Consider the following 57,671-nt stretch of genomic DNA (forward strand, 5'->3'; position numbering starts at 1 on the left):
GCGCTGCGCGCGAGGGTGCGACCCTTCGGGTCGGAGTCCCCTTCGGGGCCTCTGGTCGCGCCGCTTCGCTCTGCTCCCCCAGCCCTTCGGGCTGGTCCCGCTTCGCGGGGCCGGCAACGGCGGGAGCGGGGTGGCCGGTGACCTGTCGTCAAGCGGTCTCGGTTGGTGCCGGGTTGGGTCCGGCCGGTTCGTCACCCACACGAGGGGCTGTGTCCCGAACCGGCTGTGCATCACATGATGCACGTGTATTATCACGGATACAAGCCTCCCACCTCTGGAGCAGACGGCCGGCCGGGGAATCCGCATTCTGTGTCGTGTGGATTTTTTGCCGGTGTTCACCTCTTGCGTGTTTCGGATTCGGATCGGCTTTTCGGGGTGGGTGAATCCGTCTATTGATGCTTGCGTATTCTCACGGATTCGGCCTGCTGTCCTTTCTCGGGAAGGTGGAGTTCGTGGGGATGAGCTTGCGGCCGCATCAGGTCGAGGCGGTGGACGCGATTCTGCGGGGCATGGACGTGCCTCGGGGCGGGATCCCGTGGAACGGGGTGCGGGGGCAGGTGATCGCCGCGTGCGGGACGGGGAAGACCCTGATCGCGGCGGAGTCCGCGCGGCGCCTGGTGCCGCACGGGCGGGTCCTGGTCCTGGTGCCGACGCTGGAGTTGCTGACCCAGACCGCGGCCGCGTGGCGGGCGGCCGGGCACGAGGGCACGGCGGTCGCGGTGTGCTCGTTGGACGACGACCCGGTGCTCTGGGAGCTGGGGATCCGGTCGACGACCTCGCCGCCGCAGCTGGCGCTGTGGCACCGCACGGGCCCGGTGCTGATGTTCGCCACCTACAGCTCGATGGGGGTCGTCATCGAGGCGTGCGCCGGCACCTACGGGCAGCGGCTCGGTCGGTTCGACTTGGTGGTCGCGGACGAGGCGCACCGGACCTCGGGGAGCCTGGCGAAGTCGTGGGCGGACGTCCACGACCAGGAGCTGCTGCCCGCCGACCGCCGGCTCTACTTCACGGCGACGCCCCGGGTGTGGGTGGACCGGCCGCCGTCGGAGCGGGTGCGGGAGCAGCACGCCGAGAACGAGCGGAAGGCCGGGAAGGCCCTGCTGCCGCCGTGGTTGGCGGCGAGCATGGACGACGAGGCGGTCTACGGCCCGCGCATCTTCGAGCTCTCCCTGCCCTCAAGTGTCGCCAGAGGGCTCCTGGCCGAGTACCGCGTCATCGTGGTCGAGGTCACCGACCCGGTCCTCCCGCCCCGCCGGCTGTTCGGGCAGGAACGGCGCGAGGAGGACGTACGCGGCGACCGGCTCGCCGTGCTCCAGGCCGCCGTGCTCAAGACGATGACGGAGTACGGGCTGAAGACCTCGATCACGTTCCACCACCGCACCGTCGAGGCCCGCGCCTTCGCCGAGGGCCTGCCCGGGACGCTGAAGAAGCTGCGGAAGGCCGACCCGGAGGCCCACGGGGATCCGGTGTGGGTGGACTGGCTGTCCGGGGAGCACTCCGCCGAGCGGCGCCAGGAGGTGCTGCACGGGTTCTCCCACACCGCGCACCGCGCGATCATCGCCCAGTGCAAAGTCCTCGGGGAAGGCGTCGACATTCGCGCCGTGGACTCCGTGGTTTTTGCCGATCCGAAGGGTGCACCGCACGACATCGTCCAGGCCATCGGCCGGGCCCTGCGGCAGCACCCCGGGGAAAGGAAGACGGCCTCCCTGATCGTGCCGATCTTCCTGCCCGAGGGCGAGAAATCGGATCTCTCCTCGCGGGCGTACCGGCCGCTTGTCCAGGTGTTGCGTGGTCTGAGGAGCCACGACGAGGACGCCCTGGAACACCTCGCGATGCCGCAGGAGGGGCGCGGGTACGTGGCCCCGATCGAGCTCGGGGAGGCGCCGGAGGAGGGTGCGGAGGACGAGCGGTACCTGTTGCGGTTCTCCACCCGGCGGGACCCCGTGGAGATCGCGGAGTTCATTCGGTACGAGGTCATCGACACCGAGCGTCTCGACTGGCGGCGCGGGCACGCGGCCGCGCGCCTGTTCCGCATGCGCGAAGGGCACGTGCGGATCCCCTACCTCCACCGGGAGGGCACGTTCCCGCTGGGCAGGTGGTGGAGCGAGCAGCGAACGGCGTTCGCGGCCGGGCGCATGCGCGGCGACCGGGCGGCGAAGCTGGAGGAGCTCGGGATCGAGTGGGACCGGGCCCAGGCCGACATCGCCGAGCACCTCGACGCCGCGCGGGTGTACTACGCGGAGCACGGGACGCTGTGTGTCCCGCGGATGCGGTGGTGGTGGAGAAGCCGCTCGGGCAGTGGATCTCCAACCACCGCCGGCCCCACATCGCGGCGCGGCGGCCCGAGGTCGTGGCCGCCCTGGCCGTCATCGACCCGGACTGGAACCCGAGCTGGAATCCGGACTGGCAGCGCCACTGGGCGGCCCTGACGCTCCTTGCCGAGAACAGGACCAGAGTCCTGGAAGACAACGATGCGGCATCGGACGGCAAGCCCGGACACGACAGACCCGAGACCACGGTGAACGGACTCGACATCCCACCCGGGACCACCGTCAACGGCCTCGACGTCGGCGCGTGGCTCGCCCGACAACGCCAGGCCGCCGTGTGGGCGCGGCTCGTCGAGGGGCAGCGCGAACGCCTCGGCCGGTACGGCGTCGCGCCCGAGGAGACGCCCGGCGAGGACGCGACGGCCGCGGCGCGGCCGCGGCGGGCCCCGCGCGTGGGGGCGTTCGAGCGGGGCCTCGCGGCGTTGGACGCCTACCTCGCCCGCACCGGGGAGTTGCCGCAGCGCAAGGCCGTCGAGGTCATGCCCGACGGGGCCGAGGTGAAGGTCGGGGTGTGGACCATGAACCTCAAAAGCAGGCGGGAGCGGCTGGACGCGGTGCAGCTCGCCGCGCTCGCCGAACGCGGGGTGCCGTGGGCGGCCGAGCTCACCGAGACCGCCGGGGCCGGGGCGGGTGTGCGGTGAGCGGGTTCGGGCGGGGTCAGGACGTCGAGAAGGGCGAGTCGGCGGAGCGTGTGGAGGACGGCCGGGGTGGGTGCGCGGTGAGCGGCAGGGAGCGTTCCGGTGCTCGGCCGCCCCGCGGCCGTGGACCCTCGATCTCGGCACGGGGTGTGGTGGAATGCCGGGCCTGCTACATCGCGGAGGAACTCGGCCACCCCCGACCACGCCGGATCCCGGCACGCCCGGCTGCGGCATCGAGGAGCGATTGGGAGCGGCCGGTGCCGGCGCCTTCTACGACCCCGAGGTGGATCCGGTGGCGGTCGCGTGGGCGGCGAAGGTCGCCGCCCGGCGGGTCCCGGACTTGATTCCGCCGTTTTCGAACCGGGGTGCTGCGGATGGACGCGACGGTCCCCGAACCTGCCGCGAGCGCGGTGCGCGACGTCACATGTGAAAGAATCCGGATCATATTGATGATGCGTCACGATAGCCTGGGAGTTGGGTTCCTGATGGTTTATCACCTTGTGGTCAAGGCCAAGGTGCGCACGGCATTCGCAGAAATCAGCAAGGGGAACTGGGAATCCATGGTGGATTCCCTCGCCCCGCGCTTCAATTACCGGTTCTACGGTGAGCACGCCCTTTCCGGAGAACGCACCACGCACGCCGCGATGCGGCTGTGGTGGGAGCGGATAGACCGGATCATGCCCAACCCCCGCTTCGAGGTGCGGGACATCGTGGTGGCCGGCTGGCCGTGGAACACCACGGTCGCCACGAGCGTGCGGGTGCGCACTCCCCTCCCCGACGGGTCGTACTACGAGAACGTGGTGAACCAGTTCATGAAGATGCGCTGGGCCCGCATATACCAGGTGCGCACCCTGGAGGACACCGTGGTCCTCCAGCGCGCCCTCGACGTGGTCGCCGCCTCCGGGGTGGCGGAGGCGCACGCGGCTCCCATCACCGACGAGCAGGCGGCCGGGCACTGCGCGCGGCGCTGAACCCGGGACGCGGTGGGCGGGCCGGGGAGCGTTGCTCGGCCTGCCCACCGCTCCGTCCGCTGCCGCCGCCGGGGCCGGCCGTCGGGCCTGGGCTCAGCCGGACGCGCCGAGCTGTTTGGCGAGCTCGAAGGAGTCCATGGAGAACCAGCTCTCCACGATGACGCCGTCGGTGAACTCGTCACAGTGCAGCGAACGGCGTTCGCGGCCGGGCGGATGCGGGGGGATCGTGCGGCGAAGTTGGAGGAGCGCGGGATCGACCGGGACCGGGCCCAGGCGGACATCGACGAGCACCTGGACGCGGCGCGCCTGTACTTCGTCGAGCACGGGACGCTGTGCGTGCCGAGGGACGCGGTGGTCGTCGAGAAGCCGCTCGGACAGTGGATCTCCAACCACCGCCGGCCCGAGATCGCCGCCCGCCGGCCCGAGGTCGTGGCCGCCCTGACGGCGATCGACCCGGCCTGGAACCCGGAGTGGAACCCGGAGTGGCAACGCCACTGCGCGGCCCTGGCGCTCCTCGTCGGCGAACGAGGAGAGGCCCGTGGACGTCGCCCCTGGCGTCACCGTCAGTGGCCTGGACGTCGGAGCGTGGCCGGCCCGGCAACGCCAGGTGGGGGTCTGGGCGCGGCTGGTGGAGGGGCAGCGCGAGCAGTTGGTCCGGCTCGGCGTCGTCCCCGAGGCGCCGGCGGCCGAGGTGGCGGCGGAGCCGCGGCGGGCGCCTCGGGCGGGGGCGTTCGAGCGGGGCTTGGCCGCCCTCGACGCCCACCTCGCGCGCACCGGGGAGTTGCACAGCGCAAGGCCGTCGAGGTGCTGCCGGACGGGACGGAGGCTCGGGTCGGGGTGTGGGCCGTGAACTTGAAAAGCCGGCGAGAGAAGTTCGGAGTCGAGCAACTGGCCGCACTCGCCGAGCGGGGCCTGCCCTGGGCAGCCGAACTCGCCGAGACCGCCGGGGCCGGGGCGGGTGTGCGGTGAGCGGGGGCGAGGACAACGGGCTCGGGGGTGGTGATGAGCCGGCGGACGTACGAACACTCGGAGGCCGGGGCCGTAGCGCGGCGGCGCCTGCACGTACTCCTGGCCGACGCCGGCGTCGAGGCGGAGGAGGTCGGCGAGCTGGTGTCGGCGCTCGAGGCCGGGGCGGCGGCGGGGGCCACCTGTTCACCGAGGAGGGGCGCGGCGCCCTGAACTCCCCCACACCCGAGAACAAAACCCCGCAGACCCAACGGTCCGAGCCGAAAGGCCCGCTCGTGACGCGGGGACGGCCAAGACCGAGCCGGGCCACGGCGCGCACAGCCACCCCGGGCCGGCCCCACAGGCCCGACCACGCCCGACACGCGCCCACCGAGACCACCGGACCGGCCGCCGAACGGGCCGTCGAACCCCTGTGAGGAGGGTGGGCAGTGAGGCCGGCGGACGTGTGGGAACTGACCGCGCGGATCGCGCACGGGGTCACCGTCGCGGCGGCCGGGCTCGACCGGGCGCGGGTGGTGGAGCGGTCGGTGGAAGCGGGGGAGGCGGCGTTGGCGGCCCGCCCGGCACCGGGGCGGGGGGGTCGGGTGCGGGAGCGGGAGGCGTTGATCACGCGGGTGCGGTGGGAGAAATGGCAGCGCATCGACGCGCTCCTGGTCGAGGCCGGGGAGGTGGCGGTGTACGAACCAGCCACGGACGCGGTGGCGGTCGGGTACGCGGCCGAGGCCGCGAACGCCGACACCCGACGCCACGCCCCCGACCTTGCTCCGCCCTACCGGACCGGGCCCCTACGGGGCGACGTGATGGTACCGGAACCCACCGCCAGCCCGGTCCGGACCGCCACCGAACACACCGGACGACGGGACGACAAACTCCTCCAAGAACCTGCCGCCCGGATCGACACAGGCACAGACAGCCGCCTCGCCCTGGACGGCGAGGACCCTTGATTGCGGGCCGGAAACCTTCGCGGCCCGTGTTACCGTCGCCCCCGACAACCGCCGGTTGTCGGGGCGACGGCGTGTGCGGAACGGGTGCGCGAGGAGGAGGCCGGTGGGCGCCGGCGGTGCGCGGAGGGGCCTTGGGGCGGGGGTGTTGTCGGTGGAATCGAGTACTCCACGACGGTGGTGGGCATCTCGCGGGTATGGCCGATGAGTGGGAGATCGAGCGCGCGATCCGGCGGGCCCGAGGGGAGTACGTGGACGACGGTGGGTGTCTGCGCTTCCTGTTCGGTGTCGCGATCTGGATGGTGCTCCTACACCTCGTCTTCGACATGCCGTGGCCCTGGGACTGGGCCTGGGTGAAAGCGGCCCTTGCCGACCTCTGAGGCCGTGCGTGGAAGACAGCGGCGGGCCGGGCGGATTCGGTGACGCGGGGGTCGGCGGCGAAGGTCGCCACCCATCAGGTCCCGGACCTGATTCCGCCGTTCAGGACCGGGTGCTACGGGCCGACGTGGTGGTGCCCGAACCGGGCGCGAGCGCCGTCCGCGAAGTCGCCCGACGCAGCGGGGGGCGGGAGGGCGAGCTCCTTCAGGACATCCGTCGCCCGGCTCGCCATCGGCCCCCCACCGCCGCCTCGTCCTGGAACCCGAGCGGGCTTGAACCGCGCCACCGATGCCCGGCGAACCGGGTGCACCACCGCCCCCGACAAGGAGTACTTGTCGGGGCGCCGGCATGCACGGAACGGGTGCGCGGCGAGGGCGGCGGGGGTCCCGTCGGGGGCCGGAATGAGGCGTGGACGGGTGCAGCCGGCGTTGGGTGGGTCAGGTTCGGGGGGTGGGGAGGGGTTCGAAGTGGAAGGCGTTGATGTAGCGGTCGCGGAGTTGGTTGATGGCGAAGGTGACGCAGTCGATGACGGACTGGGCGGCCAGGGGGGCGTGTGCGTCGCGGGGGGTGTGTTCCCAGTCGGGGGTGAGGGGGTCTCGGCTACTGTCGAAGTCCGGGGGGACGAGGGAGATGACGCGGATGCCTTGGGGGCGCAGGCGGTGGGAGAGGGATTCGGTGAAGCCGCGTTGGGCGTGTTTGGCCGCGTGGCAGGCGGCATGGGCGGTGGGGTGGTCGGCGCCGGGGACTCCTCGGATGGAGACCATGGTGACGATGTCCGGTTGAAGGTGTGGCCCGATGAGTCCCAGCGCCGCTTGACCTGTCTGGTTGAGCAGGTCGTTTCTCCGCAGCAGGACACGCTCCTCGTCCGCGGTGAGGTGCGGGTTGTAGTACTGACGGGCGGGTAATCCACATCCGGCAAGATAGCGACCCCCTCGGCACACTCCCCTATCAAGCCTTTCCCAACGAACCACGGCTCCAGGGAACGGGTGTCGGGCGGCCGGCGAACCCAGTGCCGACGGTCCACAACCGGATCAGGCCGGACGGCGGGAGGACACCGAAGGCGTTGGGCCCTGTGTGCCGGCCATCCCCGGGGCCCCGGCATCGTCGGAACAGGTGGTGACCACGGCCGATCGTGACCCAGCGGGGGGCGGCGACGGCCTCGCTCAAGCGCGGCACTCGGCGACGGAGCCGGGCTACCCCGGAGTCTGGGCTGGCGTGTGGCCGAGAGAGGCCGGGACATCACCCCGGTGGGAGTGTCGAAGCTCGGACGCCACCCGACCGGGCTAACGGGGCGTTCCGTAGGCGGAGATCGCGGCAGAGCTGCCGACCGGGCCGACGTGGTGCTTACGGGAGGGTGATCTGGCCTTTGGCGCTCCGGACGTTGCCGGTGCGCGGGTACCCGTGGCGTTCGGGTCAGCGCCACAGTGTCTCGACGAGGCAGACACACAACTTCGCGAGTCTTCCCGAGCGCCGCATCCTGCCGATGTTGCGGGCCCGGGGCTATCTCGCCTCGTGTGTGCGTGGTGGCGGCCGAGGCACTCGGGGTTGGTGGGTCAGGTGGTGGTGTGGCCGCCCTTGAGGAGTTGGCCGGTGGGGCCGTCGGGGCCCAGGGTGGCGGCGCGGACGATGTCGCGGGCGCTGTCGGTGGCGGAGCGTTTGTCGCTCTCGTCGCCGGACTCGGGGTGGGTGGCGGTGGTGCCCGGGTCCACGGCGTTGACCAGGATCGGGGTATCGGCGAGGGCCCGGCCAAGGACTCCCGTCAGGGCGTTGAGCATGTACTTCGCCATCGAGTGGGCCGGGGTGCGCAGCGGGGCGCCGAGGTCGAGGCCGGTGGCGATCTGTTGGGCGGACTGGCTGGTGATGTTCACGATGCGGGCCGCGGGGGCCGCTTTGAGCAGCGGTAGCAGCTCCTGCACCAGGGCCCAGGGCCCTAGCACGGAGACCTCCAGCGCGGTGCGGACGCGGTCCATGTCGGCGTCCAAGGCGTCCGTCACGCCGAAGTCGGGCATCGCGGCGGCGTTGTTGATCAGCACGTCGAGCCGGCCGAAGTCCTTGTCCAGGCGGCCGGCCGCCTCGCGCAGGCTCGCCGGGTCCGACAGGTCCACCCGCAACGTGCCGGCCTGATGTCCTTCGCGGCGCAGCAGCGCCGCGAGCGGTTCGACGGACCCCTCGTCGCGGGCGGACAGCACGACGTAGAAGCCCTGGGCGGCGAGTTCGCGAGCCACGGCGAAGCCCATTCCGGCCTCACGCCCGGCTCCGGTCACCAATGCGATCTTGACGGTCATGACGAGGTTCCTCTTTCCGGGTAAGAATCACGAAGAACTGGTAGACCAGTTATAGCCCAGTCATGAACATCGGTGTCGGATGCCGAAGACCCTGGGGACCCGGCCGGACCACAGGCTCAGCCGCACAGGACGAATACAGGTCGCCGACTGGTGTCCGGCATCACTCACGCTCGACAGCAGGGGCCGCCGCTCCGAACACGACCGGGGCACGGGCACAAGCAGGGCGAGGACGAGAGATGGCGGCCGGTCCCGGTGGCCTCACCTCCGACCACCCACCGGGGCGTGTGCACGAACGGGCACGGGACACAAGCACGAAACCCGGGCAAGGGCGGCGCGGCATCGCACCGGCCTGTCGCGGGATGGGATCGGGAGCACCCGTCACGAACCTTCGACGAACCCATTCCATCGAGGTCGTGAGCGGGACACGACGCCAGAGCGTCGCCCCCACGCGCGGGCGAGACACACCTGACGGGCCGGACCGCAGAGCACACACCCGGCCGTCACCGGCGCGCGACCGATCCGCCGACGCAACACGTCTCCCACTCTCGTCGACGGGCCGCGCACCCGGCCAGTCGACGGTGGGGCGCGCCTGGGCGGGGACCGGGCGGATCAAACGGACCCCATCGCCGACCGCCCGGGCCACAATCGTTTCCAGACCGCCTAGGAGGCCACGGCATGGCCGGTTCGGCGGAGGGGCGCCTCGACGATCGTGCGGGTCCGGCAGCACGTCGTGGAGGGCTTCCGCGGGCATCTCCAATCGGTCACCATGAAGGTGTGCCGGCGATTCGAGGGTGGCGATGAACGCGGGTGAGAACGCTCCGGACGGACGACCTGGCGGGCCGGCACAGGTCGGACCCGCCGCGTGGCCGGCGCTGGCCTGTCTGGTCGGGCTGGTTCTGGTCTGGTTCGTCCTGACGAACTTCACCGAAGAGGTACGGGCGGCGCTGTGGGGTGAGCCCGGAACCGTGACCGAAGTCGACTGCCGGACGTATGACAACACCGTGGCCAACGCGGGAACGTCGACGTCCTGCTCGGGCAACTTCACCCCGGACGGGGGCGGCTCTGCGTTCAACGTCCCCGTCGAGGGGAACATCGATGCGCGACCGATCCGCGCGTGGGTGGCGGACGGAACATCCGGCACCGCGTACGTTGCACCGACACTGTGGGCGGGCATGGTCCCGGTGGGGCTGTCCGTCCTCCTGGTCGGGCTCCCGGTGGCGGTGACGGTGCAACGCGTGCGCCGTACTCGCGTACGACGGCTCTCGGCCTGATCCCGGGCCTGCCGCTCAACCGCATCACGTGCCACCCGACGCGGCCGGAGCAAGGTGGCGGCGGGGTCCGCTCGGGGCTGCGCCGGCGAGAAGAGGGGACGTCGAGAACGGCGCGGGCCTGCCGTGCGGAATTACCTGGGACGAGGTGATGGGCGTTGTGAGGGGCGTGGGTCCGGCTCGAAGCGGTGCTGTGGGGCCGGGAGCAGAACGGTTCCCGGCTCCGTGGCGGGACGGACTGCCGTCCTGGGGCGGGAGCGCACGGTCGCCTGGCCTGGTGGGGCGAGGGAGATTGCCTCGGCCACCGGTGAGTACGCAGCCCTGCAGTCGGCCCAAACAATGCACAGGGGAACGGTTCCACCTCTCCGGTGGGGTGAGGTGCACGCGGTGTGGGGGCTTCGTGGGCCGGGTGGATGTGTACCCGTCCGTTGGATCGGGGCTGGCTCATGCTCGGTGTGGGGGTTCCCCGGGTGAGCCCGATCCGGGGTACCGCGTTCGGGGTCGGCGCGGTACCTCCAGTGCGGTCCACGAGTTCGTGCGCAGGCCCTGTACGTAGGGTGGGTGCAAGTCCGTGTCTCCCTCTGAGAGTGCGCCACGCCCCGCACGGTGGTCTCCGGAAGACTCCGCCCCGGCCCTCAGGGGACCGGGGGTGGCACGCGTACCCTCACGGTCGGGTGTCCCATGGCGGGATGTGATATAAGCGGTCCACGGGGGCAGAGACAGGGCGGTCCCACCCGGGTCGGGTGGGACCGTTCGGATCGGCTCTTCGCTTCGGCCCCATCACAGATGGCTTGCTCTGCGGAAGCGACTCTGTTCGCGTGTCAGTCCTGCACAACCGCCGTCCGAGCCGGGGCGGCGGTCTGATCGGGGAGCGACCGAAGCGACTGGCCTCCGGAGACGGGTGTGTGGGGAGGCCAGTCGCGGCGCAGGAGGGCGCCGTTCTCGCCGGGTTCATAGACCCGGGTACGGTTCTTGTCGAGCTTACGCACGACTTCGTCTTGGAGGTCGACGCCGGTCATCTCGGCGAGGCCCACGAGGTAGAGGAACACGTCGGCCAGTTCTTCGCCGGCGTCGGGCAGGCCCTTGCGCCAGGCGGTGAAGGCTTCCCCGACTTCGGCGTTGAGCAGGCCGAACTCCAGGGGCACGTCGGTGGTGTTGAAGCCCTTGGTGGTCTTGTTGTCCCAGGCGTGTTTCTGGGCCGAGCGGATGTCCACTGCTTCCTCCGGGGCGGGTGTCTCGTGTGTTCCGGAGCCTAGTGAGGTGGGTGTGCCGCGCGGGAGGGAAGCAGTGGGTTTACGGCAGGGGGTCACCGTGGTGACGGGGGCGAGTTCGGCGAGCCGGTCGAAGACCGAGGTGTAGCCGTGGACGAAGGTGCGGACTTCCTCGAGGATGGCCGTGGGGTGGCACAGGACGCCGGCGCGATCGGCGCCGGCCTCTTGGAGAGTTCGTGGGCCTGGTCCCAGGTGATACGCGACCGTGGCGGAAGAGCCGGCCGTGGACGCGCTCGAAGATGAGAAACCGAGTCCGGGGCTGTCATCCGAGTTGGCCCGAGGGGCCGAATGGGGCGACGTGTCCGGGACGTGTCGTGTACTCGTCTGGGGTGGTCTCTGTCGGGACATTGTCGAACTCGGTAGGCTGGAGGGCATGACGGGACTCACGCTGACGGTCGGAGACCGGCAACTGGCCGCACGAATCGCCGAGTCCGCGGCCCACCACGGGTTGACGGTCGACGAGTACGCCGAGGGTGTCCTCGCCGCGGCTCAGGAGCACGATGCGGCCGACCGCGGTCAGAGGGCCACGGCGCTCGCGCGTGTCGCCTACCGCAAGTGGAACGTGGCGGGCCGACCGGAGGAAGACACGATGAGCACGGCCGACGTGTTCGAGCTGTGAGGGCCGTCCCCGCCCGATTCGCGGCCCACGTCGGCCGCGCGATCCGGGAACTCCCTGCCGACGCGCGCGAAGAACTTCACGATGCGGTCATCAGAGCCTGCGACGACCCTTGGTCCTGGCCGGTGGCCGACAAGAGTGAAGAGGGCATGGACGAATCGGTGCGTGTCATCACGACTCGCTCCGCGATCGTGCACTACGTGATCGTCCCCGGGCCGGCCCCACACCTGTGGGTCTTCACCATCACCATGTAGTCGCGCGCCCACGCCTCCAGCGGTCACCCGCATCAAGGGGCCTGTGATCGTACCCGTGCCGGTTGGTGCGGGCGGGCGGCACGGCTCATCGCCCCCGGGGCTGGTGAGGAAGTGGGAAGCAGCCGGTGCCACCGGTCGAATCGAGACAGTTCGCTCGGCGACCGGCGCCGTCACCTCTCCGCGACCGGCAACGAACGAGACCGGTGACGGCGGACCCGGCCTGATGCGGGCACGGACGGGCCCAACCCGCATGAACACACTCTGATCGCATGCGTGTCGGTTCAATGGCCCCGGCCTGCCCTGCGGGCCATTGAACCGACACCGACAGCCCACCCAGGACGCCACCCTCATCGTCGCCCGCGACGCCGAAGCCTGGTAGCCGTCCTCACCGCTGCCTTTCCGGCGGGTGCCAAGAGGACGAAGCGGCCCTGGACGGCTGCGCCCGCCGCGAGCTGTACGAGCAATCCGGGATCACCACCGCCACCTGGCGCCACTGGACTCGCATGTACGTTGTGACGATGACCGAATCCCTGCCGCCCGGCGGCGCTGTGTTCGATGCGGACGAGTTGGATGCCCGGTGGGCGGATGCCTGGCGGCCGGAGCAGGTCGCCGAACGGCTCCACGGTATCGACGTGCCCTGGTGCGTCGCGGCGGGTTGGGCGCTGGATCTGTTCCGCGGCGAACAGTCGCGGCCGCACGGCGATCTGGAGATCGCCGTGCCCACCGCGGGTTTCGCGGAGATTCGCGAGCGTTTCCCGGAGTACGTGTGGGACGCCGTGGGGTCGGGACGGGTCTGGGCGGAGGCGGGCGCCGAGGCGCTCGCGGCGACACACCAGACCTGGGTGCGGGATCCGGCGAGTGGTCGGTTCCTCTTCGACGTCTTCCGGGAACCGCACGAGGGCCGGACGTGGATCTGCCGTCGGGACGAGAGCCTGCGGCTGCCGTATGAGGCGATCATCGAGCGGACCGCGGACGATGTCCCTTATCTGGTGCCGGAGGTGGTACTGCTGTTCAAGGCGAAGGGGTCCCGGCCCAAGGACCAGGTCGACTTCGACGGCGTGCTCCCGCTGTTGAGCCGGGCCCGGCGGGAGGTCCTCAGCGGGTGGCTGAAGCGTGCGCACCCCGAACACCCATGGCTGACGGAACTGGCGGGATGACACATGCACAGCAGCCGGCAGTGCTCCGCGTGCGGGCACATCGACCGCAAGAACCGGATGGATCAGGGGACGTTCGCGTGCCGGGCCTGTGGGTTCCTGTCGCGCACGGACGACATCACGTCCTACAACATCGCCCGTAAGGGCGCCGCAGGGCGTGAGTCGCGGGCCCCAGCCACCCCGTGAAGGGTGTCCGGAAGGAGGAACCGGCCCGGCAGCCGACCGGGAGCCGACTCCCGTCGGAGCGCGTTCACGTAGCGCAGGGTGTCGCCTTTGAACCGGCTGGTCCAGGCCGGTGACATCGGGGGCGTGGTCTCTGTCCAGATTTCGGCCAACGCGCCGTTCACCGGATGAGAGGGCGTGGAGCCGTCGAGGACCCGGGGGGGGCTTCGCCCAGGACGCGGTCGAAGGCGTTGACGCGAGAGGCGAACGGCATGCCGTCGAAGTGCTCGTCCAGTCCCAGGGTCCACAGGATCCAGCGGTTGAGGAGGACGGTCATGTTCGCGTCCGCGGTACGGCATGCCGAGTGGGGCCAGATCACCGGTCCTCGCTGCCATCGCCTTCGCGCGTCGTTTCGGATCGAGGAGCAGGCCATGTCGTGCGACCCACGCCCCGCTGTCCGCCTGGGCGACATCGGCATGGGCGTTGGCCCGTTCGGGGAAAGGAAGGGTGAATCGGATGAGTCCTTTCAAACCGTCCGAGTGGAAGTCCGTGAAGCCGGGCGAAGGACGTCAGAGGTTCGGGCAGCGCCTCGGGGGGAAGCCCCCGTGGAAGCGGGGTGTGGCTGCGGTGTGAGGTCGCGGGCCCGGCCCGCCGTAGGCGACGGCGATGTTCACGGTCATCGCCGGGCGCGCCGGTGTGGGACGCAATGCCTCGGAGAGGCGTCGCAGGATCGGCTCCGGCAGCAGCCGAGTGTTTCCGATCAGTTGGATGTTCCATCGTTGTGCTGCTTGGAGCGAGTGCGAGGGGTTGCACCCCTTTGTGGGGCTCACCTCAAACTCCGTGGAGGACCGCGTCGAGTCGTCGTTACCATCGGGTGGTGATAATGAGTGAAGGTGCCCAGCTGGGTGCGGAAGCCGCCCACCGCTTGTCTCAACTTGGGCGTGTCGAAGTTCTGCCAGGTCTGTCGGACGCCGAGTTCGCGCGGGTCGAAGCGGAATTCGGCTTCGAGTTCAGTGACGATCACCGTGCGTTCTTGGCGGCCGGCCTGCCGACTGGTCGGCCGTCCAGTCCGGGTCGGCGACAGCCCTGGCCTGATTGGCGCAACGGTGACCCTGACGAGCTCCGCGAGCGGCTTGCCTGGCCAGCCGACGGCGTGCTCTTTGATGTCGAGCACAACAGCTTCTGGTCGGAAGATTGGGGCGTCAAGCCTGGAATACCGGCCGACGTCCTCATGGTGGCCCGTACGCGTCTGGCTGAGGTTCCGAAGATGGTCCCTATCCGTTCGCACCGGTACTTGCCTGCGGGACGTGGCACTTACGGCCACCCTGTCTTGTCCATGTATCAGACCGACATCATCTACTACGGCACCGATTTGGTTGATTATGTCCATCAGGAGTTCGGCGGCCCCGGCTTGGATCGTCAGGACGAGAAATGGGACCCCAAGGCGACCGTTTCATTCTGGCGCGATCTCGTGTGTTGAAGTCTCCAGGAACGCCTGCCGCGCTGGTTCACCGGAATGGCTTCGGAGAATCTTCAGGCGACCCGTTCGAGCTGAGACGGGCTGAGAGGCCGGCGGGAGAGGCTCCTCTTCTGGGTCATGCTTCGGGTCATGAGGGTGATGGCCGCCCAGGTGATGAGAGCTTCGCTGTGCTGGACGAGTCGCTCGTAGTCTCTGGCGTGGCGACGGTGCGGGTTCCCCTCGGGATCCGGTGGGGCGGAACGGACACGATCACCCCCTACGACGCCGACACCAGGCCATATGTGGAGCGTATTCCCCCCGGACGGAAGTCACGCCGGTTTCGGTGTCCGCCACGACGACTTCATCGCCCCGGACCCCTCCGACCCCACCGCCCGGGACCTGGTGGGCGGCCAGGCCGCCGTCTTCTCCCGACAACACCTCGGCTGATACCTGGGACCGCGACACGAAGGGTGCCGTCGGCAGGCAGTCACGAAGTACGGCAGACGCTTCACGTGGCGGCCTCGCAGACGCAGTTCCGCTCCGGTGCCGGAAACCGGGGTTATACAGGGAAAACACCCCCGCCCCTCAGCGGGCTCGGGCAAGTGGCCACGGGACGCGCCGTGATGCCGGGCGCGGCAGAGACGGCATGGCTCGGGGGCACGGCGTGTGGAGGCCGGATCGTGGAACAGGTCGAGCACGAGGTGCAACGATCGCGTTCGCGACGGCGACGGCGTTCCGCACCGGGCTTGTACGTCTCTCTCCTGTCCGGGGCGACGCCCTCTTCGAGCTGTGCGACACGCTGCTGTGCACCGGCGGTCCGGTCCGCACGGGCACAGATACGGCGCTTTCTACACCGGACTGAACCAAGGCCGGATCGACGTCGCCCGGCTCCGTCGCGCCCTGGCCGAAGTCCCGTTGCCGCGCGCGGCCGACGGACGTCTGCTGCTCGCGGTGGACGTGTCGCCGTTGCTGCGACCGGACGCCGACACCTGCTCGTACCGGTCGTTGTGCCACACCTTCGGCCGGGGCCTGGGCCAACACCAGATGGTGCCAGGCCGGCCCATTCGATCGTGGCGGCCTCGCTGGAGACGGGCCGCACCCGCAACGCCCCCGCCTGACACCGCACCCGATCGCGGCCGGAACAGCAGAAGCAGCAGGAGCACGCAGCAGCGGCACGCGTGCGGCAACCTGCGGGGTCAGTTGGAGCTCGAAGGTGAACTCGCCTCCGGCGCCCAGTTTGCACTCCCGTGCACAACGCCGTCGGAGCCGGGTTGCCAGGACCGCCTCGCTCGCCTTCGCCCGGACGTCGGCCTCGCACCGCACCGGCGCGTTGCGGGGCGAGGATCCAGACCGCACGGGACGCGCGCACCGAGGCCGGAGTCCCATTTGGGTGTTGAGGGAAAGCAGATCAGTCGGTGTCGGTCAGGGCTCTTTGCAGGATGCCTGCGACGACTTCGGACTTGGCGTCGGCGTAGTTCTGGAGGTACTCCCAGGTGTGGTTGGCCAGGGCGCGTTTGGTGTCGGCGTACAGGGTGCGATCGCCGGTGTGGGTGCGCAGCCGGTCGCGGAAGCGCAGCATGCGTTCGTTTTCCGGGCAGCCCGTCGACAGGACGTGGAGGTTGATCGATTCGGCGGTGTGTTCGCGGTGGTTCGGGAACGGCTTGCGCAGAACCCGGTGTTGGTACCACGCGGGTTCGCGGATGGCGAGGTGGTAGCCGAGTGCTTCGAGGGCGGGCAGGTAGGAGGCTTCGTCGGCGGAGTCGGGCACGATCAGCAGCACGTCAATGATCGGTTTGGCGGGCAGGTCGGGAACCGAGGTGGAACCGACGTGCTCGACCCGGTGGGAGAGGGTGCCGAGGGCCTCGGTGATGTGTACGGCCTCTGTCGCGAACGCCTCGGCCCATCGGGGGTCGGGCTCGCACAGGTTGACCCGCCCGTTGAGTTTGGTGACCGATCCGAGGTTGGTCGTCTCGATCTCCTCGGACGTCATGGAGACGCGGGGAATCTCCTGTTCGGGCACGAGTGACTCTCCTTTTCCGGTGTGTCGGGCAGAGGCGGTCCTCCGTCTCACTATGGCGTACGGGTTCCCCGCTCGAGCCCGAGTCGCGCTCATGCCCACCGCGCGGCCGCGGGGCTGTCCGGGGCCCGCGAGCATCGCTGTCGACGATCACCGGGGCGAGCGGGCGGTCTCTCTCTCTCCCCCCCCCCCCGGGGCGGGGAGATCCGCTGGTGGGCGCGGTCGCCGGGGCGGAAGGGGCCACGAGCTGGGCGCGGCGGATGCCGGAGGAAAGGAGCGCCGGGGTGCGGGGCGGGTGCCGGCGGTGTGGGTTCCCGGCCGCTGCCGCATCGGCGGGTGGGTCAGGAGGCCGAGTTGAGATGCTCCAGGACACGGAGGGCGTGAGTGAAGCAGGTCTCCTCGGTCTGCTTGAGGTTATGACGGCGGGTCGGGGTTGCCGATCTCGAGGCCGTCCTCGACGGCGAGGATCCGCTGGATGAGTGGGGCGGGGCGATGGGCCCGAACCGTGGAACACCGGGGACAAGGCTGACGACGTCGCCCCTGACGGGAGCCGACCGTCGGCCGCTGCGGTGGTGAGGGGGGTGGATGGGTCCTGTTGGAGTGAGGGAGCCACCGGCCTCGGGGCTCCGCGGGGCTTATCGGGACGAAGTGGCGGGACGGGCCACGAGGCCGCGACCCGCCGGGTGAGTTCGTTGGCGAATCGTCCCGTGTCCGGACGTCCTGTTTCACCTCGATGCCGGTGCCCGCGTCGTCACCGCCGAAGTCATCCCTCGCGAGGAGACGACCAGCGGCGGCCGGCCCGGCCGCGTCCGTGACTCGACACGTCATCGCCTGCACCCAATGGAGCCTCGACGCTCCTTCGATCCGGTGCGATCCCGTCGGTGGATGCCTTGAGCGCGCCGCCGAGCAGGCGTGTTCGGGGCGCGTGTGGCCTTGATCTCTTCGTGACGGGGGCATGCCACCGACTCCTTTTGAGCATGTTCAAATAGGGGTGGGGTGGCGACCTCGCCGTCCCGTCCGGGGGGAGAGACGCATGGAAACTCAGGTCGGGAGCAAGCAGGTACGGGGCGCGGGCCGACGTGGCGTCGCCGTCGCCGGTCTGGTCGCGTTGACGGCCGTGTTCGTGTCGGGGTGTTTCGGTCCGGGGGCGGTGCACGTCGACGCTGCCGGTCTGCCCGGGGTCTATCGGAACGACGACACGGGTGCGGAGATCCGTCTGGACACCAACGGCCGGTTCTCCGCGGTCGGCCTCTCCCAGGATCAGGTGTCCAGGGCGGGGCGCGCCCTGCCACTCGGGGAGTTCGGCGGGACCTGGAATCCCACGCCGTCGAATTTCGTGTACCTGGAATCCGACCGCACCGAGGGACGGCCGGGCCCGGGCGACTTCCAGCTCTGGACGGTGAGTTCACAGGAGGTGTACCTGCACCCGGACGTGGACGGCCCGATCACCCTGAGGCTGTTCAAGGTCGAACACCTCTGATGTCCTGATGTGTGAGGTCCGTGGCTCCTCGATGCCGCAGGGCCAGTGCGGGCCGCTCCATGGGCGGGTCACGGCTCCGCCTGGGCATCGGTGAGGCCTTCGAAGCTCCGCTGATCAGCATCGCCGACTGGGCCGACGACAGGCACACCCGCTCGATTTCATCTGGGGCCAGGAGCGAGCCCGGAGCAGCCGACTCGTCATGGAGCCGGTGGTTCGACACACCTTGCCCACATCGACCGTTCGCTCGGCGAAAAGGGGGGCGGCTCTGAAGCACGGCGCTTACGCTGCAGTGGTCCGGCAGGCTCGCCGGTGACCGAAGGGGGCAGGTTGCGGGTCCTTTGTGTGCACGGCATAGCGCAGCAGACGCGGGGTGAGGAGGACCTGCTCGCGGAGTGGCTCCCGGCCCTGCGGGACGGGCTCACTCGTGCGGGCGCCAAGGGGCGTCTGGGGGACGGCGATGTGGGGATGGCGTTCTACGGCGATCTGTTTCGTCCGCCCGGGGAGTTCCTGGCTCCCGGCGAGCCCTTTTATCGCGCCTCGGACGTGGCCGAGGGTTTCGAGACCGAGTTGCTCGCGGCCTGGTGGGCGGCCGCGGCGGAGGCCGACCCCGCCGTGGTCGCCCCCGGGGCCGACGTTCTGGTCGGCCAAGGGCGCATGGCGCACACAGCCCTGCGCGCCCTGGCGGCCTCTCCGTTCATGGCCGAGCTGACGCTGCGGCGCATGGTCGGCGACCTGAAACAGGTCAGTGGCTACATGCTCGATCCCGCGATCCGGATCAGGGCACGCAGGCGTGTTTCGGATCTGTTGACCGAGGATGTGGAGGTGGTGGTGGCGCATTCGCTCGGCTCGGTGGTGGCCTACGAGGCGTTGTGTGCGACCCGGATCCGCCACAAGGTTCGCGCTTTCGTCACCGTGGGATCACCGCTGGGGATCCGCAACCTGATCTTCGACCGGCTGCTCCCGCCGCCAGGCCCGGACGGCATCGGCGCCTGGCCCGGAGGGAAGGATCTGACCTGGACGAACCTGGCCGACCACGGCGACATCGTCGCGCTGGAGAAGGATCTCCGGCCTCGGTTCGGGCCCCGGGTCCGCAACGTCCGCACCCACAACGGGGCCCACGTCCACGACATTCGGCCCTATCTGACGGAGCGGCGGACGGGCGAGGCCATTGCCACCGGCCTCCGGTGACCGCTTGACGACTCGTGCCGGAACCGTCCCGGACCCCTCCGACACGAGTGGGCGGAGGCTACTGGTCGCCGCCGCCGTCACGCGTCACCTGCCGGCGCTGGAGGGTGCGCGGGCGGACATCGTCGACCTCTTCACCGGGACCTTCGGCTACACCCTGCTGCCGGCCCCGGGTCTCGACCCGACCGAGGCGGACCTGACCCGGGGACTGCGTGCCCTGTGCAGGCAGCAGATCCGGGCCGAGGACCACCTCGTGTTCTACCTCAGCTGCCATGGGCAGATCCTGGAGAACGGCCGCCACGTCCTGCTCGCCGCCGACGCCGACCCCACCGACGAGGAGTTCCACCTGCCCACTGTCCGGATGGCGGAAGCCCTGCTGATGGACACCCCGTTGCGCAGGCTCCTTCTCATCCTCGACACCTGTTACTCCGGAACCGGCGGGAACCAGGCGGCGACAGCCGCGCTCAGCGGCATGGTGCGCGACTGGAACGGAACGGGCGACAACGGAATGGTCGTCGTCACCTCCACCCGGCCGTTCGAGATGGCGCGCCCGGGCGCCTTCCCCCGGTTGCTCGCCGAGGCGGTCCACGCGCCGTCCACGGCCGGACGGATCCCGACCACGCTGGATCTCGGAACCGTCGTCGGCACCATGAACGCCAACCCCGCACGCCCCGCCCACCAGCACACCGCCTGGACCGCGATCGGATTGGGCGGGCCGCTCCCCGCCTTCCTGCCCAACCCCCGGCACCGCCCGGACGAAGCCCGTCTCGATCTGCGTCTGCAGCAAGCCATCGACTGGGATTCGGAGGCAGCCCGCCGCGACGAGGAATTCCACACCCGGTTCCTGCCGAGCGCCCAAGGCACGCTCCCCTCCGTTCCCGGCACGCCCACCCCCGGCAGAGCCACCTCCACGAGAACCGCGAACCCCGGCGCCTGGTGGTTCACCGGCAGACACACCGCCCTCACGAAAATCACCCGCTGGCTGTCCTCCGACGGCACTCAACCGTCCCTCGTCGTCACCGCCGGCCCGGGTGTCGGGAAAACCGCCCTCCTCGGTGTCGTGGCCGCCCTCGGCGGGTCCGCACACAGAAGGTCGGTGCCCATCGATGCCATCGGCCTGCCCCCGGCAGCCGTGCCGCCGGCGGGATCCGTGGACGTGGCCCTCTACGCGGGCGGCCTGACCACCCGGCAGGTCTGCTCCGGCGTCGCGGCCGCGTTGGGCACCGACGGGGACGACACCGCGGGTGTGATCACCGCGCTGCGCGCCCGCCTGAACCGCACCGGCCGCCCCTTCACCCTGCTCCTCGACGCCCTGGACGAGGCCGCCGACCCCCACGATCTCGCGAGCCGCCTGTTGCGTCCTCTGCTGGCCACCGCGACCCGGGGCTCCGCCCCGCCCGTACGCATGCTCGTCGGGACCCGACCCCACCTCCTGCCCCTGTTGCAACCGGGCGGTGGCCAAGGGCTCTACGACCGGGCGGGCGACTGGCCGGCACCCCGTGTACTCGACCTCGCCGCCCCGCGGTACGCGGACTCCGACGGCCTGCTGCGCCACACCATCCGCTGCCTGCTCGACGGACACCAGGCCAGCCCCTATCGATCGGCCCGACCTGCGCACACGCGGGCCGTCGCACAGGCCGTCGTTCGCGCGGCGGCCGGCTCCTACCTCGTCGCCCGGATCGTCGCCCTGACCCTGGCCGCCGGAGACGCGGTCGCCGACCCTGCCGACGCCCGCTGGGTCCGGTCCCTCCCGTCCCTGGCCGGTCCCGCCATGCGGTCGGACCTCGATGGCAGGCTCGGCACGGACGCGCAACGCGCCGAGGACCTCCTGCGACCGCTGGCCCACGCGCTGGGCCAAGGGCTGCCTTGGGGCGCGGTGTGGGCACCTCTGGCCTCCGCACTGTCAGGACGGGCCTACACGGATGCCGATGTGGAGTGGTTGCAGGACCACGCCGGCGCCTACGTGGTCGAATCGCAGGAGGAGGGGCGGTCCGTGTACCGCTTGTACCACCAGTCATTGGTCGATCAGTTGCGTGCAGGCGGCCCCGATACGCAAACGGTACAACGGGCGTTCGTCGAGGTTCTCGGCGACGTCCCCTACCTCGCCGACACGTCTCGGGACTGGTCGCGCGCCCACCCGTACGCGTTGCGCCATCTGGCCACGCACGCCGTGGCCGCAGGACGAATCGACCAACTCGTGCGGGACGCGGAGTACCTGGTCCACGCCGACCCCGACACGCTGTTGCCCGCACTGCCTCACACGCAAAGCCCGTCCGCCCGTCTCGCCCGGGCCGTGTACACGGCCTCCGCCACGGCCCACCGAACGGCGTCCGCCGCACACCGCCGGCGGCTCCTGGCCCTCGACGCCGCCCGATACAGGGTGACCGACCTGGCCCGGGCGCTGGACAACGGGCTCTTGGTCCGACCGCGCTGGGGGACCGGGGGCACGTTGAACCCGTTCCTGTACTCGGCCCTCGCGGCAGGGTCCTCCGAGGTTGCCTGTGGTGAGGTCGACGGGGCCGTCGTCCTGGTGGCGAACGCCACCGTCAGTGGCCGGATTTCGGTCATCGACCTGGCGACCGGGCGGGTCAGGACCGTCTTGGGCTCCGGTCCGAACTCTGCCTACCAGGGCAGGGTCAAGCTGGTTTGCGGGTCGATCGACGGTGAGCCGATCGTCCTGTCGCAGGCGCCGCGCAGCGGCAGGATCCGTGTGTGGGACCTGCGGACCGGACGCCCTCTGCGGGCCCTTCGGACCGGGAACGAGGGCGGCTTCGAAGCGGCTCTGGCTCACACGACAATCGACGGGGTCCCGGTCGCCGTGACCTCCACCGACGACCGGTTGACGGTGTGGGACCTGCGGACCGGCCGCCTGATCCGGACCCTGCAACCCGGCGGTGAGCGCGACGAGGCGATCAAGAAACTCGTGTGCACCGAGATCGACGGTGATCCCGTCGTCGTGACGGTCCCGGAGGGCTCTCTGGCGAGGCGGCGGCCCTCCAGGGTCTGGGACCTGCGGACGGGGAATCCGCGGGCCGAACTGGGCAGCGGGGTCCGCGCCGTCGCCTGTGCAATGTTGGACGGCACCCCGGTTGCGGTGACGGCGACAAAGGAGGACGTTCAGGTGTGGAACCTGCGAACATTCGAGGAGATCCCGACCCCGATCGTTCCCTTCACCACCGTGGAGGATCTGGCCTGTCTCGTCGTCGACGGCGTGGTCCTGCTGGTCACGTGCGAATCCCGCGGCTTTTCGGTCGCAGCGACCGACGGCCGGGTCTCGGTGTGGGAGCTGGCCACAGGCCGTCCCCGCGAGATCCCCCTGCCTTCGGTGAGGACGATCGACGCGGTCCACTGTGCCGAGGTCGACGGTGTCCCGGTGGCCGTGACCCCCGGCCCCCACCACACTCTGGTGTGGGACCTGCGTGAGCTGCCCGACCTCTCCAAGCCGATCGAGAACCCGATGTTCCAGATCACGGCCGTCACCGCCGGCAGCCTCGACGGCACCTCCGTGGCCGTGACCGTCGGTGGCGAGGACTGGGGCGACGGCATGCACACAGGCCAGATCAAACTATGGGACCTGCGGGATGGCCGCGTACTGCACGACATCCCCGGGCACGGGTGGCCCGTACGCGAGGTCGCCCTGACCCGGCCGTTGTCAGGGGCGCCGATCTTCGTGGTCACGATGGGGGGTGACCATCGTGGCTCGGAGCGCGAATTCCAGGCGTGGGACACCGTCACGCGCACCAGAAGGGAATTGAACGGGGTGGCCGGCGCCAAGCTGCTGGGGGTGACGGAGGACGACGGACGGACCATCGCCGTCCACACGGAGATCCGGAACAACCTGCGAGAAGACCGACTACACGATGCCGTGCTCTGGGACATCACGAACAACCAGGAGTGCGGCAGGTTCCCCTTGGGCCTCACGACGGTGCTCCACACCTCGGTGCCGGGCACCTCCTCCACTCTCCTCACCGTTCGACACGCCCCTACGACGGATGACGAGCAGGCACACGTACTCGACGAATGGGACCTGCACACACGCAAACGGCGATCCGAACACCACCTGCCCCACACTGCGGGCGTTGTCCACGTGGACAGCACCTTCGTCGACGGGGTGCTGCACGCCGTGGTGGCACACGCGGACGGGCGTCTGACTGTCATCGACCTCGACGACGGAGAGTGCATCAGCTCCTTCGACACGGCCGGGTCGGTGAAGCTCATGGCCTGCGCGACCACAGGCGAACCGCTCGTGGCCATGGTGACCTCGGTCGACCGGCAGCTGATCGAAATTCGAGATTTGCGCACCGGGTCCCTACTCGACACCTTCCCGACCCCGTTCCCGATCGTCGACCTCACATTCGACCCCGAAGGAGCACTGGTGGTTGTCGCCGACCGCGAAGTCCTCGTCCTGGACGTCGAGCCGACGGACACGATCGACTCGGACGAACCCTCGTGTGGGTAGGGAGCTGCGGCTTCGCGGGACCGAAGGTCGTCGGCATCCGGTCCGTTCCGGCGATCTCGGGTATCGGCACGTTCGCCCCTGCGGGGGATTCCGATGCCAACGGCTGACGACGCTCGACGGTGGCATGGGAGAGATTGGTGTCACAAAGCGCAGAAGGCTCCCACGCCGCGCTTCCGTTCGACGGCCGCCAAGAGTTCGCCTCGGTCATCACGCAGCCGGGTGTCGAGGTGCGCCGGCCTTCGCCGACCGTGCCGTGAGGGGCCAAGAGCGCCGCGGGACGGTTGCGCGAGTGCATCCCTTCGGCATCGTCGTCCGCCTCGGGGACGGGGTCACCGGGCCGGCCCCCATGGAGAGACCCACGGCCGCCCTGGGGCGCGCCCCACCGAGTACTTCGAGGTCGGTGAGAGAGTCGACGTCGTCGTGGAGGAAGTCGTCCCACCGACTCGCCGGGTTGTCCTCTCCAGGCCGTCACGTGCCCGGCTGGGGTCGTGCGCTCGCGCGCTCTGAGGACGAGGCGGTCGTCATCCAGGTTCCCGCCGGCCCCGTCCGCCCCGGCGAGACCCCCGGGGCCGGGGGCAGGGGGCGGGGCGGGGTTGGGCGTGGTGGAGCTCTCGCTGTGTTCAGGAGGTGATCGTGTCGGTGTCTTGGGGAGGGATTGGCGCTCGGGGGCTGACGAGGTTGAGGAGTTCGTTGCCGAATCGGCCGGCGCGGTGTCCCCCGAGACATTCCACGGCCAGATCGACGAGTTGGTGAGCGCCGTCGGGGGTGTCGGGGATCGCCGATCCACGTGCGCGAGCGGTGGTTCCGTCGAGGGGGGTGCCGCCTCCGGTGGCCGAGGGCCGGGCTCCGCGGGGACCTTGTCGTTCCCGGATCGTGATCCACTGGTCGGCTTCCGAGAGGGCCAGTCGGATCCGCACGCTCCCGGATTCCTCGGGCGGGTCCGACTCGGGGGCGTAGGAGCTCGCCTCTCGGCGGGCTCGCTCCACGAAGGGGCGGGCGCCGACGGGATCCGAATATCGGGTGGCCCTGCGGTATCCCAGGTCCGCGAGGGCCACGATGGCCGACCATCGCCGGGTGAGTCCGGAGAGGATCCGCATGGCCTCGGCCATGTCGGTGTCCGAGGCGTTGAGGGCGACCTCGATCCGGGCTTTCTCGCGTTCGACCGGGTCGGTGATGTTCGCCAACCAGAGAAGGGAGATCCTCGGATCCCGCGTACTGCGGGCCAGAGAGGTCCAGGCCCGATCCCGGTCGATCCCGGGAGGCAGGCGTCGCGCCGCCGCGGCGGCGCGGTGCGGGTCGATCGCGACCAGAAGCCCGGGCATCTTGCCGGCGACCCACTCGATGTGTCCGAAGCGTTCCTCGGCAGCCGCGATCAAGCTCGCGACCCGCCGTGGCGCCATCGGTGTCCAGGTCGTACACAGCCAGTCGAGTGCGAGCATGAACTCCGCCGCGGGCTCCAACTCCCACAGTCGGGTCTCCGCGAGTTCCACCAGTTCAAGGGCGAGCGCGGGACTCACCACGTGTGCGTGGACGGCGGCCTGGGACAGACGCATGAGGTCGGTTGAGGTCCTGACGCGGGCCAGGAGCCACGCGACCAGTGGCCCCTCCACGTGGTGTCCCCCGGGTGTCTCGACCATGGGGGCGACCCCGCCCGGCAGGTCGCGCACACGGCACAGCACCGCGGCGACCGCCCGCGCCGAGTCCGGCCGGCGCGCGGGATCCTTCTGGAGCAACGCGGCCACGAGCCGGTCGAGCTCGAAGGAGACTTCCGGCCGCAGCGTTTGCAGGGAGGGGGCTGTGTCCTCGGCGTGGCGGCGCATCAGGACGTAATAGTCCCCGCTGTAGGGCGGGGAGCCCGTGAGCAGCGCGTACAACACGCAGCCCAGGGCGTACAGGTCGCAACGGGTGTCGACATGCACGCCGCGCCACTGCTCGGGGGCCATGTACGCGGGTGTCCCGAAGGGGCGTCCGGTCACGGTCAGGCCGACGGTCGACTCCCTGGTGCGCGCGATGCCGAAATCGCAGATCTTCACCGTGCCGTCGGTCTGCCGGAAGAGGTTCGCGGGCTTGAGGTCCCGGTGGACGATGCCCTCCTCGTGCGCGGCGGCCAGTACCTCGGCGATCCGGACGGCCAGGTCGAGGACTTCCGGAAGCGGCAGACCGGCTGGTCTCCCGGCAAGGACGGCGCTCAGGTCCGAGCCCTCCAGGAGTTCCATCACGATGTACAGCCGGCCCGCGTCCTGGCCCGCGTCGTGGACCGCCACGACTCCCGGATGCCGCACGCGGGAGCCGATCGTGGCCTCACGTCGAAATCGTGCCACCGCCTCCTCGCCACCGGCCTCCGTCAGCAGGAGTTTCACCGCCACCCGCCGGTCGGACCGCAGATCGCGGGCCCGCCAGACCTCGCCCATGCCTCCGCGCCCCAGCAACGCCATCAGCTCGTATCGACCTGCCAACCGATCACCTGTCCGCATGACACTCCCCGTCTCGTACGCACAGCACCGTGCGAGCACGTCGACGCGTTCGCACGCCTGCCCCCGAAGGACGTCCGGAACGTGTCCGAGGTTCCCGCCCCGGCCCGGTACCGGTCGGGGTGGTCGTGGTGATCTCGTTGGCTCCGGGATTCGTGTGTGGGTGCTTTGTCGTCGTGCGGGGTCGTTTGGCCGGATGGGCGACGTGTTTTGGCCTGATGCGTCTCGGACCGCTTGTGATCATGTGAGTCGGCGTCGACACTGGGCATCGCCCGGATCGGGCACGTTGAGTGATCGGCCCCGTACACAGTGGCGTGGATCGTCGCGCGCCCCGGCGCTGGAGGCGGAACACATGGCTCGAAGCCGGAGAATCGGCACGCCCGGTTCCGTTCCTCGTGACCACCGTGAGCCCGCCGGGGAGCGGGCCCGCGAGTGGGCGCGCGCTCGTGGGGCGGCCGGGGGCGGGTCTTGACGACCAGTCGGGAGGCGGTCCTCTCCCGGCTGCGCGTCACGGTCCGGGGCGTGTTCCAGGGGGTCGGGTTTCGTCCGTTCGTGTTCGTCCTCGCCGGGAGGCTCGGGCCGGCCGGTCATGTCGTCAACACGGGTTCCGGGGTGGTCGTCGAGGTAGAGGGGCCGTCGGGCGCCGTGGCGGAGTTCCGGCGCCGGATAGCCGCCGACGCCCCGCCGCCGGCCGAGGTGGACTCCGTCGTCGCCCGGGAGTTGCCCGTCGACGGGACGGTCGGCTTCACGATCCTGGCGTCGTCGGTCGGCGGTTCGGGCCGGACCTTGATCCCACCGGACGTGGCCACCTGCGCGAACTGCCTCGCCGAACTCTCCGACGCGGGCGATCGCCGGCACCGGCATCCGTTCATCACGTGTGTCGACTGCGGTCCCCGCTTCACCATCGTCACCGCCTTGCCCTACGACCGGGCCACACGCCCATGGCCCGGTTCCCCATGTGCGCGGACTGTGCCCGGGAGTACGGAGATCCCGCCGACCGCCGGTTTCACGCGCAACCGGTCGCGTGCCACGCGTGCGGTCCGCGCCTGCGGCTGATCGGACCCGGATCGAACCGCGGCGCCGACCCGGTGGTCGAGGCCCGGCGCATGCTCGCGGACGGCGTGATCCTCGCGGTCAAGGGCCTGGGCGGCTATCACCTGGTGTGCGACGCGGGCAACTCCGACGCGGTGGCGCTCCTGCGCGCACGCAAGGCCCGCGGTGACAAACCCTTCGCGGTGATGGCGCGCGCTCTCGCGGACATCGAGCGGCACGCGCGTCCGAGCCCCCGGGAACGCGAGCTGCTCACCGGCGCCGCCCGGCCGATCGTGCTGCTGCGCCGGCGGCCGGGGGCGGTCGGGCTCGCGCCCGAGGTCGCGCCGGGCAGCCCGGACCTGGGGTTCCTGCTGCCGTACTCGCCCGTGCACCATCTCCTCCTGGGGCTGGAGGGGGACCCGCCCGGTCCGACGTTGCTCGTCGTGACCAGCGCGAACGTGGCCGGTGAGCCGATCGTGACGGACGACGAGCAGGCGCTGACCCGGCCGGCTCCGCTCGTGGACGCCTGGCTGGCCCACGATCGTGCGATCCACGTGCCGTGCGAGGACTCGGTGGTGCGGGTCGTCGATGACGAGCCCGTGTTCGTGCGCCGTTCACGGGGGTGGGCGCCGTCGCCGATCCGGTTGCCGGCGCAGATCCCGGCGATTCTGGCGGTGGGCGGGGATCTGAAGAACACCTTCGCGGTGGGCGAGGGACACCTCGCGTGGCTCTCCGCTCACGTGGGCGACATGGACGACCTGGCCACCCTGACCTCGTTCGAGCGCGCGGTGGAGCACTTGACGGCGGTGACCGGCGTGCGGCCCGAGGTCCTGGCCGCGGACCGTCATCCCGGCTACCGTTCCACCGCCTGGGCGCGGCGCGACGGGGCGGGTCGGCGGGTCGCGGCCGTACAGCACCATCACGCGCACATCGCCGCGGCGATGGCCGAGCACGGCTTGACCGGTGCGGAACCGGTGATCGGTGTCGCGTTCGACGGCACCGGCTACGGTGACGACGGCGCGGTGTGGGGCGGCGAGTTCCTGCTGACCGACTACACGGGCTACCGGCGCCTGGCACACCTGCGGTACGTCCCGCTGGCCGGCGGTGACAGCGCGGTCGCCCGGCCGTACCGGATGGCTTTGGCGCACCTGGCGGCGGCGGGTCTGCCGTGGTCGGCCGACCTGCCGCCGGTGGCGGCCTGTCCGGCGGAGGAAACGCGCGTCTTCGCTCGTCAGTTGGAACGCGGGCTGGGCTGTGTGCCGACGTCGAGCACCGGCCGGCTGTTCGACGCGTTCTCGTCGTTGGTCGGCATCTGCCACCGGGCGAGCTACGAGGCGCAGGCCGCCATCGAGCTCGAGGCCGCGGCCGTGGGAGCGGCGCCGGCGCCCGCGCCGGGCTACGCGTTCGCGCTGCGACCGGCCGAGGCCGGCCGGGGGCCGCTTGTCGCGGACCCCGGCCCGGTCCTCACCGCCGCGTCGGCCGATCTGAGGTGCGGCGTCCCCGTTCCCGTGATCGCGGCCAGTTTCCACGAGGCGGTGGCCGATCTCGTTCTCCGCGTCTGCGTGTGGGCGCGGGAGCGGTACGGGTTGAGCACGGTCGCCCTGACGGGCGGCGTGTTCGCCAACGCCCTCCTGTCGTCGGCGTGCGCTCAGGCGCTGCGCGCCGGCAGTTTCACCGTGCTGCGCCACCGCCGTGTCCCGCCCAACGACGGCGGACTCGTGCTCGGCCGGCTCGTGGTGGCCGCCCACACCCCACCCCCGTCCACCGCTCACCGGCCGCATTGAAGGAGACCCCCGTGTGCCTGGCACTACCGGCCCAAGTGACCGAGATCATGACGCGTGACGGCATCCGCATGGCCCTCGTCGATTTCGGCGGTGTCGTCAAGGAAGTGTGCATCGAGTACCTCCCGGACCTGCGGGTGGACGAGTTCGCCATCGTGCACGTGGGCTTCGCGATACAGCGCCTCGACGAGGAGTCCGCCCGGCACACCCTCGCCGTGTTCGAGGAGCTCGGTCTCGTCCGGAAGGAATTCGGCGACCCGTGGCAGGAGGCGGCGACGTGAAGTACGTGGAGGAATTCGCCAATCCGGACCTGGGCCGTCTCATCCTGGACCGGATCCGGGCGATGGTGACCCGCCCGTGGGCGGTCATGGCGGTGTGCGGTGGCCAGACGCACACCATCGTCCGCAACGGAATAGATCAACTCATGCCTCCATAGGTCGAGTTGATTCACGGTCCCGGATGCCCGGTGTGTGTCACGCCCTTGGAGAGCATCGACAAGGCGCTGGCGATCGCGGCCCTGCCCGGGGTGATCTTCTGCTCGTTCGGCGACATGCTTCGGGTGCCCGGCACCGACCGCGACCTGTTCCGGGTGCGGAGCGACGGTGGCGACGTGCGGGTGGTCTACTCCCCACTCGACGCGCTCAAGATCGCCCGGGACAACCCGGACCGCCAGGTGGTCTTCTTCGCGATCGGCTCCGAGACCACGGCCGCGCCGAACGCCATGGCCGTCCACCAGGCCAGGCGCCGGAACATCCACAACTTCAGCCTGCTGGTCTCGCACATGCGTGTGCCGCCCGCCATCGAGGCGATCAAGCAGGCACCCGACTGCCGGGTACAGGGGTTCCTCGCGGCGGGCCACGTGTGCAGCGTGATGGGCATCGGCGAGTACCGGGTGCTCGCCGAACGCCACCGGGTCCCCATCGTCGTCTCCGGTTTCGAACCGCTGGACCTGCTCGAGAGCATCCGCCGCACGCTCGTCCAACTCGAACGCGGCGAGCACACCGTCGACAACGCCTACGCCCGCGCCGTCCGTCCGGAGGGCAACCCGGCGGCCAAGGCCATGCTCGCCGACGTGTTCGAGGTCACCGACCGGAAGTGGCGCGGCATCGGTGTCATCCCCGACAGCGGCCGGCGGCTCTCCCCGCGCTACCGCGACCACGACGCCGAGTACCGGTTCGACGTGAGCGGCATCTCCACCCGCGAACCGGCCGAGCGTCGGGGAGGCGAGGTGCTCCAGGGGCTGATCAAACCCGATGAGTGCTCGGCCTTCGGCACCACCTGTACCCCCCGCCGGCCGTTGGGTGCCCCGATGGTCTCCAGTGAGGGCGCCTGCGCCGCGTACCACCTGTACCGCCGGCTCGACGGACCGTCCACGCCCAAGGAGGCGAGCCCCGTTGCCTGACCGCATCGACGCCCACGCGGCACCCGATCTCTCCGGCTGGGCCTGCCCGGTGCCGCTGCGCGACCACCCCAAGATCGTGACGGGTCACGGCGGTGGCGGGGTGCTGTCCGCCGAACTCGTCCGGCACGTCTTCGCCCCGGCGTTCGGCGGCCCGGTCCTGGCCGGTCTGGCCGATTCGGCCGTGGTCGACCTCGGCGGGGCCAGGCTCGCCTTCTCCACGGACTCGTTCGTGGTCCGCCCCCTGTTCTTCCCCGGCGGCAGCATCGGGGACCTCGCGGTCAACGGCACGGTCAACGACCTCGCGATGAGCGGGGCCCACGCGGCGTACCTGTCCGTCGGCTTCATCCTCGAGGAGGGCCTCGACATGTCGCTCCTCGCGCAGGTGGCCCAGGCGCTCGGCGACGCCGCCCGCGCCGCCGGGGTCGAGGTCGCCACCGGCGACACCAAGGTCGTCGAGACCGGTCACGGCGACGGCGTCCACCTCAACACCGCCGGCATCGGGCTGATCCCCGCGGGCGTCGACATCCAGCCGCAACGCGCCGTCCCGGGCGACGTGGTGATCGTCAGCGGTGACATCGGGATGCACGGCGTGGCCGTCATGAGCGTGCGCGAGGGCCTCGAATTCGATGTCGAGATCCGCAGCGACTGTGCCGCGCTCGGCGGTCTCGTCGAGGCCATGCTCACGGTCACCCCGGATCTGCACGTACTGCGCGACCCCACCCGCGGCGGGCTCAACGCCGCGTTGAACGAGATCGCCGGCGCCGCCCGTGTCGGCGTGGAGATCACCGAGAGAGCCGTCCCCGTTCCTCCGATCGTCGCCAACGCCTGCGCGATGCTCGGCCTGGACCCGCTGTACGTGGCCAACGAGGGCAAGCTCGTCGCGTTCGTGCCGCGCGAACACGCCGACGCCGTGCCGGCGGCGATGCGCGCCCACCCACTGGGCTCCGGCGCGGCCGTGATCGGCGAATGCGTCGAAGACCACCCCGGCATGGTCATCGCCCGTACCGGCCTGGGCGGTACGCGGGTGCTCGACATGCCGCTGGGTGAACAACTCCTGCGCATCTGCTGACAGAACGCCCCGCCCGGCCAAGACGCGTCGCCCGGATCGGGTTCGGCGTCGGGCGGGGACCTCGCGCGTGTTCAGCCGTGTGTGGTCCAGTGGGTGAGGGCCGTGTCCCGCACGTCCGGGACGGGGTGGCGGCGCAGTTCGCGCAGGGCTGCGCGGGTGGGTTCCGGCCAGCCGGTGCGGCGTCCCAGACCGGCGACGAGGGCCGTCGCGATCATGCCCTCGGCGTGGCCGCCGTGTCGGGCGAGTCGGGCGGCCACGGCGAGGACCTCGCGCTCGGCGCCGGCCCGCAGCAGGTCCAGGGTCTGCATGCGGCGGTCTCGCAGGATGCCGAGGGTGTCGAGGGTGAGGACGGGACGGTCCTCGTGGAGGGAAGCGAGGCGGAACAGGGTGCGGGCCAGGTGTTCTTCGGGGACGTCGAGGTCCGTGTGTTCGGCCAGCAGTTCCAGGGCCTGGCGGCGGAAGTCCTCGTGATCCAGGAGGACCTCCGCCGCGGCGAGGGCCGCCGGTCGGATCGCGGCGGGGCTGTCGACGGCGGCGTTCAGGAATTGACGCAGCAGGTCCTCGACACGGCGTCGCGCGGGACGGTCGCGGTGCTCGCCCGCGTCGTCGGTGCGCGGGTCGCGATCGGCGGCGACCAGGAGGGCCATCACGCGGGCCGGAGCCGTGGCCGAGGCGGGGTGGTGGGCCGCCAGGACGAGGCCGGCCGTCGCGTACACCCCGGGCCCGCCCGGTGTCACGTCCGCCGCGGCGTGTACGAGCACGTCGGTGGCCTCCGCCAACCAGGGCGACCACCGGCCCAGATTCAGGTACTCCGGGGCGTCGGCGTGCGGCTCCCGTCCCGGGGTCCGGTACGTGTCGGCGACGAGGGCGGCGTAGCGGGCGCGGTGCGGGGCGGCGAGCCACTCCGGTCGTACCCTGGGCACCGCGCGCCGGAGGTCGCGATCGCGCGTCGCCGCGTCACCGAGCACGGACCAGGCCCGTTCGTCGGAGAGCAGCCCGGTGGCCGCCGTCACGCACGCGACCCTCAGGTCCCGGTGGGCGTCTTCCCGGGCGTACTCTTCGGCGACCAGCGCGGCGGCGACGGGGATCGGCAGGCGCAGCGCCGCCACCCGTACCGCCGCCTTTCGCGCGGTCAGCCGGGTTTCCGGTGCCCGCAGCATGTCCCGCAGCAGGGTTTCGAGCCGGTGCGGCCCGATCTCCGGGGAGGCCCGGACGACGGCGGGCACGGCCACGCGCGCCCGGTCGCCGGCCGTGTGGGCGAGCAGGGTGGGCAGGGCCCCGGAAGGGTCGTCGGTGTGGGCGAGCGCGGTCAGGGCCGCCTCGACGAGGGGCACGTCGCCGGAGTGCGCCCAGTGGAGGAGGGCCGGTGCGCCCGTGTCGGGGATGTGAGCGATGGCCTCCAGTGCGCGCACCCGCCGGTCCATCGGCAGGGAATCGTCCTCGACGAGTGCCGACAGTCGGCGCTCGGCGGCGATCTGTTGGCCTCGGGTCCAGCGTCGGACCCAGCGGCCGACCGGCGGCGTCCACGGGTCCGCCGGGGAGAGGAAGGGACCGGCGGGCGGCCGCTCGCCGAGCACGTGCGCCAACAGATCGGTCCGCCGGCGGACCAGGATGGTACGGACGATCGGGAGCGCGGCGGCGGACGGCTCGTGCGCGAGGAGTCGTCCGACACGTTCCTCGCGGGTCGCGGGTGCCTCCAGCCACCGTTCGACGGCCCGGCGGCGCATCTCCGGCTCCGCGCCTTCCCGGGCAGCTCGCCAGAGCATCTCCTGAAGTTCGGGCATCTCCCCCGCGCGTCGGCCCGCCGCCTCGGCGAACGTCACCACGGGCGCGAACTCGCCCTGTTCCGCGCGCTGTTCGAAAAGGGGGCGCAGGGCCGTGAACGCCTCGTGCTCGCGGCCCGTCAGCGGTCGCTCGCGCCCGTGTCCGACGTACCCCGGGTACCCGGGTGTCGACTCCTGCGAAACCCTCTGCACCCGGAGGAGGGCTCCGGTGGCCCAATCGGCGACCTCCTCGGCGGCGGAACCCCGACCGAGCGCCGCCAGGGCGAGGCGGGTGAGGGCGGAGCGGGTCTCGGCGGAACAGTCCCGTGATTCGAGGGCGTCGACGAGGATCCGCTCCAGGTGCGGGACCGACGCGGCCGTGAACAGCCGGGCAGGCACCTCGGCGAGGGCCTCCAGGGCACCCCGGCGGACCGGGTCCTGTTCGTTGGCGAGCCGTGCCATGTCCGTCACGACGGCGAGGACCGCGTCCGGGTCGGCGGTGTGACGGGCGTTGTCCGCCAACAGTTTCCAGGCGCTCTCGCGGTCGTCGGCGTCCGGGACGCGGGTCGCTCGCAGCAGCCGCTCGCGGACCTCGGGCGCGGGGAGGAACGCCTCGGCCCGCAGCGCGAACGACTCGGACGCCCCCTGCTCCCGGATGGCGGCCGCCATCCCCCGCGCCGCCTCGATCGCCGCGGCGCGCGGCAGCAGGGCGAGCAGCTCCTCGTCGAGGAGGTGGCCGGTGCGGCGTCCGGCGGTGGCCCGCCGGTGGGCGGCGAGGCGGTCGCCGGGAGGCAGGGCACGCAGGGCTTCCCCCAGGTGGATGCCGCCCGCGAGGACCCGCAGGTAGTCGGCGACCTCCGGAGCGCCGGACCGCAGCAGTCGTTCCAGGGTCGCCCCCTCGGGCATCCCGGGCCCGAACGGGCCCCGCGTGCGCGCCCGGTGAAGAAGCAGCCGCAGCACCGGGCCGGGGGCGACGGCCGCGAGGGCGGGCAACCGGGAGCGCAGTTTCCGCGGCAGGTCCTCGGGCGGGAACCTCTCCAGCAGGTCGAGGACCCGTCCGGGGCGCACGACGGCGAGCGCCGCGGCCGGGTTCTCCAGTTCGCGCCATCGAGCGTCGTACGTCGCGGCGGGCGCCGCGGCCAGTTCGTGTTCCAGGACCTCGTGGAGCGGCTCGGGGTGTCGTTTGGCGAGCATGCGCCAGCCCCTCACCGCGTGGAACAGCTCCGGCAGCAGCCGGGTGGCCGTCTCCGGCGAACAGCCGGCCAGCAGTCCGGCGGCCTCCGTGTCGCCCCAGTTCTCGCGGGCCGGCCCGATCAGCCGGTCGGCGAGGGCGGTGCGGCGCCGGCGCACGACGGCCCGCCACACCTGTCGTCGGACCGTGCCGGACGCGTCCCGCAGCGCGGCCTCGAAGGCCGTGTCCGGGATCGCGCCTCCACCGGCGACGCTCAGGACCTGTGCTCGCACGCACGGGTCGGGATCGGCCAACCTCGCCCCCAGCCAGACGTGGTCCCCGCCCACTCCGGCCGCCACCACGGCGAGCGACCTCCCGTGACCGCCCCGCGCGGCCAGTTCGTCGAGCAGGGCCCGCAGTTCCCCGGCGGGCACGTTCCGACGTACGTGCGCGACCAGTGCCGTGATGCGCGCGGGGTGGGAGAGGGGTTCGAGGGAGGCGAGCAGGGTGTCGACGGCACGCGGGGAAGAAACGGTCATATGGGAATTGTGCCCGGTGGACGGGCAGGGCCGGTCACCGGGGTGACCCGGGGTACGGCGGTGCGCGAGCGGGGCCGGCCGCCTCGGCCGCCGGCTGCGCGCTGTCCACAGATCCGCTCCCCAACCCCGTGGGCGGGTAGAGGGGTTCGCCGAGGGGACGCGTATTTCGGAGGCGCCTCCGGCGGGGCAGAGGCAGACTGTCCCCGTCCGCGTCCCGCCCCTCGTACACCGGAAGAAAGGCCCCGACGACCGTGGCCCGAGCAGTCACCCTGATCCGCTCCACCGCCCTGTCCGACGTTGCCGAGTACGCCTACGCGGCCTCGGTGTCACCCGAGGCGCGCTTGGTGTTCCTCGCCGGGGCCTGCCCCTTGCACGAGGACGGGTCCACGGCGGCGGTCGGGGACTACGCCGGTCAGGCGGCGAAGGCGGTCGAGAACATGGAGACGGCCCTGGCCGCCGCCGGGGCCTCGCTCCGGGACGTCGTCAGCACCCGGGTCCTCGTCGCGTCGAACCGGCGGGAGGACCTGGTGACCGCCTGGCGGGTGGTGCGGGACGCGTTCGGCGATCACGACGTCCCCAGCACCCTGCTGGGAGTCACCGTGCTCGGTTATGACGACCAACTCGTCGAGATCGAGGCCGTGGCCGCCGTACTCGATTCCTGAGGGGGTGGAGCCGGCCGATTCCGCCGGCGCGCGCTCCCGGAGGAGGCCGCGGCCGTCGCGCTCGGGCGCCTCCCTCGCGGCTCCTTCGCGCCAGGGCGCGGGGTACGGGAGCGAGTCCGCCTTCCGAGCCGTTTACGGAGGGGAGCGATCCCGGTGCGCCTTGTGGCCAGAGGGGCGCCAGACCATCGTTGACCTGTGAGAACGCCTGCCCCGCCCGCGTCCGGAACTGTCCGGGACGCCGCGGCTTCGACTCCGAGACCGGGCAGGAACGCGTCCGGCTCGTCGAAGGGGGCCGGGCGCCATCGGCGGCGGAGTCCCCGCCGGTGTGGTCGACGGTACGGAGAGGCGGGAAAGCTCATGAGCAGGGACGTCGAGACGGGCTTCGAACCGGGAAACCCGGGCGAGGACGCGGTACCCGTGGCCGGACCGCCGGTGGCGCCCGGGGATCTGCGGGCCTGGCCGTTCGACATGCCGTTCCCCTCGCGCAGCAGTGCCCAGACACGGCGTGTCGCGGCGCACAGCCGCTGGTGGGTGCAGCACGTGGGCCTGGCCGACAGGAAGACCGCGCTGGAGCGTCACGACCTTCACGACATGAGCCGTTTCGCCTGCCTGAACTACCCGGACGCCGACAGCGAGGGCTTGGATCTGATCGGCGACTGGGTGTCCTGGTGGGCCGTGTGGAGCGACCTGCCCGACGATCCCGGTTTTCTGCACGACCCGGGCCGTGCCGAGCGGTTCTTCGCGTCGCTGACGTCCGTCCTGACGGAGTCGGTGACGGAGTCGGTGACGGGGGCCGGCCGGCCGCGCCCGGCGTTCGCGCCGGATCCCCACGTGATCGCGTTCACCGACATCTGGAGCCGATGGTGCCAGGGCATGTCCGCCCGGTTCATCGCCCGCACCGGCGGGAACTGGGCCGACTGGTTCGGTTCCTACCGCACGCGCTGCGAGCACCGCCGGACCGGCCGGATGCTCCGGGCCGCCCCGTATCTGTCCCTGCGGGACCTGACCGGAGCGGTCCGGCTCGAAATGGACGCGATCGAGAGACTCGGCGGGTTCGAGATCCCTCCCGCCCTGCTGGACTCGCCGCCGTTGCGGGCCATGCGGCATGTCACCACCAGGGTGGTCAGCGTCACCCAGGACGTCCAGTCCCTGAGCAAGGAGGAGGCCGCGGGTGACCAGCACAACTTCGTCCTCGTCCTGCAGCGGCAGGACAACCTCACACGTGAGGAGGCGCTGCGTCGCATCCACGCGGGCATTCGCCGGCACACCGATTCCTTCCTGCTCTGGGAGCACCGGCTGCCCCGCCACCTGGACGTCTCCGGCCTGCCCGTCGCGGAACGCGAGCCGCTCTACCGCTACGTCGGCGGGCTACGGCAGCTCATGCGGGGCGGCTACGACTTCTGCGCCACCTCCGACCGCTATCAGTAGCCGTCGAACCGCCGGCACCCCGCATCGCCGCGCCCCGCACCGCACCACACCGCACTCGGCAGGAGAGGCCATGAGTGACAGGCTTTCCCGTCCCGCGCCCCTGGACCTCCTCGTCCACGAACAGCCGGGACTCACCGTCGGCGCCCTCCTTCACCTGCGGGGCGCCAGGCCCACCCTCGCCGGGCTCCGCGCCCACGTCGCCGAACGACTGCCGCTGCTCCCCGCCCTGACGACCGTGCTCCGGGGCGAAGGGCTGGACGCCCGATGGGAACATCGGGCACCGGACCTGCGCTCGCACGTACGCGAGGAACACCTGCCCGCGGACGGGCCGACGGCCGTCCGGGCCGCCACGCGCGCCCGCGGCCAGGCCCCCTTCCCCGAGAACGGGCCCCGCTGGGAGCTGACCGTCTACCACGGCCACACCCCGGACGCCTGGGCGCTGCTGTACCGGTGTCATCACGGCCTGCAGGACGGCGGCGGTGTGGCCCACACCGTCGAAACGCTGTTCACCCCGCGGCCACCGGCACACGAGGACTCCTCCGGCGTGATCCGGACCCTCGCCGACGGGCGGAGGCCCTCGCTGCGCCACCTCGCGACGGCGGCGCGCCTCATGGCCCGCTCGACCGCCAGGACCGACCTGTGGCCCCACCCCCTCCACCCGCACTCCACACGACGGACCCTGGCCTGGGCGGACGTCGACACCGCCGTCCTGCGTTCCGCCGCACGCCGCCACGCGGGCACCGCCAACGACGCCTACGTCGCCTGCGTGGGGCAGACCTTCGCCGACTGGAGCGGCACCCACGCCGCACACGCCGACCTGTCGACCTTCCCGCTGACCGTCGCCATGAACATCCGGGCCCCCGCGCAGGCCGCTGCCCCCGGCAACCGGACCCTGGGCAGCCGCGTCGTGCTGCCCGGCCCCCACTGCCCGCCCGAGCAGTACCTGCGAGCCGCCGTCCGCGCGACCGCCGCCCTGAAATCCGCCCCTCACCGGGCGGCGTCGAGCACCCTCGTGACCGGCGCTCCCCGGCGGGTGACGCACCATTCGATGCGGATGCTCCTGGCACCCGAACGCGGCGCCGTCTTCTGCTCCCACGTCATGTACCGCCACGCCCTGGCCTGGCAGGACCGGCCGGTGGTGGCGGTGGACCCACTCGTGCTGCTGCCCCACGGGGCACCCGCCGCGGTTCTCCTCTACACCTACCAGGGCCGATCCTCGGCCCTGTTCGTCACCGACCCCGCTCTGCCGGCCATGCACACCCTCCACGACGACTGGCAACGCCACGCCCACGACCTCGCACGATCCCCACGCTGACAGAGGCGGCGAAACCTCCGGAGGTGCGGGTGCACGACCGGACGGCCGCGGCCGTCGAGGCCCGTGCACCCGCTCCGGACAACCGCGAGGGGGCGGATGGGGCGGGTCCGCCATGTGAAACGACGCCTTGGACGCGATTGCTCCGGCGCGACCCCGCGGGACCGACCTCTGTACCGAGCGGCGTCGCGATCACGCCCCGTTCTCAGGCCGGACGGCGGGGTGCCCCCGCGTGACCCCGGACCCCGGGTCAGGTGCGGAACGTGGCGGGCAGGCCGGCCGGTGTCTCGGGGTCCTGGGCCGCGCAGTCCGGGCAGCGTCCCACCGACACCTGGACCTTCACCCCGCGCGGGTCCGCGCAGATCACGCCCCAGAACCGCCACACCCTCATGTCCCCCCTCGGCGCGCGCCGCCCGCACACCAGGCAGGGCCGCAGGCCGCGCCCGCTGGTGGCGTCCTCGCAGCGGACACACAGATACCGGTGCGGAGTGTCCTCGACGTGCAGGTGAACCGGGGCCGGCCCGTGATCCGCCGTCAGATGCGGGCAGAACCCCATGCCGGCGTCCAGCGCGTCGAAAGCCTCGGCGACGGCGGCGCGAGCCCACTTCGGAGCGAGGGCGACGGGATCGCCCACCAGGTTCCGACTGCGCCCGTCCCACCTCTGTTCGAGGAGTTCCTGGCGTCGCAGCAACTCGGCGTTGGCGGCGTCCACTTGATCGGCCAGAGCACGCTGTTCGGGCGTGGGGTGTGCGTTCATGACCACGACGGTAGAGGCGGACGCGGGCCCCGCGGGCCGGAACACCGGATCCCGACATCCGTCCCCGGGCTGCCGGGTGCGAACGCGTGGGGCGGGGAGGCGTCCCGGGGCCACGCCCTGGTGCGGGGCGACACCGTCGTGGTGGAGTGGAGCCACGACGACGACGTGGCCCGACGGGTCGTCACGCGGGCACGGCGCGGAATCCTGCGTATCGACGTGGGCGGTGCCGACGGTGACGAACGCCGTGCAGGGGGGTGGTTCGCGGGGCGGGTACCCGATCCGGACGACCGTGCCCGGTCGGCGGCGGGCTTACGGGGAGCAGGGGTTGGGCGGCTCGGAAGCCGCTCGGTGTCGGGATTGCGGGGGGGGATGGTCGGGGTGGGAGGGTGGCGAGTGGTGGCGGTCGATGCGGTGTTGTTCGATGTCGACGGGGTCCTGGTGGACTCGGGTGATGTGCACGGACGGGTGTGGCGGGCCTGGGCGCGGGTTCGCGGGCTGGATCCGGAGTACGTGTTCGAGGTGACGCAGGGGCGTCGGCGGTCCGACACGTTGGCTGTGGTGGCCCCGGGGTGTGATCCGGGGGTGGAGAACGAGTTGTTGGACGCGTTGATGGCCGAGGAGGAGCAGGGCATCACGGCCTTCCCCGACGTCGCCCGGGTGCTCGGGGGGTTGCGGGTGCCGTGGGCGGTGGTGACCTCCGGTCGTGGGGAGGCCACGAGGCTGCGGTTGCGGCGGTTGGGGTTGCCGGTGCCCGAGGTGCGGGTGTGCGCGGAGGACGTGCGGCGGGGAAAGCCGGCCGCGGACGGATATCTGGTCGCGGCCGCCCGGTTGGGTGTCCGGCCCGAGCGGTGTCTCGTGGTGGAGGATTCCCCGGCCGGGGTGCGGGCCGGGTCGGCGGCCGGGTGCCGCGTGCACGCCGTCACGACCACGCACTCCACGAGCGATCTGGCCGCAGCCGATGCGTGTTTCGGTGCTCTGGCCGATGCCGTGCACGGTCTTCGGGAGGAGTCGTGAGCGTTCACCGACGGGTGCCGGGCGGGCACGGAGGCCGATCGGCCGCGCGCGAGGAGCGGGGCCCGTGCGTGCCTCCTCGCACTGCGCGCGCGTGCATGCCCTGGCCGGTGTAGGCCGGGACCGTGCCGTCAATGTGCGGTCGGTTCGGGGCGGGACAGTGCCGTGCCGATGGCTCGACCCAGGGCGCGGCCGACCGGTGGGGGGGAGGGCATGGGTGGCGTTTGCCGTTCCGCGCGTTCCCCGTGTTCCGCCCGGATCATGGGCCTGCGTCCGGAGACCGTCCTCGGGTCGTCGGAGCGGGCCGAGGGGGCGGGGAGCGGGGCACCGTGCGATCCGGCGGCCCCGTTCCCGTTCCTCGGCGCCGTCGGCACGCCGGGGTCCGGCCGGCCCTGTCCGCCGGGGTCGTGTGGTCACACGGATGTGTTCCGCGCGGTGTGGACGGCGTGGGCGACTTCTCGGGCGATGTCGTCGATGAGGGTGGTGCCGTAGGTGGTGCCGTAGGTGGTGCAGACGGTGACGCGGAGGCGTGCCTTGCCGAGGGCGACCGCCGGGTAGAGGACGGGCATGACGTGGACGCCGCGTTCGCCCAGGACGCGGGCGGCGGTCAGGCAGGCTGTTTCGTCGCCGACGAGGACGGGGACGACGTGGGCGTTGCCGAGGGCTTCGATGCCGTGTTCGGCCAGCCGGGCACGCAGCAGGGCGGAGTTGTCGCCGAGGGCCGCACGGAGGTGGGGTTCGGTGCGGGCGATACGCAGGGCTTCGGTGACCGCGCCGATCAGGAGCGGGGAGACGGTCACGGAGAACATGCGGGGGCGGGCGGTGTCCTTGAGCCATTGCATGACGTGTCCGTCACCGGCGATGAATCCGCCCTGCACGCTGAGGGCCTTGGAGAAGGTGCCGACGTGGAAGTCGGGTTTGACGCCCTGGAGTTCGGCCAGTCCGCCGCCGGTGGGTCCGAGGCAGAACTCGGAGTGGGCCTCGTCGACGACGAGGAGGGCTCCGTGGCGGTGGGCGACATCCTTCATCTCGTGGAGGTCGGGGGTGTCGCCGTCCATGGAGTAGAGGCCCTCCAGGCACACGAGGCGTTCACCGCCGGCGGGGAGTTGCCGCAGGACCGCTTCGAGGTCGGACGCGTCGTTGTGGCGGAACACGCGGACCTCGGCGCCGGCCATGCGGGCTCCGTCGATGGAGGAGGCGTGGGCGTTGCGGTCCATGACCACGGTGTCGCCGGGACGCATGAGGCCGGCGACGAGTCCGACGTTGGCGGCGTAGCCGCTGGCGAAGATCGCGGCGTCGTCCATGCCGCAGTGGGCGGACAGTTCGCGTTCCAGGGCGCAGTGGGTGGGGGTGGAACCGCCGGCCATCGGGGCGGCGCCGGTCCCGGTGCCGTGGGCTTCCAGGGCGGTGATGACGGCGCGGGCGATCTCGGGACGCATGCTGAGGCCGAGGTAGTCCTGGGCGGAGATGTTCAGCAGGTCTCCGGGGCGGGCGTCGGGGTCGGGCCAGGTGTGGGGGGTGGCTCCGCCGACGGGGACGGCTCTCCCGAGCATGGTGTTGGCGGGGGAACGTCTCCACCGGGTGTAGGCGTTGGCGGTGGCGTCGATGCCGGCTCGGCGGGAGAAGAAGTCGCTGTAGGCGGAGCGGCTGGGGGGCGGGACGTCGGTGGTCGTGGACATGGCGGGGATGCCCTCTCCGTGACGGTGGGTGGGTGGGTGGGCGTCGCCTTCCCGGTCGTGGGGAAGGCGACGCGGCGACGTGCGGGGACGGGGCGGCCGGTGTGTCGCGGGCCGCGGGGTCAGAGCGTCGCGGGGTCAGGGGGTCGCAGGGGCGGGGGCTCGCGGGTCAGGGGGTGGCCGTCTCCGGGGCGGATCGGTCGTCGACGAGGCGGGCGATGTCGGCGATGGTGTCGTCGGCGGTGATCTCGTCCTCGCCGAGGGCGATCCCGAAGTCGCTCTTGATGCGCAGGCCGAGTTCGACCAGGGCGAGGGAGTCGACGTCGAGTCCCGCCAGGGTGGTGTCGGGGGTGATCTGCTCCACGGGGACCTCGGCGACGCGGCTGATCATGTCGGCGAGACGGTCGTGCGTGCTCATGCGGTGCCCTGCTTTCCGTGGGGAAGGGTGGATCGGCGCGGGTGCGGTCGCGGGGACCGGCCTTCAGGGGCGGGAGAGGACGAGGACGCTGTTGTGGCCGCCGAACCCGAAGGAGTTGCTCACGGCGTGGGCCGCCCGCACGGGTCGGGGTGTGCCGATGACGACGTCGACGTCGCAGGCGGGGTCGACCCGGGTGGTGCCCGCGGTCGCGGGCACCGTGTGTTCGGTGAGGGCCACGATGGTCAGCGCCGCCTCGATGGCCCCGGCCGCGCCCAGGGTGTGGCCCAGGGCGCCTTTGCTGGAGGTCACCGGTGGGTGGTGCGGCAGGACGCGGGCCAGGACGGCGGCTTCGATGTGGTCGTTGGCGGGTGTGGAGGTGCCGTGCGCGTTGACGTGTCCGATGTCGGACGCCGTGAGGCCGGCGTCGCGCAGCGCGGCGCGCAGGGCGCGTTCCGCACCCAGCCCTTCGGGGTGGGGGGCGGTGGGGTGGTGGGCGTCGGTCGTCGCGCCGTGGCCGCTCACGTAGGCGTGTACCCGTGCGTGGCGGGCCGCGGCGTCGGCGGGGCGTTCCAGGACCAGCGCGGCGGCTCCTTCGGCGATGACGAACCCGTCGCGGTCGGTGTCGAAGGGCCGTGAGGCGAGGTGTGGGTCCCTGGTGCGGGAGAGGGCCTTGATCTGGTCGAAGCCGGCGACGTTCATGGGCGTGATGCCGGCCTCGCTGCCGCAGGCGACGGCGATGTCGCACCGGTCGGCCAGCAGCAGGTCTCGTGCGGTCGCGATCGCGTCGGTGCCCGACGCGCACGCGGTCACCACCGTCAGGCACGGGCCGCGCGCGCCGAGGTACTGGCTCAGGTAGGCGCCCGTCATGTTCGCCAGCGATGCCGGATGGTGGTAGGGCGACACTCCCGCCGAGCCCGACTCGTGCAGGTCCCGGTGGCCGCGGCTGAGGGTCTGGGCGCCGCCCGCGCCGGTCCCCACGACGATCGCCACCCGCTCGGCCGGCCACGCCGAGGGGTCCAGGGCGGCGTCGGCCAGTGCCTCGTCGGCGGCGTTCAGGGCGAATCGGGTGACCGGGTCGAGGGTGCGGACTCCCTTCCGGTTCATGATCGGCCGGTCGAGGGGCGTCGACACCCTGCACGACAAGCCCACCGCCGCACCGTCCAGCACGGTGTCGACCGCGCACGTCGACGCGCCGCCGAGCACGGCCCGCCAGGTCGTCGGGACGCTGCCGCCGGCGGGGGTGATCATCCCCATGCCGGTCACCGCCACCCGGCGGGGGCCGTGCCCTCCGCCGCGTCGGTCGCCGTCGGTTCTCATGCCGTGCTCCTCACGTCGTCGGGCGGGCACACCACCACGCCGTCGGGCCATTCCAGGGTCGTGGCCCCCCAGGCCAGGCCGCCCCCGAACGACACCACCGCGATCCGGTCTCCCGCGCGCAGTCGGCCGGATCCCGCGAGATCGGCCAAGGCCAGGGGGATCGAGGCGTTGGCGGTGTTCCCCATGCGGTCCACGCAGGCCACACGCCGCGCCGGGCCGATTCCCAGCACATCCCCCAGGAGGGACAGGATGCGGCCGTTGGCCTGATGCCCCACCAGCCAGTCCACCTCGTCAAGGGACCAACCGGCCTTCGCCACGGCGGTTCGGGCGGCCTCGCCCATCCGGTCGACGGCCTGTTCGAAGACCTCCTGGCCCCGCATCGACAGGTGCCCGCCGCCGAACGGTGTCGCCGCCAACTCCGCGCGGCTCCCGTCGCTTCCCAACACGAACGGGCCCACCCGGCCGACCCGGCCCGAGGTCTCCCCCAACACCACCGCACCGGCTCCGTCGCCGAAGACCACGGCCGTGTTCCGGTCGGTGGGCGAGACCATCGAGCTCATGACGTCCGAACCGATCACCAGGATCCGTCCGAGCTGCCCGGCCGCCACCATCGCGGCCCCGCCGGCCAACGCGCACACGAACCCCGCGCACGCCGAGTTCACGTCCCACGCGCCCACCCCCGACAGCCCAAGCCGTTCCGCGATCGCCGGGGCCATCCCCGGGCACTGCCGATCCGGCGTCATACTGGCCACCACCACCGCCCCGATGTCGGGCAGCGCCGCGACCAACGGACGGGCGGCCTCCACCGCGAGGTCCGCGCTCGTCCGCCCCGGATCCGCGCGGCGGCGTTCCCTGATCCCCGTCCGACGCACGATCCACTCCGCGTCGACCCCCACCGCGGCCCCCACCAGGGAACTGTCGAGGATCGTCGTGGGCAGCAGACCGGACACCCCCAACACCCGGACCCCGTTCACGAGACCACCTCCAAGGCGCCGCGACGGCGCTTGCGCACCGATCCCCGAGGCCGTTCCACGGCAGGACCGCTCGACGAGCAGGACAGCGACACAGCAGATCACCACCTGACATCACAGACACCAAAACTCACATGGGTCTCATTCACCACTTCTGTGACACAGGCATCAGTCGACCACGAAACCGCAGGTGAGGCGCCTGTGATTGCTCCGAATGTGGCACCACCCTTGCCCACCCTGGCCCCAGCCCCGAAGGCCCTGTCATTCGCCCGCGGCCGACCCGCGAAACACGGGACGAACCGCACCCGGAACTCGCTCCGGTGCCGGGCGGCGGGGCCCGCGGCGCGATGCCTCCCGCCCGACAGGCGTCGGCCGGGGGACGGGAGGCGCCGCGCGGGTCGCTCGCCTGACGCAGGGTCATCTTCCAATGGGCGCACGCCTGGAGCCACGCGACCGATCCGGGACCCGACGCCGTACTCGCGCGGAGAGGGCCCTCGACGACACACACGAGGGGCGCGGCGTACCTCATACTGACCACGACCGCGGACCTCCGGGACAGCGGGATGTCCGCGACCTCCCTGCCATGCGATGGGGGGCTCCGTGCTGTCAACACGTTCACGACTTCGTCCCTCGACGCCGGTTTCCACGGCAGGCCCCGTGAGTTGGACGGGACGGGGCCTCGTCCGGAGCGCCGGCCGCCCCTGCTCGCCCGGGCCGTCCGGCGCGGGTGCCCGGGCCGTTCGAGGGTCAACCGCGCAAGCTCGTTCATTCCACCGCTCGAAAGGACGGACCATGTCGAGTTCCTGGATCGCCGGGCAGGGTGCACGCGCGGAGGGAGCGCTGAACCCTCGGGGTTGGGGGCTGGTCGACTTCCGACCTCCGTCGCGGTGGACTCTCTGTGAGGGTTTCGAGGAGGGGTGCGCCTGCGCGCGGTGCCGGCTCGTCTTCGAGCACGATCCCCGCCCGTTCGCGGTCAAGCTGCGCGAACGCCATGAGGCACGGGTCTCCCGCCGGACTTTGCGCAGGCCCCCGGGGACGCCCGAGACGCCGGTGTGCCGTTCCCTGCCCGTGGAAGGGCTGCCCGCGCGGATCGGCGTGCGCAACGGCGCCTTCGACGCCGTGGCGCACGAGCTGTCCTGCCTGCGGGACGCGACGTGGTTCCGGTCCCTCGCCGAACGGCTCGGGCTGCCGGGGACGACGGACGTCGAGGAGTGGGAGGGTCGGCTGCTGTGGAGCGCGGTGCAACGCGAGGACTTCGCGACCTACCACGCGCGGTGGCGGACGATCAGCGACGACCTCGCCGGCCACATACCCGACTCCCGCTACCCGTCCCGCGAGAGAGCCGGACACCGGGCCCCGTTCATCGACGTCGGCCTGGGGTCGAGCCTGGGGTTCTTCTGGGCCCTGAACACCGACTGGGACGTGCAGTTCTCGGCTGCGGTGGCGACCTCGATCGCCTACTGGGCCGACATGGCCGGCGGCGTGGACGCGCCCGCCGGGAACCTCTCCGAGATCTTCGACGCGATGCCCTCGTTGGTCGATGCCTGTTCCACCGGTCGGACCGACAACCTCTCCCCCATGAAGGTCCTCGCCATGGAATACCTGGGCGCCGCCCGGGCGACTCCCCTTGTGGGGCCGCTGCCGGACCTGGGGGACGTCTGGCTCAGCCGCCTCGCCGACGTCGGCGCCCGGGAATCGTGCGTGCTGATGACCGGCTGCGGCGCGGCGTTCGGCGACCGCCGCAGCGACGAGGACACCCGGTGCCTCGTGGCATGGGGAGTGATCCACGATCTCTACGACCTCCCCCGCGACATCTCCACCGGCAACCCCGTCAACGCCGTCCTGTGGGCCCTGTTCGCCGGGTACACCGGCCGCCAGGTCGTCGACTGGCTCCGCGACACCGTCGCCCTCGCCGCCCGACTCGGATCCTGCGCCGCGAAACTGCTGCTCTGCACCGCCTTCGTCCACGTCACCAACCCCCGCTGGGCCGTCAGCGGAGTCGCCCTCGCCGACCGACCCCGCTGGCCCGCCGCGCCCCCGCTCCGTCCCCTGGCCGGCACGGCCCTTCCCTCTTACGTCCGACACCCGCGACCCTCCGCCGTCACCGCCGGGGGGCACACGGCTGCGCCGGTCTGTGTCTGCGCGGAAACCGACGTCTCACGCGCCCTCGGCGCCGCCGTCGTCACGGCCCTGGGCGGCACGGTGCCCCGGTTCGCCGGAATGACCGCCCGCCTGGAGGCCCACGGCACCGGCATGTCGGCACTCGTTTCCCAGGACTGGGACACCCTCGTCGACCTGTCCCGCACGGCCTGGAGCACCTTCCTCCACGACCTCGTCGGCATCGCGGACTGGACCGACGGCAACGACCGCGACCGCGCGGCCCCGTGATCGGGCGCCACATGCCCCGGGCGTGGTCGCGCTGTCCCGCCACCGTGGCGGTTGCCGGCGAATGTGTAAGGGATGCTACGCAGTCGCCTGAAGAAACTCTCACTTGCCCTAAAGGATCGCGCGGGACACAGTGGCTTTCATGAGCGCACGCACGACCCCCGGTCCACCCCTCTCCGCCCCCTCCCCCCTCGACCGCGGCCTCGACCGCCCCGTCGACCGCCGCGCCGATCGCGACCGGGGTGCCGCCGTCGGTCGGTTCGACTGGCGTCTGCGGTTCGCGATCCTCTCGGTGGTCTGGGGCTTCAGCTTCCTGCTGATCAAGGTGGGCACCGAGGCGTACGCCCCGTTCCAGGTCACCCTCGGCCGGGTGTTCTTCGGCGCGCTCGCCCTGCTCACCGTGCTGTTGATCCGCCGCGAACCGCTCCCCCGGGGCCGGCGCACCTGGGCCCACCTGACGGTGGCGGCCCTGTTGCTCAACACCGTCCCGTTCTCGCTCTTCGCGTACGCGGAGCTGAGCATCCCCTCCGGCCTGGCGGGGATCTGCAGTGCCACCTCACCGCTGTGGGGGATGGCCCTCTCGCTGGTCGCGCTCTCCGAGGACCGCCCGACGCGCCGCCGCGTGGCGGGCCTGGGCCTGGGTTTCCTCGGTGTGCTCACCGTGCTCGGGGCCTGGCAGGGCTTCACGGGGATCGACGCCGGGGGCACCGCGCTCGCCCTGCTGGCCTCCCTCTGCTATCCGGTCGGCTGGATCCACGTACGCCGCACCCTGGCCGCCGCCCCGGGCTCCCCGGTCTCCCTGACCGGCGCCCAGCTCCTGATCTCGACCCTCCAACTGGCTGCGGTCAGCGCGCTGTTCAGTCCCGCACCGACCTCGTTTCCGCTCTGGCCGACCCTGGCGGTCGTCGCCCTGGGAGCGCTGGGGACGGGCATGGCCCTGCACATCCAGTACGGCCTGGTCGCCGAGATCGGCCCGACCACCACGCAGATGGCCACGTACTTCATCCCGGCCGTCGCGACCACGGCCGGCGTCCTGCTGCTGGGCGAACAGTTCCACTGGAACGCCCTGGTGGGCACGGCCGTGATCCTCGCCGGCGCGGCCCTCACCCAGTCCCGGCGCCGGTAGGGCCTTCGGGGGAGGCACGAGGGAAACGGAGCCGGGTGGGGTGACGCGACCACCCCTCCCGACTCGGCCCGGCTCCGCCCCGCCCCGCGCACGGCCCGCCCGGGGTCAGACCCAGAGGCGGATCGCTTCGAGGTTCTTGCCCTGGCCGGTGGTGCCGAACTGGGAGCCGTAGCCCCACGCCGTGCGCGGCAGCCAACCGTGGTCCTGAACGTGGGCCTGGCCGGAGAGCATGCCGCCCCCGTTGCGGGTCCACACGCTCAGCGCCTCCATCGGGAGGGCGGCGCCGACCGTGCCGACCTCGACGTAGCCTCCCGCCGATTCGCAGTCCTGGTTCTGCCAGCCGACGTTGCGGATGTGGGCCTGGGCGCAGAACTCACCGTTGTCGCGCATGGTGATCCACACCTTCTCGATGGCCTTGTTGTGCCCGACGCTGCCCGCCGTGTTCCCCCCGCACACCCAGTCCAAGGTGCCGTAGTCCTGGACGTGCACCTTGTAACAGATGCTCTTGACGGCCAGGGTGTCCATCGCGCGGTTCACTTCCTGCGGGGTCATCGTCCCCGGGAACGACAGGGTCTCCGGAGCGGTGGTCGCCGCCGACGCCTGCGCGGTACCCAGACCCGTCACCCCCAGAGCCAGGGCCGCGCCCACGGTCATCAGTCTGCGCACGGTCTTCTTCACAATGGCCCCCATGTGGCTGAAAATGTTCGACGAAGATCGAACTTCGACATGATCGTCGAACCCGTTCGATCACACAAGAGACCCGTCCCACCTGCGTGAATTCTCCCGAACGCGCCCGCTTGGTGTCGTTCAAGGCGTGGCTCACGACGGGAAGCCGGGGCCGTCTCCGTGTCGTGATCCATTCGATGCGGGCCGCTTCGGCCCGCTCCGCCCGCGGGTGATGGACGCTCGCGCGGTGGCGGGGAGGGGGTCAGCGGAGTCGGAAGGCGTCGGCCAGGAGCGTGGTCTGGACGTCGAGGAGGCGGGCCGGGTCGTGGCCCATGCCCGTGAACTGGCCCGAGACCTCCAGGCTCACGGTGCCGTGCATCTGCGACCAGGTCATGATGGCCCCGGTCAGCGCGACGACCGCCTCGGGGGCGTGGGCGGACCGGTCCGTCCACTGCCGGACCCAGCCGGCCACCGACTCGTCCTCGGTGAGCCAGGCCCGCGGCCCGTCCAGCAGCGGCTCCACCGTGGCCCGCGGGCGGCCGTGGGCGAAGACGGACAGGAACGGTCCGAGGACGGAACGCGCCTGCGGCAGGGTTTCGGCCGGTGCCGTGAAGCCCGCCACCGGGGTGCCCTGGATCAGCAGGTACAGGTGGGGATGCGCCACGGCCCACGCACGGTAGGACGCGGTCAGGGCGTGGAGCGTGGCGCGTTGCGAGGCGTCGACGTCCACCGCGTGGACCGCCTCGGTGGCGCTGCGGTAGGCGTCGAGGACCATCTCCGCCAGGAGGTCGTCGCGGCTCGCGAAGTAGCGGTAGAGCGCCGGACCGGACATCCCGATCTCCTTGGCGATCCGCAACAGCGCCACGCTCTCCACACCGCCGGCGGCGAGTTGACGGACCGCCGCGGCCTTGATCTCCGAGCGGGTCTGCTCCCGGTACCGCTCACGCGGACTGCCCGCACGCGTCGCCATGGCCCACCTCCAGCCGATCTCCCCCGCGCGTCCCGGAACCGGGGCGCCCGGGGACGGTCTCACCGGACCGCTTGTGTGTCTCGCGAAAGCTTCACCCTATCGCTTCCACTACATGCCGGGCGGCGAGGTGCGCTCGCGCGGGTCGGTCGGGTCCGGTCGGGCCGGTCGGGTCCGGTCGGTCCGGTCGGGCCGGTCGGGTCAGTGCTGCGGTTGGGCGGCGAGGAAGCCCCGGTACCACCGGAGGGTGTCCGTCAGGGTGGTCTCGATCGGTGTCGGTTCGACGCCGAACCGACGCCGGAAGGCGGTGGAGTCCATGATCTGCGGCTCGGTGTGCTGGTAGAACAGCTCGGCGTAGGAGTTCATGAACGTCTCGTCGAACGGCCCGAAGGGCCGCGGCCCGTCCACGGTGACGGTCTTCAGCGGGCGTCCGACCAGGGTGCCCAGCATGTCCAGGATCTCCCGGGTCGTGCGGGCCCGGGCGGTGGGCAGGTGCCACACGCGGCCGTCGCCCTCCGGGTTCTCCCCGAGCGTGGCCAGGCCGCGGGCGACGTCACGGATGTCGGTGTAGCTGTGTTCGAGGTCGATGTCGCCCAGTGCCGGCACCTCCCCGCCCGTGAGCGCCGCGGGGAAGACGGCGCCGCCCATCGTGGAGTTCAGCACGCGGGGCCCGACGAAGTCCGCCGAGCGGCCGAGGGCCACCCTCGCGCGGCCCTCCTCGTGGGCGGTCAGGTAGTTCTCGTCCAGCGCGGCACGCATCCTGCCCTTGACGGTGGTCGCCCGCCAGGGGGTGTCCTCGGTCATGACCTCACCGCGGGTCTCGCCGTACGGGTACAGCGTGTCCAGCACGATCAGGCGGGCACCGGTGCGTTCCACCGCGCCCAGGACGGCCTCCTGGATGCGGGGCATCAGCTCGGCCTGGAGGTGGTAGGCGACGTTGACGCAGTGGTGGACGACGTCCGCGCCCTCGATCGCGGCGAGCGCCCCCGCCGGCGTCCCGACGTCACCGGCGACGCGTTCGACGCCTTCGAGCGGCTCACCGGAGCCGGCACGGTCCACGAGCCGCACCGCGTGCCCGCGCCGCGCGAGCTCCAGGGCGACGGAGGTTCCGGCGGGACCGGCCCCCAGGACGGTGTGGAGCGAACCCTGTACCGCAGCAGCCATGACGGAGTCCTTTCACGACGGGCCGTGGACAACACTCGGCGCTATCCACGAACGCTTTCGTTATACACCGTAACTCTTGAGTCGGTGTATCGCAATCCTGCTGCTCGCGATGCCGGTGTCGTTGTCGCACGCGTCGAGCCGAGGTCCCGGACCGGTCCACCGCCGGGATGAGCCGGCGGTCGAGCACGTCGATCAGGTGCGCGGCCGCAGGGTGGTGGACGGGCGGCGGCGCTCGCGGGGCGCGGAGAGGTCTTCGGTGGTGAGAGCGCCCAGGTGCCGCGGACCGCGGCCGGTGGAGGTCGTGGTGTACCGGCGGGCGGTTCGGTGCCAGTCGTAGTTTCCGCGCACCCAGACGGCGACGAGTTCGGTGTACCGGGTGACGGCCCTCGTCTCGTCCGGTGCCAGTCCTTGGGCGACGCACCAGTGGGGGGTGCGGTCGTGGAGTTCGACGAACTGCCGCATGCGCTCGTCGGCCATGTCCCGTACGTGGTGCACGGCCTCCTGTCGGGTGTGGCCGTGCAGCCTCATCAGGTCGTGCACGAGGTTGGGGGCGGCGTGCTCCTCCTCCTTCTCCAGGGAGAAGATCTCGTTGACTCCGATGACCTGGTCGATGGCGGCTCGTCGGAGGCCGTTCAGGTGGGTGCTGTGCCAGGCGATGTCGGGCACGCGCAAGCGGTCGATGCGTTCCGACAGGCAGAGGGACGGGGTGATGCCGATGGTGCGTCTGCGACGTGCCAGATGGGTGTCGTAGTCGAGGTGTCCTTCGTCGTTCCGGTCGGCGATCTCGGTGAGTTGTGCCGTGAAGTAGTCCATCCACGCGTGCGCGGTGCGGGCCTGCCAGAGGGGGCTGGTGCCCTGGCACATGCGGTGCCAGCAGTCGGCGAAGGCCCGGGCCGTGGGGCGGGTGGCGCGCACCGGGGTGTCGGGGTGGGCGACGACGAGGAGGTGCTCCTGGCACGCGGCGGTGGCCTCCCGCAGGTGCCGGGGGTCGGGGATGTCGAATTGGTCGTCGAAGAGGAAGAACCAGCCCATGAGGTCGAAGGCGAGATCGAGGTCGTCGGCGCCGGCGTCGGGATAGGCGTGCGCTGCGAATTCGGCGACCTGGGAGTACAGGTAACGCCGTTCGGCACGTGGGCTGCGCAGGAGGCCGTGCCGGCGGGCCCAGGCCAGATTGTGGGCGCGGGAGGCCGGGGCGGCGGGGTTGGAGCGGGAGGGGAACGGGACGGTGAAGCCGAGGTCCTGCGGCACGGGGCTCTTACCTTCCCGCGTCGTCGTGGCCGTCGCCGTCGCCGTCGTCGCCGGCGGTGTGGCGGGCGGTGACGGTCATGCGCAGGCCCTGGGGGGCGAGGACGAGGCCCGGTTTGGGGCGTACGCGGGTCGTGGGGGTGGGTGTCAGGCGCCAGCGGGCGGTGATGGTGGCGAGTGCCAGGGTCGCTTCGAGGAGGGCGAAGTCGTCGCCCGCGCACTTGCGGGCACCGGCGGCGAAGTGCACGAGGGTGTCGCGTGGGGCCCTGTGTCCGGGCTGAGGGGGCAGCCACCGGTCGGGGTCGAAGCGCTCGGGGCGCGGGTGGACGTCCGGTCGGTGGTGGATGACGTAGGGGCTGTAGACGATGGTGGTTCCTCGCGGGATGGGGTGTCCGGCGAGGCGGGTGGGGCGGGTCGTTTCACGGGTGACGAAGTAGACCGGGGGGTGGGTGCGCAGGGTCTCCTGGACGACGCGGCTCGTCAGGTCCAGGTGTGGCGCGTCCTGGGGTTGTGCCGGTCGACCGCGGAGGACCCGGTCGACTTCGCGATGGAGAGCCCGTTCCACGTGGGGGTGTCGGGCGACGAGGTACAGGGCCCAGGCGAGGAGACAGGCCGTGGTCTCGGTGCCGCCGAAACAGAAGGTGACCATCTGGTCGACGAGTTCGGCGTTGCCGAGGCCCTGGGCCGGATTGTCGGGGTCGCGGGCGGTCAGGAGGGCGGAGAGCACGTCGCCCCGGTCCGTTCCGTCGGCCCGGTGGTCGGCGATGACGTCGGCGAGCGTCGACCGCAGGCGTGCCATGGCCCGTTCGTGACGGCGGTTGCCCAGAACGGGGAGCCGGTCGAGTGCCGGTGGGGTGAGCATGCGTCGGAAGAAGCCCTCTTGGAAGGTGTTGAGGTCGCCCATGATGCGATCGAGGCGGGTGTGGGTGAAGGTGCCGTCGGTGAAGAGGGTCGCCGCCAGGACACGGGAGGTGATGGTTTGCATGTCGTGGAGCACGTCGATCGACCGTCCGCTGTGCCAGGTGTCGGTGACCGAGGTGATCTGGCGGGCCATGGTCCGTCCGTAGCCCGGGAGCCGGGACGGGTGGAAGGCGGGTTGGACGAGCCGGCGTTGTCGGCGGTGGACCGCGTGGGGGCAGGTCGCGACACCGTTTCCGAGGACTTCCCGGGCGCGGTCGACGAGGGCACCGCCTTTGTCGAAGATCGCGTCGTTGACGAGGACCTCGCGGGTGAGGGCCGGGGTGCACACGAGGTAGGCATGTCGCGTTCCGACCCGGATGCGCACGATGTCCTCGGTGACGGGCAGGGTGCGCAGGAACCGCAGGGGGTCGCGGGCGAGGACGAGGGCGTGCCCGATGATCGGCAGGGCGTGGGGGGCGTCGGGGATCGGGGTGGGGGTCCGGGCGGTGTCCATCGCGTCTCGTCTCGGTAGGGGCCGGCCGGTCCGGTGCCGGCGTACGGGAGGCAGGAGCTCCGTCGTGGGCGGGGGCACGCCGGGGTGAGGGCCGTGTACCCGTGGATTTGCCCGCTGCCCGGGGCGGGGAGTGGGGGTGGGGTGGGGAGGTGGGGTGGGCCGTCGGGTCACTCCGCCCCGGCTCCTGTGCGGTACGGCCCTCGGGTGTCCTCGTGAGGCCGGGTCACGGGTCGGGAGCGCCGGGGCAGGGCGTACTCGTCCGGCACCTTGCCCGGCGGGTCGACGGCGTTCGGTGTCGGTCCTCGGGACGGTTGCCGCGTGCCCCGGCACACCGCGGTGGTCGGGAGCCAAGTCTGGGGCCGGACCGCCCGGCGCGCGCAACTCCTCCCGGGGTCACAGCTCGCGCTCCGGGAGCACAGCACGGTCGCTCCGGACGCGCCCCGGCACTCACACCCCGTTCACGCGCCGTAGGCGGACCGGGCCGCTCGACTCGCGCCGCCCTCACGAGCGGTGGGACGCGGGGTCTCAGGGATTGGGCGCGTCTCCGTGCTCGTCGCGGGCGTTGCTCTGTTCCACGGGTTCCATGAGCTGGTCGTGCCACCTCAGCTCGCGCCCTCGGCCCGGGCTTGTCAGGACGATCGTCTTCGCCTCCCCCAGTGCCGTGGGTCCCGCGCCGAGCAGCTCGCGCGTGATCACCACCGCATCGAGCACCTCGACCCGGCGCTCGGTGAGCAGCCGCTGCACGGCCGCCATCCCCTCGTCCCCCGCCAAAACCGGCCGGCACTCGGCGATGAGCGCCTCCAGCCGGGCCGTCCTCTCCGGACGCAGCCCACTGATCGCCATCCCGCTGTTCCTTCCGTCCTCACGCAGCCTGACTCGCGCATACCCCGAGTGACGGGGCTCGGCGTCGAGCCGGTTCCCGCCTGCCCGTGCCTCGATCGGGGGTGGTTGCCGGGACGGCGAGGTGGTGGGTGGTCAGGTGGGTGGTCAGGTGGGTGGGGTGGTGCGGCGGCGGGCGCGGTGGCGGAGGGCGATCACGGCGGTGAGGGTGGCCAGGCCCACGGACCACGCTCCGGTCAGGAACACGCCGGCGCCGGTTTCGGTGGGCTCGGTCGCGTCGGGGTGGGCGTCCCGGGGGCGCGGGGGTGTGCCGGGGTCGGAGGGCGCGGGGCGGGCGGGACGGCGTTCCTGTGTCGGGTCGTCCGCCGGGGCGTTCGGTTGCGTGGTGGGGTCGGGGGCCGTTTCGTCGGGTTCGAGGGGCGGTCGGTCTCCGGCGGGGGTGAACCAGAGGGCGTTGAGGGTGACCGGTCCGTTGAAGACGATGACGTGCGGGGGGTTGGCGTCGGGGTTGCTCGCCGGGACGAACAGCATGAACTCCAGCTCCGAGGCGGCGCCGGTCACCGGTCCCGGCTCGCCCGGGGTGAGCGTGGTCGGGGGGTTCGCGTGGTCCTCGCGGCCGGCGTGGTCCAGGGTGACGGCGAGGGGGTCCTCGGTGAGGGTCAGCCGGTCGCCGGAGGCCAGACGGAACACGCGGGTGCCCCGGCGTGGCAGCGTCGTCTCCACCACCCGTGCCTCCGCCACGCCCGGGCCCGGCGGCGCCTCTTCGACGTGCGCCCCGTCGGCCGCGCGTGCGGCGCCGGCGGGCAGCGCGGAGAGGCAGGAGAACGCCAGGAGGAGACCGAGCGCGCGCCGGGCCTGCCCGTGCCCGGGCAGCCGGGGGCGGGTACGCGGGCGCGCGGGTGGGACGGACGGCCCGGGTCCGTGGGGTGAGGGCATGAGAATGGGGGATCCGCTCGGACGGGGAGGCGGGTCCCGCCCCGATGCGGAGCCCGTACCCGACCAGCCTCGCCGGGTGGCGACGGCACGGGTAGGGGCCAACGGCCCGCACCGCACCTCACATCCCACGCCCCCGGTCCCTGCGACGGGGGTCGTGGGTGGGCCGGCGCGGGGTGGGGGGCGGCGGGTCCGGGAGGGCGGTCAGGAGGGTGGGGGCGGTGGTGAGGTGGGCGAAGAGGCCGTTGTGGCCGGAGAGGATCGCGAGTTCGGCCGTGTGGGCGTGGGGGAAGTAGGAGGCGGTGCAGTCGGTGAGGATCAGGCAGGTGTGGCCGCGGTCGGTGGCTTCGCGGACCGTGCCGCGACGCAGACCTCGGTGGTGACGCCGGTGATCAGCAGGTGCCGGACGCCCGCGCCGTGCGGGATCAGGTCCAGGGCGGTGGCGTGGACGCCGCCTTTGCCGGGTTTGTCGACGACGGGTTCGCCGGGGTGTGGGCGCGGTTCGGGCACGATGTCGTGTCCCGGTTCGCCGCGGACGAGCATGCGGCCGAGTGGGGAGGGGTCGCCGATGCCGTGGCCGGGGCGGCCCCGGTTCCGCTTGGCCGGGGTGAGGTCGGCGAGGTCGGGGGCGTGTCCGTCACGGGTGTGGACGACGAACAGACCGTGTTCGCGTGCCGCGGTCAGGACGCGCAGGGTGGCGGGACACAGCCGCCGGACCACACGTCGCCGGTGATCGTCGTCCGACAGCGGACGCCCCGGCGTCACTCGCCGGTGCCGATGCCGCGCCTCGCACACCAAGGTTGCTCGGCACGGTCACGAGCTCGTCACGAGGAGTCGATGACGGTGGGGGTGTCATCGTAGGACCGTCGGGGTCGCGCGGGTGGGACCCTGGTCCGCGCATTCGGGGACGGTGCCGCATCCTGCCCGGTGGGGGCGTGGGGGGCGTGGGGGGAAAGCACGCCTCGCGTGGGGGCGGCGTCGAGGAGTGGGAAGGTGGGCAGCGGCGGGACGCTGGTGCGGTCCTTCGGGCAGGGGGTCACCGCCGAAATCGGATCGGCCGAATCTCCGGGCGCGGCCGGGGGCCGACGGGATGCCCCGGGACGCGGTCCGGCGGGCCGGGGGCGTCGCGGGCGTGACGGGGGTGGCGGAACGCCTGCTGGGCGACGGCAACCCACGCACCGCCGCCGGCCGGCCGCTGGACGAGCCGGCGCCGGTGTCGGCCCTCGCCGACCTGGGGCCCACCGGCTCTCGCCGGCACCGCACTGGGCCTCGTCCACGGCGGCCTGGCCACCCGTGCCGTGACAGGGGGACGGTGCGAGCCCGACCCACCTGCCCTTCGGCACGGTGGGGGCGATCCTCGCCGTCACCGCGCCGATCGGGGTGACGGCCTCCGTCCTCCCCGCCCGTCGGGCACGTCGGATGCCGGTCGTCGGCGTGCTGCGTGCCCCGCGCGCTACAGGCCGCGGCCGCCGTCCACCGCCACGTGGGTGCCGGTGACCCGGCGGGTGGCGTCGCCGGCGAGCATCGCGACCACCTCGGCGACGTCCTCGGGCAGCGTGAGCCGCCCCAGGGGCGTCGTCGCGGCGACCGCGGCGGCCAACTCCTCCTGTCCGGGGCCGGCGTTGGCGTCGGTGGGCACGAAGCCGGGGGCCACCGTGTTCACGCGGATCCCGTCCGGACCCAGTTCCCGGGCCAGGATCCGGCCCAGTGTGTCCTGCGCGGCCTTGGCCACCGCGATCTCCGCGAGTCCCGGCGTCCCGCCCTCACTCGCCCGCGCCGCGCCGATCAGCACGATCGACCCGCCGCCCCGTGCCCGCATCCCCGGCAGGACGGCGTGACAGCACGTGAGGGTGCACTCCAACTGCACCGAGGTCCGCCGCACGAGGGCGTCCACGGATTCCCGCGATTCCAGGACCGGGCGGCGGCGCACCTCCTCGGTGGCGCCGACCGCGTTGCACACCAGCACGTCGATCACGCCGAGGCCCTCCCGGGTCTCGGCGACCATCCGCTCGACCGCGGCCGGGTCGCCGGCGTCGCCCTGTACCGCGAGGGCCCGTGAGCCCGCCGCCGTGATCCCGGCGGCCACCTCCTCGGCCGCAGCCCGGGCGCGCACGTAGTTCACGGCGACCGCCGCACCGTGCCGGCCCAGGCCCAGGGCCACCGCCGCGCCGATCCCGCGACTGCCGCCCGTCACCAACGCCACCCGACCGTCCAGGATCCCTCGCGCACCGCTCACGTTTCCTCCTCCGACCCTGCGGCCCCCGCCACGATGATCGCCGACGCCCGTCCTCGGCGTCGGGACACCGCGCCGGGGGCCGGT

General features: G+C 71.9%; 47 protein-coding genes and 5 pseudogenes. 29 read left to right on the forward strand and 23 right to left on the reverse strand.

Annotated features, from left to right (window positions below):
* Positions 1-395 precede the first annotated feature (395 nt).
* From ACN20G_RS26360 to ACN20G_RS26370, 3 genes are all read left to right on the forward strand, one after another.
* Positions 396-2,429: a DEAD/DEAH box helicase family protein gene (locus ACN20G_RS26360; RefSeq protein WP_424215302.1), complete on the forward strand. Its 2,034-nt coding sequence runs from the start codon at positions 396-398 to the stop codon at positions 2,427-2,429.
* Positions 2,351-2,968, forward strand: a complete 618-nt coding sequence (locus tag ACN20G_RS26365) for a helicase associated domain-containing protein (RefSeq protein ID WP_424215301.1) — start codon at positions 2,351-2,353, stop codon at positions 2,966-2,968. The genes ACN20G_RS26360 and ACN20G_RS26365 overlap by 79 nt, the downstream gene beginning before the upstream one ends.
* 482 nt (positions 2,969-3,450) lie before the next feature.
* Positions 3,451-3,936, forward strand: coding sequence for a nuclear transport factor 2 family protein (locus ACN20G_RS26370; protein ID WP_424210595.1), 486 nt, complete (start codon positions 3,451-3,453; stop codon positions 3,934-3,936).
* Between the two features lie 93 nt (positions 3,937-4,029).
* On the opposite strand, the gene ACN20G_RS26375 is transcribed toward ACN20G_RS26370, so the two are convergent.
* A complete protein-coding gene (locus tag ACN20G_RS26375; protein ID WP_424210596.1) occupies positions 4,030-4,260 on the reverse strand; it encodes a hypothetical protein in 231 nt (76 codons plus the stop codon).
* A 12-nt stretch (positions 4,261-4,272) separates the two neighbouring features.
* On the opposite strand from ACN20G_RS26375, the pseudogene ACN20G_RS26380 reads away from it, so the two are divergent.
* The 6 genes and pseudogenes from ACN20G_RS26380 to ACN20G_RS26405 all read left to right on the forward strand — a co-directional run.
* Positions 4,273-4,329, forward strand: a pseudogene (locus ACN20G_RS26380) (hypothetical protein); the annotation flags it as partial.
* 145 nt (positions 4,330-4,474) lie between these two features.
* Positions 4,475-4,786 carry a hypothetical protein gene (locus ACN20G_RS26385; RefSeq protein ID WP_424215692.1) on the forward strand — a complete coding sequence of 104 codons (312 nt, stop codon included), beginning with the start codon at positions 4,475-4,477 and terminating at the stop codon, positions 4,784-4,786.
* Complete coding sequence (locus ACN20G_RS26390) at positions 4,783-4,905, forward strand: hypothetical protein (RefSeq protein ID WP_424215693.1); 123 nt, start codon at positions 4,783-4,785, stop codon at positions 4,903-4,905. The genes ACN20G_RS26385 and ACN20G_RS26390 overlap by 4 nt, the downstream gene beginning before the upstream one ends.
* A gap of 33 nt (positions 4,906-4,938) precedes the next feature.
* On the forward strand, positions 4,939-5,115 hold the full coding sequence (locus ACN20G_RS26395; protein ID WP_424210597.1) for a hypothetical protein: 177 nt from the start codon (positions 4,939-4,941) through the stop codon (positions 5,113-5,115).
* A 215-nt stretch (positions 5,116-5,330) separates the two neighbouring features.
* Positions 5,331-5,846 (forward strand): hypothetical protein, encoded by a 516-nt coding sequence (locus tag ACN20G_RS26400; RefSeq protein ID WP_424215699.1) that lies wholly within the window; start codon positions 5,331-5,333, stop codon positions 5,844-5,846.
* Positions 5,847-6,040: 194 nt separating this feature from the next.
* On the forward strand, positions 6,041-6,223 hold the full coding sequence (locus ACN20G_RS26405; RefSeq protein ID WP_424215700.1) for a hypothetical protein: 183 nt from the start codon (positions 6,041-6,043) through the stop codon (positions 6,221-6,223).
* A 435-nt stretch (positions 6,224-6,658) separates the two neighbouring features.
* Here the strand turns inward: ACN20G_RS26405 and ACN20G_RS26410 are convergent, their stop codons facing one another.
* A complete protein-coding gene (locus ACN20G_RS26410; protein ID WP_424215701.1) occupies positions 6,659-6,985 on the reverse strand; it encodes a hypothetical protein in 327 nt (108 codons plus the stop codon).
* Between the two features lie 789 nt (positions 6,986-7,774).
* Complete coding sequence (locus tag ACN20G_RS26415; protein WP_424215702.1) at positions 7,775-8,506, reverse strand: SDR family oxidoreductase; 732 nt, start codon at positions 8,504-8,506, stop codon at positions 7,775-7,777.
* Between the two features lie 791 nt (positions 8,507-9,297).
* On the opposite strand from ACN20G_RS26415, the gene ACN20G_RS26420 reads away from it, so the two are divergent.
* Positions 9,298-9,777, forward strand: a complete 480-nt coding sequence (locus tag ACN20G_RS26420; protein ID WP_424215703.1) for a hypothetical protein — start codon at positions 9,298-9,300, stop codon at positions 9,775-9,777.
* An 818-nt stretch (positions 9,778-10,595) separates the two neighbouring features.
* Here the strand turns inward: ACN20G_RS26420 and ACN20G_RS26425 are convergent.
* On the reverse strand, positions 10,596-10,988 hold the full coding sequence (locus ACN20G_RS26425; protein ID WP_424215704.1) for a hypothetical protein: 393 nt from the start codon (positions 10,986-10,988) through the stop codon (positions 10,596-10,598).
* 280 nt (positions 10,989-11,268) lie between these two features.
* Here ACN20G_RS26425 and ACN20G_RS26430 point away from each other — a divergent pair, with 280 nt between their 5' ends.
* The 3 genes from ACN20G_RS26430 (at position 11,269) to ACN20G_RS26440 (ending at position 13,072) form a co-directional block, all read left to right on the forward strand.
* Complete coding sequence (locus ACN20G_RS26430) at positions 11,269-11,664, forward strand: hypothetical protein (protein WP_424215705.1); 396 nt, start codon at positions 11,269-11,271, stop codon at positions 11,662-11,664.
* A gap of 122 nt (positions 11,665-11,786) precedes the next feature.
* On the forward strand, positions 11,787-11,915 hold the full coding sequence (locus tag ACN20G_RS26435; RefSeq protein WP_424215706.1) for a hypothetical protein: 129 nt from the start codon (positions 11,787-11,789) through the stop codon (positions 11,913-11,915).
* Between the two features lie 518 nt (positions 11,916-12,433).
* The gene (locus ACN20G_RS26440; protein WP_424215707.1) at positions 12,434-13,072 is read left to right on the forward strand and encodes a nucleotidyltransferase domain-containing protein; all 639 of its coding nucleotides are present in this window, start codon (positions 12,434-12,436) and stop codon (positions 13,070-13,072) included.
* Positions 13,073-13,412: 340 nt separating this feature from the next.
* Here the strand turns inward: ACN20G_RS26440 and ACN20G_RS26445 are convergent, their stop codons facing one another.
* The gene (locus ACN20G_RS26445; RefSeq protein ID WP_424215708.1) at positions 13,413-13,568 is read right to left on the reverse strand and encodes a hypothetical protein; all 156 of its coding nucleotides are present in this window, start codon (positions 13,566-13,568) and stop codon (positions 13,413-13,415) included.
* A 540-nt stretch (positions 13,569-14,108) separates the two neighbouring features.
* Between ACN20G_RS26445 and ACN20G_RS26450 the strand changes: the two genes are divergently transcribed.
* Complete coding sequence (locus ACN20G_RS26450) at positions 14,109-14,711, forward strand: hypothetical protein (protein WP_424215709.1); 603 nt, start codon at positions 14,109-14,111, stop codon at positions 14,709-14,711.
* 110 nt (positions 14,712-14,821) lie between these two features.
* Here the strand turns inward: ACN20G_RS26450 and ACN20G_RS26455 are convergent.
* Positions 14,822-14,917: pseudogene (locus ACN20G_RS26455) on the reverse strand (IS5/IS1182 family transposase); the annotation flags it as partial.
* Positions 14,918-14,990: 73 nt separating this feature from the next.
* Here ACN20G_RS26455 and ACN20G_RS26460 point away from each other — a divergent pair.
* Positions 14,991-15,137: a hypothetical protein gene (locus ACN20G_RS26460; protein ID WP_424215710.1), complete on the forward strand. Its 147-nt coding sequence runs from the start codon at positions 14,991-14,993 to the stop codon at positions 15,135-15,137.
* A 357-nt stretch (positions 15,138-15,494) separates the two neighbouring features.
* Positions 15,495-15,767, forward strand: a pseudogene (locus ACN20G_RS26465) (transposase); the annotation flags it as partial.
* Positions 15,768-16,098: 331 nt separating this feature from the next.
* Here ACN20G_RS26465 and ACN20G_RS26470 read toward each other — a convergent pair.
* Positions 16,099-16,680, reverse strand: a complete 582-nt coding sequence (locus tag ACN20G_RS26470) for a GrpB family protein (protein WP_424217370.1) — start codon at positions 16,678-16,680, stop codon at positions 16,099-16,101.
* Between the two features lie 1,060 nt (positions 16,681-17,740).
* Between ACN20G_RS26470 and ACN20G_RS26475 the strand changes: the two genes are divergently transcribed.
* The 3 genes from ACN20G_RS26475 to ACN20G_RS26485 all read left to right on the forward strand — a co-directional run bounded on the left by ACN20G_RS26475 (position 17,741) and on the right by ACN20G_RS26485 (position 23,831).
* The gene (locus ACN20G_RS26475) at positions 17,741-18,187 is read left to right on the forward strand and encodes a hypothetical protein (protein ID WP_424215711.1); all 447 of its coding nucleotides are present in this window, start codon (positions 17,741-17,743) and stop codon (positions 18,185-18,187) included.
* A 342-nt stretch (positions 18,188-18,529) separates the two neighbouring features.
* Positions 18,530-19,375, forward strand: coding sequence for a hypothetical protein (locus ACN20G_RS26480; protein WP_424215712.1), 846 nt, complete (start codon positions 18,530-18,532; stop codon positions 19,373-19,375).
* 4 nt (positions 19,376-19,379) lie between these two features.
* Positions 19,380-23,831 (forward strand): hypothetical protein, encoded by a 4,452-nt coding sequence (locus tag ACN20G_RS26485; RefSeq protein ID WP_424215713.1) that lies wholly within the window; start codon positions 19,380-19,382, stop codon positions 23,829-23,831.
* Between the two features lie 620 nt (positions 23,832-24,451).
* Here the strand turns inward: ACN20G_RS26485 and ACN20G_RS26490 are convergent.
* A complete protein-coding gene (locus ACN20G_RS26490; protein ID WP_424215714.1) occupies positions 24,452-26,287 on the reverse strand; it encodes a serine/threonine-protein kinase in 1,836 nt (611 codons plus the stop codon).
* A 483-nt stretch (positions 26,288-26,770) separates the two neighbouring features.
* On the opposite strand from ACN20G_RS26490, the pseudogene hypF reads away from it, so the two are divergent.
* The 4 genes and pseudogenes from hypF (at position 26,771) to hypE (ending at position 31,586) form a co-directional block, all read left to right on the forward strand.
* Positions 26,771-29,118: pseudogene (hypF, locus tag ACN20G_RS26495) on the forward strand (carbamoyltransferase HypF).
* Positions 29,119-29,129: 11 nt separating this feature from the next.
* A complete protein-coding gene (locus ACN20G_RS26500) occupies positions 29,130-29,396 on the forward strand; it encodes a HypC/HybG/HupF family hydrogenase formation chaperone (RefSeq protein WP_424215715.1) in 267 nt (88 codons plus the stop codon).
* Positions 29,393-30,517 (forward strand): annotated as a pseudogene (hypD, locus tag ACN20G_RS26505) (hydrogenase formation protein HypD). Before ACN20G_RS26500 ends, hypD begins: the two are co-directional and overlap by 4 nt.
* Positions 30,510-31,586, forward strand: a complete 1,077-nt coding sequence (gene hypE / locus ACN20G_RS26510; protein ID WP_424215716.1) for a hydrogenase expression/formation protein HypE — start codon at positions 30,510-30,512, stop codon at positions 31,584-31,586. The pseudogene hypD and the gene hypE overlap by 8 nt, the downstream one beginning before the upstream one ends.
* Before the next feature lie 71 nt (positions 31,587-31,657).
* Here the strand turns inward: hypE and ACN20G_RS26515 are convergent, their stop codons facing one another.
* Positions 31,658-35,059, reverse strand: coding sequence for a hypothetical protein (locus ACN20G_RS26515; RefSeq protein ID WP_424215717.1), 3,402 nt, complete (start codon positions 35,057-35,059; stop codon positions 31,658-31,660).
* 251 nt (positions 35,060-35,310) lie between these two features.
* Here ACN20G_RS26515 and ACN20G_RS26520 point away from each other — a divergent pair, with 251 nt between their 5' ends.
* From ACN20G_RS26520 to ACN20G_RS26530, 3 genes are all read left to right on the forward strand, one after another.
* Entirely contained in the window at positions 35,311-35,721 is a 411-nt protein-coding gene (locus tag ACN20G_RS26520) for a RidA family protein (RefSeq protein WP_424215718.1), read from the forward strand.
* A gap of 357 nt (positions 35,722-36,078) precedes the next feature.
* Positions 36,079-37,149, forward strand: coding sequence for a terpene synthase family protein (locus ACN20G_RS26525; RefSeq protein ID WP_424215719.1), 1,071 nt, complete (start codon positions 36,079-36,081; stop codon positions 37,147-37,149).
* 70 nt (positions 37,150-37,219) lie between these two features.
* Positions 37,220-38,464, forward strand: a complete 1,245-nt coding sequence (locus ACN20G_RS26530; protein WP_424215720.1) for a wax ester/triacylglycerol synthase domain-containing protein — start codon at positions 37,220-37,222, stop codon at positions 38,462-38,464.
* A gap of 247 nt (positions 38,465-38,711) precedes the next feature.
* On the opposite strand, the gene ACN20G_RS26535 is transcribed toward ACN20G_RS26530, so the two are convergent.
* Positions 38,712-39,218 (reverse strand): hypothetical protein, encoded by a 507-nt coding sequence (locus tag ACN20G_RS26535; protein WP_424215721.1) that lies wholly within the window; start codon positions 39,216-39,218, stop codon positions 38,712-38,714.
* Between the two features lie 396 nt (positions 39,219-39,614).
* On the opposite strand from ACN20G_RS26535, the gene ACN20G_RS26540 reads away from it, so the two are divergent.
* Positions 39,615-40,232: an HAD-IA family hydrolase gene (locus ACN20G_RS26540; protein ID WP_424215722.1), complete on the forward strand. Its 618-nt coding sequence runs from the start codon at positions 39,615-39,617 to the stop codon at positions 40,230-40,232.
* Between the two features lie 410 nt (positions 40,233-40,642).
* On the opposite strand, the gene ACN20G_RS26545 is transcribed toward ACN20G_RS26540, so the two are convergent.
* The 4 genes from ACN20G_RS26545 to ACN20G_RS26560 form a co-directional block, all read right to left on the reverse strand.
* Entirely contained in the window at positions 40,643-41,908 is a 1,266-nt protein-coding gene (locus ACN20G_RS26545) for an aminotransferase class I/II-fold pyridoxal phosphate-dependent enzyme (RefSeq protein ID WP_424215723.1), read from the reverse strand.
* Positions 41,909-42,074: 166 nt separating this feature from the next.
* Positions 42,075-42,323 carry an acyl carrier protein gene (locus ACN20G_RS26550; protein ID WP_424215724.1) on the reverse strand — a complete coding sequence of 83 codons (249 nt, stop codon included), beginning with the start codon at positions 42,321-42,323 and terminating at the stop codon, positions 42,075-42,077.
* A 63-nt stretch (positions 42,324-42,386) separates the two neighbouring features.
* Positions 42,387-43,640, reverse strand: a complete 1,254-nt coding sequence (locus ACN20G_RS26555; RefSeq protein ID WP_424215725.1) for a beta-ketoacyl-[acyl-carrier-protein] synthase family protein — start codon at positions 43,638-43,640, stop codon at positions 42,387-42,389.
* Positions 43,637-44,614 carry a beta-ketoacyl-ACP synthase 3 gene (locus ACN20G_RS26560; protein WP_424215726.1) on the reverse strand — a complete coding sequence of 326 codons (978 nt, stop codon included), beginning with the start codon at positions 44,612-44,614 and terminating at the stop codon, positions 43,637-43,639. The genes ACN20G_RS26555 and ACN20G_RS26560 overlap by 4 nt, the downstream gene beginning before the upstream one ends.
* Positions 44,615-45,679: 1,065 nt before the next feature.
* Here ACN20G_RS26560 and ACN20G_RS26565 point away from each other — a divergent pair.
* Positions 45,680-46,999, forward strand: coding sequence for a hypothetical protein (locus ACN20G_RS26565; RefSeq protein ID WP_424215727.1), 1,320 nt, complete (start codon positions 45,680-45,682; stop codon positions 46,997-46,999).
* Positions 47,000-47,138: 139 nt separating this feature from the next.
* Positions 47,139-48,122, forward strand: a complete 984-nt coding sequence (locus tag ACN20G_RS26570; RefSeq protein WP_424215728.1) for a DMT family transporter — start codon at positions 47,139-47,141, stop codon at positions 48,120-48,122.
* Positions 48,123-48,227: 105 nt separating this feature from the next.
* On the opposite strand, the gene ACN20G_RS26575 is transcribed toward ACN20G_RS26570, so the two are convergent.
* The 9 genes from ACN20G_RS26575 to ACN20G_RS26615 all read right to left on the reverse strand — a co-directional run bounded on the left by ACN20G_RS26575 (position 48,228) and on the right by ACN20G_RS26615 (position 57,587).
* Positions 48,228-48,812 (reverse strand): hypothetical protein, encoded by a 585-nt coding sequence (locus ACN20G_RS26575; protein WP_424215729.1) that lies wholly within the window; start codon positions 48,810-48,812, stop codon positions 48,228-48,230.
* Positions 48,813-49,050: 238 nt separating this feature from the next.
* Positions 49,051-49,758: a TetR/AcrR family transcriptional regulator gene (locus ACN20G_RS26580; RefSeq protein ID WP_424215730.1), complete on the reverse strand. Its 708-nt coding sequence runs from the start codon at positions 49,756-49,758 to the stop codon at positions 49,051-49,053.
* Between the two features lie 198 nt (positions 49,759-49,956).
* Positions 49,957-50,919 (reverse strand): NAD-dependent epimerase/dehydratase family protein, encoded by a 963-nt coding sequence (locus ACN20G_RS26585; RefSeq protein WP_424215731.1) that lies wholly within the window; start codon positions 50,917-50,919, stop codon positions 49,957-49,959.
* A 192-nt stretch (positions 50,920-51,111) separates the two neighbouring features.
* Complete coding sequence (locus ACN20G_RS26590) at positions 51,112-52,167, reverse strand: terpene synthase family protein (RefSeq protein ID WP_424215732.1); 1,056 nt, start codon at positions 52,165-52,167, stop codon at positions 51,112-51,114.
* 7 nt (positions 52,168-52,174) lie between these two features.
* A complete protein-coding gene (locus ACN20G_RS26595; RefSeq protein ID WP_424215733.1) occupies positions 52,175-53,578 on the reverse strand; it encodes a cytochrome P450 in 1,404 nt (467 codons plus the stop codon).
* 525 nt (positions 53,579-54,103) lie between these two features.
* Complete coding sequence (locus ACN20G_RS26600; protein WP_424215734.1) at positions 54,104-54,421, reverse strand: hypothetical protein; 318 nt, start codon at positions 54,419-54,421, stop codon at positions 54,104-54,106.
* 144 nt (positions 54,422-54,565) lie between these two features.
* A complete protein-coding gene (locus tag ACN20G_RS26605) occupies positions 54,566-55,354 on the reverse strand; it encodes a hypothetical protein (RefSeq protein WP_424215735.1) in 789 nt (262 codons plus the stop codon).
* Positions 55,355-55,669: 315 nt separating this feature from the next.
* Positions 55,670-56,071, reverse strand: a complete 402-nt coding sequence (locus ACN20G_RS26610; RefSeq protein ID WP_424215736.1) for a cysteine hydrolase family protein — start codon at positions 56,069-56,071, stop codon at positions 55,670-55,672.
* Positions 56,072-56,804: 733 nt separating this feature from the next.
* Positions 56,805-57,587: an SDR family NAD(P)-dependent oxidoreductase gene (locus tag ACN20G_RS26615; protein WP_424215737.1), complete on the reverse strand. Its 783-nt coding sequence runs from the start codon at positions 57,585-57,587 to the stop codon at positions 56,805-56,807.
* Between the last annotated feature and the right edge of the window lie 84 nt (positions 57,588-57,671).

It is taken from the genome of Streptomyces dryopteridis, assembly GCF_049606955.1.
Lineage (GTDB): Bacteria > Actinomycetota > Actinomycetes > Streptomycetales > Streptomycetaceae > Streptomyces.

What these genes read in the sequence shown, in the direction of transcription:
- ACN20G_RS26360 (WP_424215302.1), top strand. Translation starts at nt 396, where the DNA reads ATGCTTGCGTATTCTCACGGATTCGGCCTGCTGTCCTTTCTCGGGAAG.
- ACN20G_RS26370 (WP_424210595.1), top strand. Translation starts at nt 3,451, where the DNA reads ATGGTTTATCACCTTGTGGTCAAGGCCAAGGTGCGCACGGCATTCGCA.
- ACN20G_RS26395 (WP_424210597.1), top strand. Translation starts at nt 4,939, where the DNA reads ATGAGCCGGCGGACGTACGAACACTCGGAGGCCGGGGCCGTAGCGCGG.
- ACN20G_RS26405 (WP_424215700.1), top strand. Translation starts at nt 6,041, where the DNA reads ATGGCCGATGAGTGGGAGATCGAGCGCGCGATCCGGCGGGCCCGAGGG.
- ACN20G_RS26410 (WP_424215701.1), bottom strand. Translation starts at nt 6,985, where the DNA reads ATGGTCTCCATCCGAGGAGTCCCCGGCGCCGACCACCCCACCGCCCAT.
- ACN20G_RS26415 (WP_424215702.1), bottom strand. Translation starts at nt 8,506, where the DNA reads ATGACCGTCAAGATCGCATTGGTGACCGGAGCCGGGCGTGAGGCCGGA.
- ACN20G_RS26440 (WP_424215707.1), top strand. Translation starts at nt 12,434, where the DNA reads ATGACCGAATCCCTGCCGCCCGGCGGCGCTGTGTTCGATGCGGACGAG.
- ACN20G_RS26445 (WP_424215708.1), bottom strand. Translation starts at nt 13,568, where the DNA reads ATGACCGTCCTCCTCAACCGCTGGATCCTGTGGACCCTGGGACTGGAC.
- ACN20G_RS26460 (WP_424215710.1), top strand. Translation starts at nt 14,991, where the DNA reads ATGTGGAGCGTATTCCCCCCGGACGGAAGTCACGCCGGTTTCGGTGTC.
- ACN20G_RS26470 (WP_424217370.1), bottom strand. Translation starts at nt 16,680, where the DNA reads ATGACGTCCGAGGAGATCGAGACGACCAACCTCGGATCGGTCACCAAA.
- ACN20G_RS26475 (WP_424215711.1), top strand. Translation starts at nt 17,741, where the DNA reads ATGGAAACTCAGGTCGGGAGCAAGCAGGTACGGGGCGCGGGCCGACGT.
- ACN20G_RS26515 (WP_424215717.1), bottom strand. Translation starts at nt 35,059, where the DNA reads ATGACCGTTTCTTCCCCGCGTGCCGTCGACACCCTGCTCGCCTCCCTC.
- ACN20G_RS26525 (WP_424215719.1), top strand. Translation starts at nt 36,079, where the DNA reads ATGAGCAGGGACGTCGAGACGGGCTTCGAACCGGGAAACCCGGGCGAG.
- ACN20G_RS26530 (WP_424215720.1), top strand. Translation starts at nt 37,220, where the DNA reads ATGAGTGACAGGCTTTCCCGTCCCGCGCCCCTGGACCTCCTCGTCCAC.
- ACN20G_RS26535 (WP_424215721.1), bottom strand. Translation starts at nt 39,218, where the DNA reads ATGAACGCACACCCCACGCCCGAACAGCGTGCTCTGGCCGATCAAGTG.
- ACN20G_RS26545 (WP_424215723.1), bottom strand. Translation starts at nt 41,908, where the DNA reads ATGTCCACGACCACCGACGTCCCGCCCCCCAGCCGCTCCGCCTACAGC.
- ACN20G_RS26550 (WP_424215724.1), bottom strand. Translation starts at nt 42,323, where the DNA reads ATGAGCACGCACGACCGTCTCGCCGACATGATCAGCCGCGTCGCCGAG.
- ACN20G_RS26555 (WP_424215725.1), bottom strand. Translation starts at nt 43,640, where the DNA reads ATGAGAACCGACGGCGACCGACGCGGCGGAGGGCACGGCCCCCGCCGG.
- ACN20G_RS26570 (WP_424215728.1), top strand. Translation starts at nt 47,139, where the DNA reads ATGAGCGCACGCACGACCCCCGGTCCACCCCTCTCCGCCCCCTCCCCC.
- ACN20G_RS26575 (WP_424215729.1), bottom strand. Translation starts at nt 48,812, where the DNA reads ATGGGGGCCATTGTGAAGAAGACCGTGCGCAGACTGATGACCGTGGGC.
- ACN20G_RS26580 (WP_424215730.1), bottom strand. Translation starts at nt 49,758, where the DNA reads ATGGCGACGCGTGCGGGCAGTCCGCGTGAGCGGTACCGGGAGCAGACC.
- ACN20G_RS26585 (WP_424215731.1), bottom strand. Translation starts at nt 50,919, where the DNA reads ATGGCTGCTGCGGTACAGGGTTCGCTCCACACCGTCCTGGGGGCCGGT.
- ACN20G_RS26595 (WP_424215733.1), bottom strand. Translation starts at nt 53,578, where the DNA reads ATGGACACCGCCCGGACCCCCACCCCGATCCCCGACGCCCCCCACGCC.
- ACN20G_RS26600 (WP_424215734.1), bottom strand. Translation starts at nt 54,421, where the DNA reads ATGGCGATCAGTGGGCTGCGTCCGGAGAGGACGGCCCGGCTGGAGGCG.
- ACN20G_RS26605 (WP_424215735.1), bottom strand. Translation starts at nt 55,354, where the DNA reads ATGCCCTCACCCCACGGACCCGGGCCGTCCGTCCCACCCGCGCGCCCG.